Raw genomic sequence first — 57671 nt, 5'->3', positions numbered from 1 at the left:
CCGCTTCCCACTGCCCTTTATCCACTGCCAAAATTCCACCACGAATGGTCTCGGAAATGTATGCACCTGAGTTTAATGTAAACGTCAATACAGCTGCTTCCAGTTGTGAAATATTGTAACCAGTAAGCTGTGGCGTTGCAAAATATACAAAGGTCAGTTGCAAAATCAAAGGTGTCCCGCGGAAAACAGACGTGTAGGCAACCGCGAGCCAGTTTAGCAATTTCACATTCGAAATTTTAATGAGTGCGAGGATGGAGCCCCAGAAAAATCCTAATACAACCGAAATCAAAGTAACAAGTAACGTGCCCTTTATCCCTTCCAATATGAAAGGAATATAGGGCACGATTTGTGCAAAATCCAAATTCATGCCCATTCTCCCCTCTTGCTGCTTATACAGTTATTCGTCGTTGTCTGGAGAGATTATTGACCGAACCATTTTTGAATCAGCTTGTCCATTTCTCCGTTTTCTTGCATCTTTTTAATCACTTCATTAAATTTCTGTACGTGCGGCGATCCTTTTGGGAACGCAACAGCGGAGCCATTCTTTTCATTTTCTTCCATTGTAGTGAATTGCAAAGAGTCATTATTAGCCACGAAGCCTTTCGCTACGGTGTCCTCAATAATGGCAGCATCTACACGGCCTGCTTTTACTTCTTCAACAATTTCAGGCAGCTTGTTCAGCGAAGTGATCTGCAAGCCGGAAACAGTCTTTGCAAGCTCCTTTGCTGCGCCTTCTTGAATAGAACCGAGCTGTACCGCTACTTTTTTGCCAGCCAATTGCTCAGGCTTGGTCAGATTGCTGTCTTTCTTTGCTACAATCGTATTTTTCGCATCGTAATAGATGGTGGAGAAATCAGCGTTCTTCTCGCGCTCAGGCGTTGCCGTCATGCCAGCCATAACGAAGTCCGCGCGATTCGTTTGCAGTGCGGGAATAAGTCCGTCAAAGTTCATGTCGTTGATTTGCAGTTCGTAGCCAAGCTCTTTTGCAATGTATTTCGCGATATCAATGTCAAAGCCGACAATCTCGTCTTTTCCGCTGCTCAGATCATGATATTCATACGGCTTATAGTCAGCAGAAGTAGCCATGACCAATGTTTTCTTGTCGCCAGCAGAAGACGTAGGTGCTTGTCCTGTTGCGGTTTGATTGCCTGTACCGCATCCAGCGATCACGACTGCCGCAAGCATAGAAGTAAGTGCCAGAGAAATAAATGATTTTGTTTTCTTCATGATGAACCCCCGTTGTTATGATTTTTACGCATAAAGCAGTCTATTCGCAGTATTAATTTGCATGAAAACTTATATTTATGCATTACAATGATTATTTTACTCATAATCTGAACAATTTCAATCATTTTTTACTTACATTTTAAATGCGGAATATCCAGAATTTTATATACAAATCTTTATTTTTGTGGCAGAAAAGCAAACAAGGCTTTATAGTGCTAGTAAAAGGAATTACAGGAGGCTGACATGGAGAAAAACTGGACGTCCTATTTTCAGCAGCAGCTCCCAGAAATTATCGAGGAACTGCGTACATATGTAGAGATGGAAACACCCACCCATAACAAGCAAGCTGTCGATCGATTAGGCAGCCTGATTGCAGAACGCTTTCGCGAATTGGGGTGTCGGGTGGAAAGCTTGCCACAAGAGCAATACGGAAATCAGCTGCGAATGGAGTATGGAGACGGCGACGAACAAATCCTCATTCTCGGTCACTTCGATACCGTAAAAGAGATTGGAACACTAGCAGTAGAGCCTTGTCGCGAGGAAAATGGCCGACTCTATGGGCCTGGTACATATGACATGAAAGCGGGAATCGTTTTTAGCTATTTCGCCCTGCGCGCCATGTTGGAACATAATCTTTCGCCCAAAAATAAGCTCGTCTTTTTTTGGAATACCGACGAAGAGATTGGCAGTGTTTCCTCCGAAATGCTCATTAGAGAGGAAGCAAAAAGGAGTAAATATGCATTGGTACTGGAGCCAGCCGCTGGAGATGGCTCTTTGAAAACAAGCCGAAAAGGCGGAGGAGACTTCATTTTAAAAGTAACGGGCCGCGCTGCGCATGCGGGCAATGATCACGCCAAGGGGGTCAATGCGATTGCTGAGCTGGCTCACCACGTCCTCGCTATTCAATCATTTACAAATTATGAAGCGGGCACAACCTTATCTGTCGGTACCATTACAGGCGGAAGTGCATCGAACGTCGTGCCTGACTTTGCCATGACGGAAATCGATGTGCGTATCCAAAGTCGCGAGGAAAGCGAGCGTATTACCCGATTGATGAGTCAGCTGACCCCTGTTCATCCGGAAGCCAAGCTGCTCGTGGAAGGCGGAATCACCAAGCCTCCTATGGAACGAACTGCTGGTACTGAGAAGCTATTCTTGCATGCGCAGGAGCAAGCACGTCTGGAAGGTTTTGAATTGACGGAGCAAGGTGTCGGTGGAACTAGCGACGGAAACTTCGCCGCAGATGCAGGAACACCAACGCTTGACGGTTTGGGACCTGTTGGTGATGGAGCCCACGCTTCCCATGAGCATATCGTCATTGACGCCATACCTGGCAGGATTGCCGTCATGCTTCGGATGTTTTTAACCTTGTCATAATAAATTTACAGGTGTATAATTTTATGGAAATTTAAGGCTCCGTCTACTTAACGACGGAGCCTTATCTGCACTATTTTCGAATGGGCAGACATATATATACCTATTCGAATAACAAGGAGAGGGAACCATGGAATCAAACTTCACATCGCCAAGCAATCCTGTTGGATTTTGGCGCCGCCTCGGTGCCGGTCTGCTAGATGCAATCATTATTGGATTACCGCTACTACTGATCACCTATATCATTACAGGCAATACAGAAGACAATCTTGTTACCAATATCATTACTTCACTTTACAACCTTCTTGTACCTGTATTTTGGCACGGCTATACAGTGGGCAAACGAATTGCCGGTATTCGCATCGCCCGAATCGATGGAGATCCTGTAGGAATCGGAACCATGCTGCTACGCAATTTGGTCGGAGGGATCGTGTACGTCATTACACTCGGTATTGGTATAATCGTCAGTGCCATCATGGTTGCTGTTCGTCAGGATAAACGCTCGCTCCATGATTTGATCGCCGGTACGTATGTAACATCGGATCAGCCTTAACAGAAAATAGATGCTTTGCGATGAGCCCCCTTAGATTCATAGGAAAAACCACTCGTTTTCCGATGAATCTAAGGGGGTATTTTTATCAGATTGGCGCGTACAACAGCATGTTCCGACTAAAGAAGACCGGATATATTCATCCGATCTTCTTTACTTTATCCATCTAGCAGTTTATTGGAACAGTACCTTATCTGTTTTTGCATCCATAAACACCATTGTTGTGTATGGCGGCAGGCTTGCACGCACAAGGATATACGGTGTGTGCAGCGCTGGCATTGTAATATCTTCTGGAGTAGGGTTTGTCAGCTCTACATAAACCTTGAGCATTTCCCATCCTTGCTCTGTTCCAACAACCTTCAGACTATAACCAGAGGTAGGCATTTCACCACGAGAGACTACATACAAGTCGCCTTGGCGGTGTACACCCTTCTTATCTTTTACTTTTCCTACGAATGCTCGTTCAGCCGCTGATAATGTACCTTCTTTTTCGATAGACAATTTTTTCGTTTGCACGTTTACCTGAGAAGCCGAGATCGACTCCGAATGTTTTTGTTCAGCCTGCACGGCAGTTTGTGAAAATGGCAGGATGGAGAGAATGGTGAGAACCGCTACACTGTTTTTCAATAACGATTTCATACTTTATCAACTCCTGATTTTTTTTAGAGGGCAACAACATTACTTGATACTGGCCAGTATCTCTCAGATAGGATTTTTACCACTATCTGGATGATTTGATTTAATCATTATATTTATTAAAAAGCAATATTTTCCAAAATGTTTTATTTTTGTTAATTAACCTTTACTCATATATCACCAAAAATCCTTATTAGAGTAAGCATAATTTGATTTCAACCTATTTGTAGTTTGAACGATAATTATATTTATATTTTTATTATTAATTGATTTATCACATAATTAGTTGTAATATTCAGATGATTACGAATGGACTATTCACAGAAGAAAGCACAAAAAAAGCTGACGCCGATTGCATATCGTCGTCAGCTTACAGCTGCTAAGCATTATTCTTACTGTCCACGAATCGCAGCAATCGCTTGACCGCGATTTTCCTGATTGAATACTGCGCTTCCTGCAACAAGGACTGTCGCTCCTGCTTCCTCGCACAAACGTGCTGTTTGTGCGTTGACACCGCCATCGATTTCGATTTCCACATGCCCCAAGCCACGCTCGTTCAGCATTTGACGCAACTGGGCAACCTTTGGCACAACGCTGTGAATGAATTTTTGTCCACCAAAACCAGGGTTCACTGTCATGAGGAGAACCATATCCAAATCAGCAAGGACTGGCTCGATCGTGGAAATCGGTGTAGCCGGGTTCAATACCACTCCCGCTTTCACACCTTGCTCCTTGATCAAGTACAGCGTGCGGTGCAGATGACGGCATGCTTCCTGATGAACAGTAATCCAGTCTGCTCCACTTTTCGCGAATTGCGGAATATAGCGATCTGGCTCCTCGATCATCAAGTGCACATCGAGTGGCAGCTTGGTCACTGGACGGATCGCTTCCACAATCAGAGGACCGATCGTAATGTTTGGAACGAAGTGTCCATCCATCACATCCACGTGAATCCAGTCTGCTCCTCCCTTCTCGACATCGAGAATTTCTTCACCCAGACGGGCAAAATCAGCAGATAGGATAGAAGGTGCGATTTTTACCATGGTTTGTTCCTCCGTTGGTATTCTTTTAGCTCTTCGCGGAATTGCTTGTAGTGCTCGTAGCGCTGTTCACTGATTTCTCCAGCCTCCAGCGCGGCCTGCACGGCACAAGCTGGCTCGCTTACGTGAAGACAGCCACGGAACTTGCATTCCGAGCTGCGATCGGCAAAGTCCAGAAAGGATTCCGCCAGGTCAAGCTCGGAGAAATCGATAAATTCCAATGAACTGAAGCCCGGTGTGTCTGCCACATAGCCGCCGCCCGCAAGCGGAATCAGCTCGACATGACGCGTTGTATGCTTTCCGCGTCCGAGCTTTTGGCTGACATCTCCTGTCTGCAAGCTGACACCCGGAAACAGCATGTTGATCAGGGAGGATTTACCCACACCTGACTGACCGGCAAAAACCGAAATACGGTCGCGCAAAATCTCACGCACGTCCTCTACACCGCGTTCATCCGCCGTTGAGGTCGGAATCACGCGGTACCCGATCGCTTCATACTTCTTCACGATTTCGGTGACCTCTTCTTCCGACACTTGATCGGCTTTGGATAAGACAATCACGGAATCAATCCTTGCATGCTCCGTGTGCGTCAGGAACTTGTCCAGCAGCAACGGGCTAAACATCGGCTTGTACATCGAAAAGACGAGTACCGCCTGATCCACATTGGAAATGGGCGGACGAACTAACTCATTCGTCCGTTCGCCCACCTCCATGATATAGCCTTCTTCCTCATTGATCGCATCGTAGACGACCCAATCCCCAACCAGTGGGTTTACTTTTGCATCTTTTTTCTTGAAGAGCCCTCGTGCACGGCAACTGTAGATTCGCCCTTCGTCGGCTACATAATAGAAACCGCTGAGCGCTTTCACAATCCGTCCTTCTGGCATTCATGTCCCTCCACTACACTATGGCAAGCTGTTATAGGAAACTGGAATCGTCTGGTATTCATTGAAGCCTTGATCAGTCGATCGTTTCACAAAGACCTTGACTACCGAGTCCTTCTGTGGCGCCAAGACGATTGGTACATCGTACTCTTTATTTTCGGTGATCGTCTCCGTCTGGAAAACTTTTGCCTCTCCACGAGCATCTGTCACTTCAATTTTCACTTCCAGTGGTTCACCAGGTACAACCTCTACATAAACCGGAACGTTTGCCAGTTTGGCGTCCTGCGGATATTGGCCATTGCTGACCTCAAGCGGAATCGCTACATCCTTTTGCACTTCCATTCCCGGATCGTAAGGGTGAGTGCTGAGAACAATACCTGGTTTGTCAGTCGTATAAGAAGGTACTTCGGTGATTTTCCCGACAGACAGCCCTTTTTTGAACAATTCTACTTGCGCAGCCTCTACGGATTTATTCCGGACATCCGGCATTTTCACGAAGGTTTTCCCTTTACTGATCGTGACCGTCACATTCGTTTTAGTCGGGAAGACCTTTTCATTTGCGGCTGGAGATTGCTTGATAACCGTCCCTACCTCAGCCTTGTCGTCCTCTTCCTCTACGAAAGTGACATTCTCCAGTTTAAAACCATTGCTTTTCAATGCTTCCTCTGCTGTCGCTCGCGGCAACGTAACCAGATTTGGCATGTTGATCTCTTGTTGTCCTTTGCTTACAAACAAGGTCACAACGGAATTTTCCTTTAACCGCATGGGAGGCGCAGGGTCCTGGCGTATCACCATTCCCTTTTCTATCGTATCATTGGCTTCTTCGACGATACGGGCAACAAGTTTGGCATCCTGAATCTTTTTCTCAGCGAGCGTCACTTCGATCCCTTCCACATGAGGCACCTGTGCCTCTGGAACGGACGGGAACAGATTCAACAGTAAGTTAAATCCGAAGAATGCCAGTACGAAAAACAATCCGATACCGCCTACCCAGAACAGGGCTTTGACCCACCATTGTTTCTTAGCTGGTTTGGCATCTTCTTCTTCTGTACGCTGCTCATAGCGGCTACGCCCCGCTCCTCCGGTTTTGCCATTGGTATGGCCTTCGAGCATGTCAGGTGTGATGATCGGCACCACACGCGTCATTTCTTCATCCACCGGGAACGTCAGCTTTTCTTCGTTTAATCGCTCTGGGAACAAGCAGGTCTCCAAATCTTCTAGCATTTCACTCGCGGATGCGTATCTGAGAAATGGATCCTTTACCAGCGCCTTCAAAATGACATTTTCCACACTCTGTGGGATAGCCGGATTGACTTGGCGCGGCTCTGGAAGCGGCTCCTGCAAATGCTTGAGCGCCACTGATATAGGCGAGTCACCGGAAAACGGCAGTTCACCCGTCACCATTTCGTACAAGACGATCCCCAGCGAGTAAATATCGGATTTTTCCCCGGTAATCCCACCGCGCGCCTGCTCTGGCGAAAAATAATGGACAGAGCCAAGCATCGCATTCGTATGCGTAATCGTTGCTGAAGTAACGGCTCGCGCAATCCCGAAATCCGTAACCTTCACCCGCCCATTTTTTCCAATCATAATATTATGCGGCTTAATATCTCGATGAATGATCTGGTTTTGATGCGCATGATCGAGTGCATCGCAAATTTGCTCGGCGATCCGCACTGCCTCTTCTACCGGCAGCGCACCACGTTGAATGATGACCTCTTTCAACGTATAGCCTTCTATGTACTCCATCACCATGTAATGGGTATCGCCATCCTGACCGACATCATACACCCCAACCACATTGGGGTGAGATAAGCTCGCCACCGCCTGCGCTTCACGTCGGAAACGATTTACGAAATCTTCGTCCGTACCAAACTGTGAACGCAGTACTTTAACTGCCACTGGACGATTCAAAATTAAATCTTTGGCCTTGTATACAATGGCCATACCGCCCCCACCGACGCGGGATTCTATTTGGTATCGTCCTCCCAGTCGTTGACCTTCCATCTCTCTCACCCCTCTTTCTGACCGGCATCAAGCGTATTTCGTACGGCAACCAGCGTTATGTTATCTTCCCCACCAGCATCCAGTGCTTCCTGCACCAAACCGTCCACCTTCGCTTGTAACGATATCTGTTTCTGCAACTTTTCTTCCAAGGAAGGATGACTGACCTTGTTGCTCAATCCATCTGAGCAAATCAAGACGATATCACCCTCTGACCATTCAAACTGCCCAAGATCAATGAGTACATCCGGTTCTGTCCCGAGTGAACGCATAATAACATTGCGGTGAGGGTGGACAGACGCCTCCTCGGCTGTAATCTGTCCACTTTTCATCAGCTCATTGACAAGGGAATGGTCTTCTGTTTTCATGACCAGTCCGTCTTGGTTGTAAAAATACAGACGGCTGTCACCGATATGCGCGGTAATCACGGAGGATTGGTCGAACAAGGCAGCAACTACGGTTGTGCCCATGCCACTGCACTCCGGATGTTCAAGCGCATATTCATAGACTTCTTTATTCGCAAGCAGAACGGCGTTCATCAATTGCTCGCGCACATCCTCTGCTTCGAGGTCCCCATCTAGGTGACGCAGTTCTTTCACTATTCGCTCAACAGCTAGGCGACTGGCAATATCACCAGCCTGATGGCCACCCATACCATCTGCTACAATGGCGAGCACGCGTCCGTTTAAATCGGTCACACAGGCATAATAGTCCTCGTTAACCTGACGAACGCGACCAACATGGGATTTCATCGCGATTTCCATGGCATCACCCCACGGTTTCTTTAGCGTGTTGTGCCCTCAATTGTCCGCAAGCAGCAGCAATGTCACTACCTTGCTCGCGTCTGATGGTCACATTGATTCCTTTTTCCTCTAAAATGCGTTTGAACTGAAAAATCTCATTACGTGGCGTGCGTACATAATCACGCTCTGGTACGTAGTTCACCGGGATCAGATTCACGTGGCAAAGCATGTCGCCAATGAGTTCGGCCAGCTCCTCTGCATGCTCGGGCTGATCGTTTTTCCCGCCGAAAAGACCGTACTCAAAACTGATGCGACGCCCTGTCTTGTTAATGTAATGGTGACATGCCTCCATCAGCTTAGCAAGCGGAAAGCCACGGTTGATCGGCATCAGCTGGCTTCTCAGCTCCGTGTTCGGAGCGTGTAGGGAAATCGCCAGGTTCACTTGTCCGCCTCGTTCAGCAAACTCGTAAATCTTCGGTACAATTCCACTGGTGGAAACCGTAATGTGACGAGCACCGATATTCAATCCACGGTTATCGTTGATGACGGACAAGAACGCCATCAAGCTCTCGAAGTTCTCGAACGGCTCCCCGATCCCCATGACGACAACGTGACTGACACGCTCACCTTCCGCATCCAGTCTGCGTTGTGCCGTCAATACTTGAGAGACGATTTCACCTGCATCCAGGTTACGCTTCAGTCCACCTAATGTAGATGCACAAAACGTACAACCAATACGGCAACCCACCTGTGTCGTAACACAAATGCTGTTTCCGTAGTTATGACGCATAATCACTGTCTCAATCGCATGTCCATCGACAAGCTGGAACAAAAACTTGATCGTCCCATCCTGCGATTCCTGATGCGTGATTTCCTTGAGTGGCTCCATACGGAATGTGTCAGCCAGCTTTTCGCGCAGCTCCTTGGACAAATTGCTCATCTCTTCAAAAGAAGAGACGCGTTTTACATATAGCCAGTCAAAAATTTGTTGCGCACGAAATGCTTTGTCGCCTGCACTAACCAGCCATTCTTTCATTTCATCTTGCGTTAAACTGTAAATAAGCGGCTTTGCGCCAGTAAATGTTGTTAACGGCATTCTATCTCCACATCCTCAAAATCATTGCTTGCCTAAATCCATTCTATCATTGTACCTCGTGGGGCGTCTCGCTTCAAACGGTTTTGACATCCAGATTCACAAATGCGTCGCTTTTCCTAGTGTAAACCAATCCAAGCGCGCGCAAACAAAGGCAAAGGAGTGGCATTTTCCACCTGTTGGTGCGCCACCCCTTGTTTGTACATCCGTTACTTTATCCTCTTCGTTTCAATCGCGCGATAAAGAATCCATCACTCTCGAAATGGTGAGGCAAAATTTGCACGCAGGCTCCGGTTTCATCGACATGCCCTCTGACAGCCTCAGGCAGGTCTTGTGCCAGTGTATCATCAAATACGAAATCAGGGTGTTCTTCAACAAAGCGGCGAACAATCTCCTGGTTTTCTGCTGGCTCAATCGTACATGTGCTGTAAACCATGACACCACCCTCTGCGAGTAGCAGCGCCAATGTTTTGAGCAGTTCGTACTGTAGCTGAGCAATCGCACGGACATCTTCCGGCGTTTTGTTCCACTTCAGATCAGGCTTGCGACGAATCACGCCAAATCCGGTGCATGGCGCATCCAGCAGGATTCGATCGAAAGTTCCCAGCGCTTTTTCAGGCAGGTCTAGTGCATCACTTACGATTGGCTCGATGATCGTAATCCCGAGTCTTTTCGCTGCATTCGCAATCAGATCGCGTTTGTGCGGATGCACGTCACTCGCTATGATTTCCCCGCGGTTTTCCATCATTTCGGCTATGTGCGTTGTTTTTCCACCAGGTGCCGCGCAAGCATCCAGTACACGCATACCTGGTTGGGCAGCAAGAGCTGGTGCTACGAGCATGGAACTCTCATCCTGGATCGTGAAGTAGCCTTCCTTGAACAAGCGAGAGCCTGCTACATGTCCGCCTTCCACCAGAATAGCATGAGGACTGACAGACGACGCTTGTCCTTCCAGCCCTTCTTCCGCCAGCTTGTCCAGCACTTGATCCTTCGTCGTTTTCCATGCATTGACCCGGATAGCGCTATGCGGGGTTCTGTTGTTGGCTTCGCAAATGGCAATTGTCGTCTCTTCGCCATATACGTTAAGCCACTGACGCACAAGCCATTCCGGATGCGAATAGGCTACGGCGATTTGCAAGGCACGGCTGCCTTTTGGCTGACGCTCCCACACATCCGGCTGGCGCAACACATTGCGCAAGACACCGTTGACCATCGAAGCAATCCCTTGATGACCGCGTTTCTTGGCTATTTCAACCGCCTGGTGTACGGCAGCACGCTCAGGAATACGGTCCAAAAAGTGAATTTGATACAAGCTGAGACGCAACAAATTACGGACCCAGGTCTGGACCTTTTTATTCCCCACAAAATGGGACAGGACATGATCCAGCGTCATCTTGCGCTGTATGGTACCGTACACAAGCTCTGTCACCAGCCCTGCATCTGCTGAACTGAGATTTTCCCGATCCAAGACATTGCGCAGCTCAAGATTGCTGTAGGACTTATGTTCTTCTACCCTGTTCAAAACATCGAGGGCGATATCGCGAGCTCCCTTTTTTGCCACGGACTATTCTCCTACCTTTGTGCCGATTTCAATGCTGCTGCCCGCTCCGCGCAAAAAGTCGAGTGCACTCATACGTTTTTTGCCTTCTGGCTGCAATTCGGTTATTTTCACAGCACCGCTACCGCAAGCGACAACGATACCGTCTTCCTCAAGGTCGATGATGGTTCCCGGCTCTTTGCCTTCACCGGACATAGACATTTTTTCTACCCACCACAGCTTCCAAATCTTTCCTTCGCATGTGGTAAATGCGACAGGCCACGGATTCAAGCCGCGGACTTGGTTGTAAATCTGTTCTGCAGAACGGCTCCAGTCAATTTTTTCGTCTGTACGCTTGATATTTGGGGCAAAAGTCGCTGCCGAATGATCCTGTTGCTCTGCTACAAGCTCACCAGCCAACAGGGGCGGAACAGTAGCAATCAACAGCTCAGAGCCTGCCGCAGCCAATTTGTCATGTAAGGTCCCCACTGTATCGCGCTCTTCAATCGGCACGACTACCTTGGACAGCATATCCCCTGCATCGAGAGCTTCCACCATGTACATGATCGTTACGCCTGTTTCCGCTTCTCCCTCAACAATCGATTTATGAATCGGGGCACCCCCGCGATATTTCGGCAAAAGAGAGGCGTGCACATTGATGCAGCCATATTTCGGGGCATCAAGCAGCTTTTTAGGCAAAATCTGCCCATATGCTGCTGTAATAATCAGATCAGGCTTGAGGGCCATCACTTCTTCAAGCGCTTCCTCTGCCTTGATTTTTTCCGGTTGCAATACCAAAAGTCCATGACGCAAAGCCGCCTCCTTCACGGGGGGCGGCGTCAATACTTGCTTGCGTCCAACGGGACGATCGGGTTGTGTTACGACTCCAATCACGTTGTAGCCTGCTTCGAGTACTGCCGTAAGACTCGATACAGCAAAGTCAGGCGTACCCATAAACAGGATGCGAGCATCTTTCAAATGGTTATTCCCCTTCCTGGTTCGGGTTTACTTTGTACACCTTGTCAGCTACATCGATAAAGAGGACACCGTTCAAATGATCGATCTCGTGTTGAGCACAACGGGACAACAGGTCGTCTGCCTCGAGCTCAACCACATTCCCGTTACGGTCATGACCGCGCAGCTTGATCCACTTGTGGCGACGAACGTCTCCTTGCAGGCCAGGAATGCTCAAGCAACCTTCTGGATAATCGTATTGCTCCCCTTCATGCTCAATGATTTCCGGATTGATCATTTCAATTAGTCCATCACCGCAATCCATCACGATGACACGCTTGGAAATGCCCACTTGTGGAGCAGCCAATCCTACACCGTCTGCATCGTACATCGTGTCTGCCATATCATCAAGCAGCTTGTGCAAGTTGGAATTAAATTTGGTTACGACCATTGCCTTTTCACGCAAAATCGGATCTGGATGTTTTACAATTGTGCGAATCGCCATGTGTTTCATATCCTCCCTAAAGCAGTACGTAAGGGTCGACGTCAATCGTCATCAATACTTTCTGCTGTTTGTTCCATTCTTCAAACGCAGCCGTCGCCTGAGCGAGCAGCTCTGACAGTTGCGGTTCATCACGATATTTTAGCATGATCTGAAAACGAAATCTATCCTTCACCCTTGCAATGGGCGAAGCCACAGGGCCCAAGAGGATCGTCGTCTGTGCCAAACGCTGCCGCAAATAGTCAGCCATCGTATGCGCACCACGGATCACAACAGGTACCTCCTCGTGGCTAAACGTAATTAATACGAGACGGAAATATGGCGGGTAGCCTGTTCGTCTGCGCTGCATCATTTCATCCTGATAAAATGCGGGATAATCATGTTTAGTCGCATGAACAATGCTATAGTGCTCCGGTGTATACGTCTGAATCACAACATCTCCGTCCAGCTCATGCCGACCTGCTCGTCCACCTACCTGCGTCAAAAGCTGAAATGTCTTCTCCGCTGCACGGAAGTCGGGCAGATGCAAGGACGTATCCGCTGCAATGATGCCCGCTAGCGTCACTCGTGGAAAATCAAGTCCCTTGGCAATCATCTGCGTACCGAGCAGAACGTCGCCTTGACCTGAGCGGAATTTATTTAGCAGCTCTTCGTGAGAGCCTTTTCGCGAGGTCGTGTCCACGTCCATTCGGATGACCCGGATTCCAGGGAAAAATTTTGCCAGCTCGGCTTCCACCTTTTGCGTCCCCGTACCAAAAAAGCGGATATGCTCACTTTGACACTCCGGACAATGCTTAGGCTGTGCGATGGTGTATCCACAGTAGTGGCAGCGCGCCGTATGATTCGTTTTATGATAAGTAAGCGAGATGTCGCAATGAATGCAACGCATCGTATATCCGCAGGAGCGGCACATGACAAAGGTAGAAAAGCCTCTTCGATTAAGGAAAATGACCATCTGTTCCTCTTTTGCCAATCGATCCGCAATCATCTCATGCAGCTTCCGGCTGAACATCGAGCGATTCTGGGCCTGTAGCTCCTCGCGCATGTCCACGACATGTACCTCTGGCATCGGGCGATTCCCGACACGCTCCGGCATACGTAACAGCTCGTATCGGCCTCGCGTAGCCAATGCATACGTCTCCAAGGCAGGAGTCGCGCTTCCCATGACAAGGACACCCTGATTCTCTTTCGCTCGCCACAGCGCTACTTCTCGTGCATGATATCGCGGGGTCTCTTCCTGCTTATACGAGCTCTCATGCTCTTCATCGATCACAATCAAGCCAACATTCCGAAACGGAGCAAAGATGGCAGATCGGGCGCCTACCACCACTTTGACTTGCTTGCGAATGATCTTGCGCCACTCGTCAAAACGCTCTCCTTGCGACAACGCACTGTGCAAAACAGCTACATCTGCGCCAAAACGAGCTTTGAAGCGCTCTACCATTTGCGGAGTCAGTGCAATTTCAGGAACGAGAAAGATCGCCTCGCGCCCTTTTTCCAACGTGCGTTCGATCGCTTCAAGATATACTTCTGTCTTACCGCTTCCGGTAACCCCGTGGAGCAAGTAAGAAGCATAGGTTCCCGATTCAATCGATTGCAAGATAGGTGTCAGTACCTCTTCCTGTAACGGGGTAAAGACAGGCTTTTGCTTTTCCTGGAATCGTCGATTCGCGTAGGGGTCCCGGTAAACCTCCACTTGCTCGATCGCGATCCAGCCTTTTGATTCCAGGCTTTTCAGTGGAGAACGCGTAATTCCGTATTCATCCCGCAGCATTTGTACAGATAAGGACTGCTCCTTGTGCATGAGCATCAGTTGAAGGACACGGCGCATCTGCTCTGCCCGTGCTGGCAACGAACCAATCGCTTCCTCCAGCTTCCCCTCATCCAATAAGCTTCGGACAAATGATTGCTGCTTGCGAGTTATTTTGTCTCTTACTTGATACTCCGTAGCAAGCAGACCGCTTTGTATCCAACCCGGAACGAGCAAATACTCCTCTGCAAATTGTTTCTCCACTTCTGTCAGCGGTAGTTGCCGTTTGCGGAACAATTCCCACAGAAGCCCCGATCTCCCGCATGCCTCTTCGTCCAATGCGTCTGTCGCTGTCAACCACTTCTCCGACTTCCCTTTGAGCACAGCCGGAAGCATCGCCTGTACAGCTGTTACCCACGGACACAAGTATTGCTTGGACATCCATTCGCTCATCTTTAGCAGCTCTGGCGTGAGAGGAGGAGTGTCGTCTTGTACCTGCACGACATCTTTTAGTCGCGAACGATCTGGTATGGCTTGGTCGTCCTCTACGATCCCGATAACATAGCCTTGCAATTGACGAGGGCCAAACGGGACAACCACGCGGCTGCCAATGCGAATCAGTGGACGCAACCAAGGCGGAACATGGTAATCAAAAGGTCGATTCGTTCGATTGACCGGAACGTCCACGATAATTTGGGCAATCATGACAGGTCTTGGAGCGGTCTATGCTCTTGCACCGCAAGGACAGCATCAAACAGCTTGTCTGCCACAGCCCGCTTACTCAATTTATCCAATGCCAGTTGCTCGCCGCCACGGGTTAGCAAGGTCACGATATTCGTATCGCTCCCCATACCTGCTCCCTCAAGCAACACATTATTGGCTACGATCATATCGAGATTTTTTCGCTCCAGCTTGGACTGGGCATGCTGTAACACATTTTGGGTCTCTGCTGCAAAACCTACGACGAATTGCTTCGTTTTGCGCTCACCAATCGTCTTTAAAATATCGGGTGCTTTTTCTAGCACGAGGTCGAGTGGACCATCACCCTTTTTCAGCTTATGTTCAGCTACATGCTTCGGTCGATAATCGGAAACGGCTGCTGATTTGACGACAATGTCACAGTGTGGCAACTGCTCCATGACGGCATCGAACATTTCTTGTACCGATTCCACCGCGATGAATTCTACTCCATCAGGACGTGCCAAGGTTGTCGGCCCACTGACCAACGTGACCTTTGCCCCTCTGTCTCGTGCCGCTTCCGCGATGGCGTAGCCCATTTTTCCTGAAGCATGATTGGTTATGTAACGAACGGGATCAATTTTTTCACGAGTCGGTCCCGCTGTGATCAGTACGTGCTTGTCCTGCAAATCTTTTTCTCGGATCGTTTGTCTGGTCTCATCGGCGGCAAACCACTGACGCACAGCTTCGACGATTTCCTCTGGCTCCGCCAAACGTCCTTTGCCAATCCAGCCACAAGCCAAAAGCCCGACACCCGGTTCCACAAACCGATAACCATAAGCGGTAAGCTTATCCATATTGGCGATAACCGCAGGGTGATTGTACATATTGACGTTCATGGCAGGCGCGACCATGACAGGCGCTTTCGTAGCCAATACAGTCGTCGTCAGCATATCATCCGCAATACCATTCGCCATTTTGCCAATCACGTTTGCCGTTGCTGGCGCGATCAAAACGAGATCAGCTCGATCAGCCAGTTCAATATGGCTAATCACATGTGGATCTGGCTCCGTAAATGTATCTGTATAAACAGGCAGGTGAGACAAGGCTTGAAACGTCAAAGGCTGAATAAACTGCAAGGCGCTCTCTGTCAAAATGACATGCACCAATGCACCTGCTTGTGTCAGCTTGCTGGTCAGTGCAGCAGCCTTATAAGCAGCAATGCCGCCAGATACTCCAAGAACAATTCGTTTTCCTGCAAGCGAATGCATCTGCACTCTCTCCTTTCTCCCCTATCCGTAATCCGAAAAAAACAACCTCGTGAGGTTGTTTTTAAAGGTGACTGCTTATTTGCGACCGTCCAAAAACTCGTGAACGAGCTCATCGGAGATGAACTCCTCCAGTGCCAAACCTACAAACTTTTTGGATTTTGGTCTCACGACTTGAACTTCGCTGTTTTCGCGAAGCTGACGCGCACGCTTGGATGCGACTGTCACCAGGATGTACTTGCTCTCTGCCTTTTCGGTCAATTCGTCAATAGATGGATACAACATAATTCTATTCAACCTCCTGTAACCATTTGCGATATTTGTGAACCTGACGATCTTTTTTCAGATGCTCCGCTGTAATAATCGCTTGGATACGATCACACGCCGATTCGATGACGTCATTGACGACTACATAATCGTAGTGATCCATGAGCTCGATTTCAGCACGCGCCACTTCCATGCGTTTGCGAATGATCTCTTGTGATTCTGTCCCGCGTCCCACGATCCGGTTTTCCAGTTCGTTTAAATCAGGCGGAGCCAGGAACAGGAATGTACCTTGCGGGAAGCTCTCTTTTACTTGAAGAGCACCCTGAACTTCAATCTCAAGAATGACATCGCGGCCCTCATTGAGCATATCGTCCACGAACTGACGAGGGGTTCCGTAGTAATTCCCCACGTATTCTGCCCATTCCAGGAGAGCATCTTCTTCAATCATCCGCTTGAACTCTTCCTGGCTTTTAAAAAAGTAATTAACTCCTTCTACCTCTCCAGGACGCGGCTGGCGTGTGGTAGCGGAAACAGAATACACCAGATCAGGCATCACTTCACGAAGTGCCTTGCATACCGTTCCTTTTCCCACACCAGCTGGTCCGGAAAGAACCAAAAGGAGACCACGATCAACCATGCTCATTGTTTACACTCCTACTTTATTCGTCCGATTCGTCATCCTTTGTAGTCAAGCGCTGTGCCACTGTTTCTGGCTGTACCGCTGACAATATCACGTGATCGCTGTCTGTAATAATGACCGCACGTGTACGTCTCCCATAGGTAGCGTCCACTAGCATGTTGCGATCGCGCGCTTCCTGGATGATCCGTTTGATAGGAGCGGACTCCGGACTTACAATTGAAATAATGCGGTTGGCATTGACGATGTTGCCAAAACCGATATTGATTAGCTTGATTGCCATGACGGCCCAGCCCATCCTTTCATGCTACTCGACATTCTGTATTTGCTCCCGCATCTTCTCCAGTTCTGTCTTGATCTCGACAGCCAAATGCTGAATGCGCAAATGATTCGCTTTGGAAGCAATCGTATTGGCTTCCCGATTCATTTCCTGGAGCAGAAAATCCAGTTTTCGACCAATTGCTTCTTCTTTGCCTAATTGATTGGCAAACTGTTGGCAATGACTATCTAAACGGGTCAACTCTTCACTAATATCACTTTTATCAGCGAAAAAGGCAACCTCTTGTGCTACACGAGCAGGGTCCAATTCAAAAGGAGTCAAACCGGCCCACTCACTTACGCGTTGCTCGAGTCGGCCCTTATAATCTTCCTTACAAAGTGGGGCCAACCGGGAGATCTCCCGCGTCCATGTGTTGACGGCAGTCAGGCGACTGGCTAGATCAGCGTGCAACAGTTTACCCTCGGTCTCTTTCATCGAAACGAGATCCAAGGCGGCGCCCCTGACCAGGTCTTGGAGCCACTCTGCCAGCTCCTCCACATTGTCGTCCTCTGACTCTTTGGTATGTATCACGCCAGGAAAGTGTAGCAGATCCTTGACGGTTAAAGGCGTCTCTAGCGCAAAACGCTGAGTCATCTCGCGGGAAATGGAGACTAGCTGTTCAGCTACATCCCAGTCAATGTCCATAACCGTAGCAGAAGAACTTTTCCCTTCCACTGAGACAGTGACATCGACACGCCCTCTTCTGACATACTGTGCAACCAGCTTACGAATCGAATCCTCAAGCATATTCCACGCTTTGGGCAGGCGCACGACAATCTCAGAAAAGCGGTGATTCACTGCACGTATCTCGACTGTTGCTCGAATGGAGCCTTTGCTATCTTCTTTTCTACCGTAACCAGTCATGCTTCGAATCACAAGTTTTCACTTCCATAGACGCAAAATCGTTAATTTATTATAGGAGACAACTCTTGGCAGTGTCAACCGAAGCACCCCCACCACGATGAGATTCCTCCTTGCTCTGACTTATGCTACACTGTGACTGGCAGCTCTCTATCTATTATTCTAGCCATTTTTTTGATCTGAGGTGACTTTTGTGGCATTTGATGGCGTAGTAACCCGCTCTGTTGCGCGGGAATTACATAAACTGGTAGGAGGACGCATCTCAAAAATCCACCAGCCCCACCATAGCGATATTATTATGCAAGTACGGACACAAGGAGAAACGGTAAAATTCCTCCTGTCTGCAAACCCGACCTATCCCCGCTTGCACATCACGACAGAAGAATTCACGAATCCGCTGGAAGCTCCGATGTTTTGCATGCTATTGCGCAAGCATTGTGAGGGCGGCGTAATTGAATCCGTCCAGCAAATCGGGATGGAGCGAATCATTCACATCGACGTACGCACCCGGGATGAGCTGGGTGACACGGCTGTCCGACGCATTATTGTAGAGATCATGGGCAAGCACAGCAACATCATCCTCATCGATCCTGCAACCGGAATGATTTTGGATAGCGCCATGCATGTGACGCTCGCCATTAGCCAGTACAGACAAGTTACGCCCGGCAGACCTTACGTCACTCCTCCGAGCCAAGATAAACGCGACCCTCTCACTGTAACCGAGCAAGCGTTTATTTCTTCCCTCGATTGGAACGGCGGTCGTTTGGACAAGCAAATCGTAGATGGCTATACCGGGATCAGTCCCTTATTGGCAAAAGAAATTTTGCACAGAGCCAGCCTCGCGAATCGTGAATCACTGTGGGCTGCCTTTTCACAGGTGATGAAAGCAATCAGCGATCATGCGTATGTGCCATCCATTGTAGAGGCAAACGGCAAAGCGTATTTTCACGTCGTCGAGCTGACACATCTCTCAAATGGAGTTACCACCCCCTATCCTTCCGTCCAAGAATGCTTGCAGGCATTTTACGAAGGGAAGGCGCTCCGTGACACTGTCAAACAACGTGCGCACGATTTGATTCGCTTTGTCACTGTTGAGCGCAATAAAAATGTAAAGAAAATCGAGAAGCTCGAGCAAACGCTGAAAGATGCGCATGAAGCAGATCTGTTTCGTCTGTACGGTGAATTGATCACCGCCAATATGCACCAAATGAAGCGAGGGGATCGCGAGCTCGTCACAGTCAACTGGTATGACGAAGCGGGAGGTACCATCACCATTCCGCTCGACCCATTAAAGACCCCGTCGGAAAATTTGCAGTCGTATTACAAACGGTATAACAAGGCCAAAAACAGCCTTTCCATCGTGAGTGAGCAGATTGAGCATGCGCAGGCTGAGCTATTGTATTTGGACGGCGTATTGGTCCAACTAGAACATGCCACCTTAAAAGATGCCGAAGAAATTCGCGAGGAGCTCGTTGAGCAAGGCTACATGCGAGATCGTAAAAAACGCGGTCCGCGCAAGAAAAAAGATACCCGACCAGAGCTGGATACGTACATTTCTTCGGATGGCATTGAAATTTTGGTCGGCAAAAACAATAAACAAAATGAATACCTGACCAACAAGCTCGCATCGTCGCAAGAAACATGGCTGCACACCAAGGATATTCCTGGATCCCATGTGGTCATTCGCGCTCGGGAATTTTCGGATGAAACGTTGCTTGAAGCAGCCAATCTGGCCGCTTTCTTCAGCCGTGCCAAAGAAGGAAGTCAAATTCCCGTAGATTACACGCTCGTGAAGCATGTAAAAAAACCAAGCGGGGCCAAGCCAGGCTATGTGATCTACGAACAGCAACGAACGCTGTATGTCACACCAGATGAAGCACTCATCCGCCGTTTAAAATCAAACACCTCTTCTACGAATAGTGCGACTACCTAAGTTCATACTAAGGGCATGAAAGGTGGTGTTCGCTCTTTGAACATCGTTCTCAAGCTCTTGTTTAACGGAATCATTGCCATTCCAGGGCTTTGGTGGTCAGGGACGTCCCTTATGTTTGCCGTGCTCGCAAGCATGATTGTCAGTTTACTGGGTTATGTATTGGATTTGACAATCCTCCCTCGTACGAACAATACGTTTGCAAGCACCGCTGATTTCTTGTTCGTGTATGCCTCCTTGTGGCTTGGCTGTTACCTGTTTGGTCAGACCATATCCTTATCAGGTTTGTTGTTGACGACATTTGCCATTACGGTGGTCGAATACTTTTTCCATGGTTACCTGCAACGGCACGGCGTCCACCATTCCAAACATCCGGGCTGAAGCATCATTTCTATTTTGGAAGGAGGATCAGGATGAACGTTATTGGCATCATCCAGACCGATCTGAACGAATTCAACGTGCTGTTTGAGCAGCAAGGTGGACAAGGCGGAAACGGACAAGGACAGCAATCACACGACGGCGGACAAAACAACCAACAAGACCAAGACAGCGACTCGATGTTTCTCAGCTTTCTCGATGAACAACCGAGTTCAAATGAACACAGCGGGCAAGGGAACAGTCAAGGCGGAGGCCAAGGCGGACAACAACAAAATGGCCCGCAAGAGCTAACCGTCCGCATTAAAGGAATTCCTGAGGGACAAAAAGCGAATTTCCTGCAAATGTATCAAATTCTTCAGGATGCCCAGGACTCCCAAACCCTTGAAAAGGACCTGACCATTGTCGATCACGGGGACCAAGATCAGGGCGCCCAAAAACAAGGGCAGGGCCACGGCTCGGGCAAGCAAAACAAAACCACTCATTAGTTTGAAGACAAAAAACAAAAACCACCTGGAAGCAGATTCCAAGTGGTTTTTGTTTTTGCTATCGGCAATTCATTGCATTCATAAACGGCCAAGTCCCCGCTCTGCCGTTGACCTCATGTTTCTATAACCTGCGCTCACACAGGTGGGCGACCCTTCTGCACTTCAACCTTCCCATGCATCCAAAAAGGAGGTGGGCCTGACATCCATCACAGTTTCCGTCTCCCGAAAAACACGTATAAGGTTAGAAACATTTACGGCCTATCGTACATCGCAGGATCTTGATATCCCTACTTTAACACAGAATGGCCCTTTGCTCAACGGATAAAGTTCCCTTTGGACTTTTCAATCTTATCAATCCCACGAACTAAGCATTTCCCTGCCCAAAAAATCGCTACGTCCGCTTTACCTTCGCTTGTACGAGCGTCTGAAATTCAGGACGTGCGATCAGGGACGGCTGCTGTTGCTTTTCCCAGGCCAGGGCATATTCGAGGCCGTGTATTCGGCAGCGTCCCAACCCTTCTTTGGTTACGGCGTACGCTTGTTTCGGCAGGCGACGTACCGCAGCAACCAATTTTTCAACCTCACTATCGACTTGACTGGCTTCAACCGCTCGATAGATCAAGCCGATTTCCTCCGCCTTTTTCCCTGTAATCCTTTCTCCCAGCAGTGCGAGCCGCTTCGCCCACGCCGTACCAACAAGCCTCGGCAAAAGGTATGTCCCGCCAAAATCCGTTGTCAGACCGATCTGGACAAAAGGCTCCTGCAACAGAGCATCTTCCGTCGCAATGACAAAATCAGCATGCAACGCAAGATTGAGTCCCGCTCCGACGGCTACTCCTTCGATGACTGCAATCACAGGCTTTGGCATTTGATGCAAGTTAGTGATGAAATCATTAATGATCGTCAATGATTGATCAGCATCACTTTTATCCGTCAGCGCAGTCAACACGCCCAAATCCGCACCGGAGCAAAAGTTCCCTCCTGCTCCCCGCAAAATAAGCACATCGACTTCCTCATCTGTTGAAGCTTTTGCAATCGCGTCCTGCAAAAGGGAAAACATTTCAACCGTCATCGCATTGAGGACGTGTGGCCTGTTTAGCGTCATCGTGCAGATTCCATCCGCTTTTGATACGATCAATTGTGTTTGATGATCCTGTTCCATCCTTTTTCTCACCCTTTCCTATGAAGAAGCGACAGGAATAACCCCCTGCCTTTGCAGCCGACTCAAATCCTCTTCTGTGAGGTTCAGCTTGCGTTTGAGCAGCTCGTGCGTGTAATCGGTGTACCACGGGGGTGACAACCTCTCCGCCCTATAGCGATGCGCGAAACTCCGCTCTTGATTGGGCGACTTCTTTTCCAAATAAGGAAGCGTATACGCTATTTCCCTGTTCGCAACGTACGGATTGTCTGCCCAGTTTTCCCAATCTTCAACGGCGGTTAGACAGCAATCCACCTCACTGCCCAACTCACTCCACTCGGCTTGGGTTCTGGACAGAAACAGTGCTTTCATATCGTCAAACATCTCTGGATGCAGAGCAACGCTAGCCCGGTGGCATAGCTCCCAGTCTGCTCTTCCTACCGCGCGGCAAAAATTGAGCCAGAACTTCTCTTCCAACGCAGCAAGTGCGACATACTGACCGTCCGCTGTCTCATAGACCTGATACGCCAACAAACTCCCTCTCCCGGTCTCCCGTCCAATGGAGGAGCTGTATGACATAAACAGTGCGTGCAGCCCTGTCCAAGAACTAAACAAGTCAGCCGACGAAACATCCAAATAAGCTCCCCTGCCTGTCCGCGCGCGTTGCACAAGCGCCGCGCATATTTGTTCACTGGCATACAGCCCGAGCGCGTAATCAGAAAGCGGAATATCTGCAACGACAGGCTTGCCTTCCAGATCGCGAACGAGAGAGAGAAATCCACTTACTGCCTGGACATTCAAGTCATGCCCTCCTATTTGGTATAGATCTCCGCTTTGGCCATAGCCCGTCACAGAGCAATAAATGACCGCAGGGTGCATCTCCCACAGGTGGTCGTAATCAAGTCCCAAATGTCGCATCACACCTGGTCGATAGCTTTCCACCACGACATCAGCCTGTCTGGCCAGAGCAAACGCGAGCGCTTTTCCCTCATTCGTCCGCAAATTCAAGGAAATACTTTTATGATTGCGATGTGAACGCAGGTAAAACGCTCCCGTCTCTCTAGCTTCCGAATGAGAAGGTCTGGTTAACCGTGAGTGAGCTTTGTCGTGAAACGGTTCCACCTCAATGACCTCTGCCCCCAAATCAGCCAGGCGCATCGTACAAAGCGGACCTGGAAGATGGCGAGAAAAATCAACTATTGTCACTCCCGTCAACATGATTTGACTCCCCCTTCACCGACTACACTCCCTTGTAATTCGAGATGAACGACTGTTCACCCTCTTTTTTAATGGAAAATTCAAACAAATATAAAAAGCCGTCCCACGAGGAACGACTTTCCCAAGAACGGTTATTTGATAAACCGGAGAGTGAGCGGGTAACGGAATTCTTTTCCCTCATTCGCTTTCACCGCAGCGATGATCACGAAGATCGCCCAAAAAATAAAAAGGGCTCCCAATAATAGTGCGCCGATAAAAATGATGATCAATAAACTTGAAATGGCGGCATAAATCATGACCGAGATGCTAAAATTCAGGGCTTCTTTTCCATGCTGATAAAAAAAGGCTCCCTCTTCACGCTTGATCAACCATACGATTAAAGGTCCTAATACATTGCCAAACGGAACGACAAAACCAAGGAAGGCAGATAGATGTACGATCATCGCCCACATTCGTTCCTCTTTCCCATTCAGGAATTGCATATCCATACCTCCCTTACCCCTTTTCCACTATTGTACGACAAATTGCACGAAACTTGCGAAAAAACGAAAAAAGCGCCACCCCGGCGCCTTTCTCTATTAATACTTGCTCTCGTTACTTCCGCCGTGACTTCCACCATAACCGCCACCGTATCCGCCACCATAAGAGGAGCCGTAACCATCGAAGCCGCCATCGTAACCGCCGTAACCGCCGCCAAAGTGTTCAAAACCACCAAAGTGACCGTGACCGTGTCCACAACTACGACCGTATGGCTTACAATGGGTTCTGTAGTGTGGCTTGTAGAAGCAATGCTTTCTGTACACTTTCTTTTCGCAGCATTTAAAGCATCTGCGACGAGATCTTCTGCATCCGCAACTCATTAACCTCACTCCTTCCTTTTCGTTACATCTACAAGGTATGTAGGTGATGACATATCGGCATGGACAGAAGTCTAGATTCTAGTCAAAATCAGCGGATGTCTCGTAGGCTGTTTTGCAGTAGGAGTGGTCAAACGCTGATGGAATCGCTGTTTTTCCGAGTAAGACAGCGGACCAGACAAAGCGAGAATTCAAAACTTATCGTCAATAAAAGGGAGGGCATTAAGCCTGTATACCGGGTCATACTAATGCAGATGACAAATCCTTAGGAAGAAGGTGCCTTCGTGGGAGAACACAGCCGTTTTCGTGAAGGAGAAAAGTCTCCGAAAAATGCCGTATACATGGAGATTGGTGAGTCCGGTGCAAGCGTGCAGGACCCGATGATCATCGAGCTTTCCAGAGGAGAAAAGTTCCCCGCTACACGAAATAAAAATCGCGTATGGACGCAAAAGTAAGAAATGCAAAAACCAACCTGGCACCATGCACAAGGTTGGTTCTCTTTTTTACGAATGGTCTTCGTCTTCGTCGTCGTTTTCTTCCTCTTCGTCTTCTTCATCGCCGCTTACGTAAATAATGGTAACACCCAAGCTCTCCAATAACGAAAGGACTTCTTTGTTCAACTCCTGATCCATGAGCAATCCTAGGCTTTCCACAAGCTCGAGCTCTTCCAGCTCACCCTGTTCAGCATCCTCGATCAGTTCTATGATTTCGGTCATTCGCTTTTTTTCCAATACGGCTACGAGTTCATCTCTTGTCATAAATCGTTTTACACCTCATTTTCTACTCTCTATGCTTTATAATAGTACATAAACGATCCATTGAAAACCAAGCAGTGAGGTGAAGATCACCATGTATCCGCAACCGTATCTGGATTATTTGATCCAGTTTCATGTAGAACGCGATTATTTTGAGTGTCATGAGATTCTCGAGGAATATTGGAAAAGCGCTCCTCCCCATGAGCGACAGCCCGTGTGGGTGGGTTTGATTCAAATCTCCGTCGCTCTTTATCATCAGAGACGCGGGAATCAGGCAGGTGCAATCAAGATGCTCACGAGCGCCATTTCCCTTGTCAAAAAGCATCATCTAGAGATCCAAAAGCTTGGGTTGGATAGCGAAAGTCTGGCGAGCCTGCTTGAAGAGCGTCTGACAGAAATGCAAAATGGTCAGCCCTATCGAAGCATGTCCCTGCCCATGTCCGATGCTTTGAAACAGGCGTATCAAGAGGCTTGTACGATGCAAAATCACCCTGAGCATCGGGATAGCGATATGCAAGACGCCTACTTGCTGAATAAGCATACCTTGAGGGATCGCAGCGACGTTATGGCAGAACGCCAGCACCAGCTACAAATGCGCGAAGCACGTCGGAACAACGAGTCAAACTAATCTGCGTACAGCTGTAAATAACTGGATGGGATAGCATCGCTCAAGCAATAGTGCTCACCCACTCGGTAAAAGCAAATGCCGGTTTCATGGGCTTCCTTTGCATTCACAGTGACGAGGCGCAATGTGTCTGTCGGCTCTCCAATATGCTCCGGTTTATCCGCAAGCTGCACGTACTCACTGGCGATCGGCAACAGGCCGCCAGTGAGTACTTGTTTCAATAACTTTCGATGTGTCCCGTAATAGAGAACATCAGGTGGTACGATCTCCATGAGCCTGCTTTTTGCAATCGAGGGCAAAAAGCCGTAGGTAACTCGAATGAGTGATCCCCCGTCCCATTCGATACTCCGTTCCGGATCGAATTCCACGACTTGATGAAGATCTTGTCTGGTTATGTATGCGCACCCTTTCAGCGTATGAAGATATTTCAGTAACGGCTCAACCGGGGTATACCCATACGTGTCGTAGTAGAGTTGAAATGCTTCACTGTTTTGCCGAAGTATACTAAGCAATCGCTTGCGAAGTCTCGTTTCTTCATATATCGCCAGCATCATTTTCTCCCTCCTATCCGGTCAATAAATCCAGAGAACAACAGCTAGGGCGAGACCCAAATCCGCGAGTAAATGACTAATCCAGTTTGGATAAATCGAAGGAAACATTTCTTTCAGCCATCCCCATATCAGCCCTACACCAAAAACCAACGATGTAATGAACAAGCCGTTTTGCAAACCAAATAGGAGCGTAGAGATAATCAAGTGATACAAGGAATAAAAAAAGCCGGAAAGAAAAATGGAAAGTAAGTGGGATAAGGATGCACGAAACCGTTGCAATACGAAGCCTCGCCAGAACAATTCTTCCAGCAGCGAGTTAATGAAAATAAGATAGACGGAAAAAACCCAAATCCAGCGGCGGTTAATCCCCCATGCTTCCATGCCTGCTCGAACAGCTTCAGGTCTTCCCGGTTCCTGCAAGAGCAACCAAAGTCCAGCCAGCACTCCTGTCAGCATCAGAACGCCAAGTGCCAGTCCGTATAAAGTACCCTGCCATTCAAAACTTCCCCACGCGGACTGCCATTGCTTACGCAAATCCCCTTCCCACCATCCGTGAATGACGGGAATACAGATGCATACGAGCACATGAAAAGAAAAGAACGTGATAATGACACTATGCTTTTCCACCAGTCCGTAAAAGATCGTGAGTGTCGCAGCAAACCCATACACGATCAACAGTAGCAACGTTCGTTTTCGCGCCATTTACGAATATCTCCTTTTGGGCGTAATGGCCGCAGCATGGCGTTAGTTTGTCCGTTATGAATACGAAGAATACCCACAAAGACAATAAATATACAAGCGCTTGCATGAATGCTATACTAGAGGAATCGCTTTTTCTCAAAGGAATGGATCGGTTCAAATTTTTACCTATCTAACGAATGTTTGGAGTGGCTCTCATGTTATGGCGTAATCGTACCTTTCTGCTTTTAATGAGCGGAGAGATCGTCGCGGGAGCGGGCATGTGGATTTCGATTATTGCCAATCTTTCGTTCATGCAGAAACTTGTTCCTTCTGATACGGTGAAGGGCTTGATTCTGATGTGTGGATTGGTGGTCAGCATTCTCCTCGCCCCAAAAGCGGGTGTGGTGATTGACATGTACGACAAAGGCAAGATCATGCTGTTTGCCAGCCTGATCCGGACACTTAGCCCAGTCTTCATGTTCCCAGCTCTTGCAAACGATTCTCTTCTGTGGATGATCGTATCTCTGATTGTGATGCAATGCTCTGCTGCTTTTTATTTTCCGACCGTGCAGGCTTCCTTGCCAGCCATCCTTTCTCAGGACGAGTTACTCAAGGCGAACAGCGCATATTTGAATATCTCTACGCTCTCGCGCATTGGCGGAACAGCAATCGGCGGTATACTCGTTGCGTCCATGGATCTGTCCATGCTGTATGTATTCTCTATCATCGCGTATGCAGTACTCGCTGTGGTCACGCTCTTTCTCCGCATTCCTCCCGTCACTTCTCGGAAAATTCAGGAAAAAGTGGAGTTTCGCGAAGTACTGACGATCTCGCGACAAGACCCGGCTTTGTTTGTTGGACTGATTAATAATGGGTTGATCACCTTGTTCCTTGGCGGTGTGAACCTGATGATCTTGAACTTTAGTGAGCTGCAACAGGAACCTCAGCTCATGGGATGGATCTATGCGGCAGAAGGAATCAGCATTTTGATCGGAGGGCTCTTGGCAAAGCGTTGGATAGGTCACAGAAATCTCGTGGCAGCTTCCACCATCATGCTCTTTTTCTTCGCGCTGTCCCAGTTTGGCATGTCATTCGCCGATAACAAATTCATGGTCCTTGCTTCCTTCTCCGTGTTCGGCTTTGTCGTTGCTTTCTTCTTCCCGGTTACCGCAACAATTTTCCAGAAGCGCCTACCACCACACCAGCAAGGGCGATTCTTTTCTTTCAAAAGCATGCTAGATCGTGGATTTTTCTTGTTGGCTCTTGCGATTACAGGAGTTGGGCTGGACCTTCTCGGTATTAGCGGCTACCTCCTCTTCATCGGCTCGATAACACTGCTCTTTGGCTTGTTAACTTTTATTTACAGTAAAAAGCATAAGCTGGATGTTCGCTCTCATGATGAAGCCGCTGCCTAGTATCGGAATGGAACGTACCATGACAAACGCTTTCCTATCGACCATGCTTTGGTGTACACTAGTGAATGTACGTTGAACACGAATGGAGGCGTTTTTCCATGCAGATACTTTCCTCTCCCGTTTTGGGAATCCTGCTGCCTCTCGTGATGGCTATTGCAGTGATCTTTTTGAGAATGCGTCGGCAAAAAAAGCCGGCTTCTGCAAAAAGCATTATTTTGCCACCATTTTTTATGGCGACAGGGTTTGCGATGTTCTTGTTACCGGAGGCGCAATTACCGCCCAAGTTTGATATCGCAGCCTTTGTGGTTGGGGTAATCTTTTCGATTCCGTTGATTATGACGTCACGCTTCGAAATCATTGGGCAAGATGTGTATTTGAAACGGTCCCGTGCGTTTTTCTTCATTTTGTCCGGTCTGTTGGTCATCCGGCTGATTATTAAACTGTTGATCAATGATAGCTTTACACCGATTCAAACAGGTGGACTGTTCTTCTTGCTCGCATTTGGTATGCTCGTGCCTTGGCGTATCGCGATGCTGGTGATGTACCGGAATTTAACCAAAAAGACGTTTGGCACCTAGCAAAAAAACCACCTCCCTTTCGAGGTGGTTTTTGGTTTGCTCCCTGCCCTGGAGCGTAAAAACGGGCAACGTCGCTATGTCTTACATGGTCAGAATGCTTGGAGAAGATTGAAAAATACGGGTTCGTGTTAGGAAGGGGAAGTGCAGGAAGTGATTTCAAGAGAAGAATTGGAAAAGAATCAAGTATGGCTCTATGCTTTCGTACTACTGATTGCCGCTGGAGTAGGCTTGTTATGGCCAGCATCCAGTGAGAGCTTAGATAGCATGATATCGTTCATACTTGCCATCTTACTGTATGCGATGTTTGCCCAAATACCGTTTTTTCGTTTAAAAGAGGCATTATCGAATCGAAAGTTCATTTATGCACTGCTTGTTACGAATTACATAGCGATACCTATCCTTGTTTGGGGGTTGACCCATTTCCTTCCAAACGATCCAGCAATACGATTAGGTGTACTTCTCGTTTTGCTTACTCCCTGCATTGATTATGTTATCGTCTTTACACAACTTGGGAGAGGGAACGAGAAGCTTGTTCTGGTTTCAACCCCTATACTCTTTGTTACCCAAATGCTTTTATTACCTATTTATCTAGGGCTTTTTATGGGCAAGACATCGGCGGAAATTGTGAGTGTCGGACCGTTTTTCGAAGCATTTTTTGGTCTTATTGTTGCTCCACTGGTACTTGCTCTCCTTACGCAATGGTGGTCTAGACGCCAACCATACGGAGAACGTTTTCTTGATGCTACAGCATGGCTTCCTGTGCCTTTTATGGCACTCACCCTTTTTATTGTTGTTGCCTCTCAAATCTCTAAACTATATACCTCTTTTCATTTTATTAGCCAAGTGATTCCCATCTATGTAGCCTTTATGGCCATAGCACCGATTATTGCATGTATCGTTTCTCGTATATTCCGTTTAGATACTGGAGCAGGGCGGGCTCTTATCTTTAGTGCAGGAACCCGAAACTCTCTTGTCGTTCTTCCTTTTGCACTGGCGCTACCTGAACCTCTAAACGGGGTAGTGTCTGCTGTCATCGTCACGCAAACCATTGTAGAGCTGATTGGGGAACTATTCTATATTCGTCTTGTTCCACATGTACTTTTACGAGAGTCGAAGGGAAATGCTGATTAAACGATCTACAAGGGGTGGTGTCAACTTCATTCATACCACCCCTGGTTCTAAATAACTATTCCAGCTCTGCTAGAAAGTAAGATCCTCCACCAATCTTATACTCGCTATCCTTGCCCCCTCCTGTCAGCCTCGCAAAAAACGGTCTTTGCCCGCGTTTTTTCCATGCAGTCTGCGCCATTCCCTCCTCAGTCGGTTGGCAAAGTACTACATTTCCACCCGGAAGTTCAAACGCTTGGCAGATAGCCCCCAGTTCTTTATCGTGGAATACTTCGCTCTTCTCCCACCCAAACCAGCTTTGCCAACATGCTGTTGCTTCTTCCAGATCCGTCACGGCATACCCTACAGACTTGAGTTGGGCAGCACCATTCGGATGTGCGCCAATGATGCCGCGGTTAGTCAAATCCTCTCTTCTCTCTGCATCGGTTTGCGACCATTCAATGAGAAAGGGTGGGAGAAGAGTACTCTCAGCATCTTCGAGGAACAACATCCGCCATCGAAGCGTCGTGCCATCCTCACGTGTACGACTTCCCGCAACAGGTCCCGTAACCTGCAAGCCTTGGCTTCGCAAGCGCTCTGCCCACGCATCCATCTCGTTGGTCCGAAGCGCAATCTGGCCAAATCCTTCTCCCTTTGCCTCATCTTCGATGCTTTGACGTATGAGCGGATTCTCTGATTGTCGAGCAAGCTCAGGGTGTTCAACCGCCAAAAACTCAACATAGGAAAGCCCGAAATAACTAAGGCTATTCCATGTCCCCCAAGACGCATGACGCCCTCCAGCTACCGCATGAAAACCCGCTTGGCAAAATTGCTCTGCTGCTTCCTGAGGAGTCCGATGTACAAAATGAACCAAATGATCAAAAGTTAATTGCACCTTTTTTCTCCCCTTTTTCGTATTACTTATAGGATATCAAAATTCATTTATGTAAGGATAGAAAGACAAGGGGGAAAAATGAACGAGAACAGATCAAGCCGGATACATGCTCGGCGCAAGCGCTCACGCAGAAAATGGGCACGTGTGGGAAAGAACACGCTCCTCTTTAGCGTGTTGGCCATCTTCGTCGTCGGAACCTACTACCTATTCCAAACTGCCATGGATAGAGAACATGCCAACCCGAACACCCAGCCTGCTCCTGATAATACCGCGAACCAAAAGTCTTCCGTGCAGCTCACCTTTGTCGGTGACATTATGATGTCAGGAAACGTTGAGAAAACCTTACTTGCAAACAGCTATGACTACCCATACAAACATGTAAGCTCGCTCTTTTTGCAAGATGATATCACCATTGCCAATTTGGAGACGCCGATTACCGCCACAGGTGTTGCTGCTCAAAACAAGGAGTATGTTTACAAATCATCGCCACTTGCTGTTCCTGCCATGAAAAACGCTGGAATTGATGTGGTGAATCTGGCCAATAACCACTCCATGGACCAAGGCATTCCGGGATTGCTGGATACCTTTGACGCTTTAGACGAAAACCGAATAAAATACGTCGGTGCCGGTAAGGATGCCAGCCGCGCCTATTCACCTGTTTTCCTAGAAAAGAACGGCATCAAGATTGCGATTCTCGGCTTCAGCAGGGTCATTCCCGAAACGAGCTGGTTTGCAGGGAATTCCCAACCAGGTATGGCCGCTTCCTATGATCCTACACTAGCAGTGAAAGCGATTCAGGATGCGAACAGCCAAGCGGATCTCGTGGTGGTGATTGCACACTGGGGCAAAGAACGCTCCGATTATCCTGTCGATCATCAAAAGGAGCTGTCTCGTGCCTACATCGATGCTGGTGCAGATTTGGTTGTCGGCGGTCATCCCCACGTACTGCAAGGCTTTGAACGATACAACGACAAATGGATTGCGTATAGTCTTGGCAATTTCATTTTCACACGATCAAACGAACCCAAGACTTGGGAAACAATGGTCCTGCAAGCAAACTGCTCCAAAAGTGGTGATTGTGAGCTGACGATGCTTCCCTATCATGCAGAATTGGGACAGGCTGTACCCATGAATGAAAGCAACGGAGCTGCCCTATTAAAGCGCATTGAATCCATTTCTGAGCATGTCGACATACAAAGTGACGGGCGTGTGCAGCCACGTGTAAAGGCAGTGGAGACTGCTCCCTGATAAAAGAAGCCGTTTACGCAGATTCAAGAATAGGGAAGCAGCGCACTTCTAAGCCAAAATCATTTTTCAATAAGGACTCATGCTGTTCACTGATTCCCGTCACAATCAACCCTGCGCGCAAGACGCCCCCCAAATCGAATTGAACTTTTAGTTTATGCACGTTCACTCCTGCCTGCTGAAGGAAATGCAAGACACGATCTGGCGTCGCAGTATGACATGAGCCCTCCAGATAACATAGGACGTGTTCTGCCGAATCCACCGTGCCTCCAGCTTTGTCAGCCGTTTTTTCTTTCCAGGTAGGATGCGGTGTGAATGGCTGTGTCAATAAATAGGCCAAATCCTCCACGACTGCACTTGCTGTTGGGAGCTCTCCTGCCCCTCTTCCTGTAAACAACAAGTCTCCCACGATGTTGCCGGATAGCTGGACAGCATTAAACGCATCGTGGATTTGCGCCAACGGATGGCTCAGCGGAAGCATGGTTGGTTCAACAGATAGGCGAATGCCTTTTTCGGCTTGATAAGCCTGCGCGATCAGCTTAATCCGGTACCCTAAGTCGCTTGCAATCCGAATGTGACCTGCAGACAAATCTGCAATTCCTTTGCGAACAACATCCGCTAAAGGCAGCGATTCCCCATAAACAAGCTGTGCCAGGATATACAATTTGTACATAGCATCAAAGCCTTCTACATCCGAACGAGGGTCTGCTTCCGCATAGCCCAGCTCCTGTGCTTGCTTGAGCACCTCCTGGTAGGAGAGCTGCTCTGCTTCCATTTTCGTCAAAATGAAGTTCGTTGTTCCGTTGAGAATACCGCGAACGCCTTGGATATCGTTCGTACGCAGGAACTGCCGGAGCACACTCAAGATCGGGATACCCCCAGCCACACTCGCTTCATAGGCAAGATGCACTTGATGCTGATTTGCCAAATCGACTAGCTCTGTTCCTTTTTTCGCCAGGAGTTCTTTGTTGGCGGTTACCACATGGCAGCCCTTTTCGATCAAAGCACGTACGTAGTCATAGGTAGGTTCTACACCGCCCATGACCTCCACCACAATATCCACATCGCTTCTCAATACATCCTCAAAATCTGTCGTCAGTAAAGCCGGGTCGACATGAACCGCCCGCTCTTTTTCCGAGTCACGCACCAATGCCTTGACGATCTCAATTCGTTTTCCCAGACGAGAAGCCAGCTTCTCCTGTTGTGAACGGATCGTTTTGATTACGCCCCCACCCACTGTCCCCAATCCCAATAATCCCACACGTACTACTTCTGCACTCATCCTGACCACCCCATACTCCGAATTTTAGATAAAAAGAAAAGCCATCTTCGATAAGAAGAAGGCTTGATAGCAGCTAATGCTCCCCCTCCTTATCTCCCAGGACACGTATATGTCCTGCAGGAATTGGCACCTTGTCACAAAATATACGTGACGGTTGCCGGGCTTCATCGGGCCAGTCCCTCCACCTCTCTGGATAAAGAAAATATGAAATTAAAAAAACCTTCTTCGCTAAGAAGAAGGTTGATCTACTAATAGAGTAACCCGCTTCTTATCTTTCGAGACGAAACGTCTCGCAGGAATTGGCACCTTGTTGCAATATGCAACGGTTGCCGGGCTTCATCGGGCCAGACCCTCCACCTCTCTGGATAAGAACCATTTATGCTGTTGAGCTTTATTCTAAGAAATTCCAAGGCAAGCGTCAACAAAATTCTTTCTTTTCTGATTGCAAGCTGATTTGGCAAGGATTTCATTTGTGGGTGAACAGGCTTTCTACCTCTTCCATACTGCAGCAAGCACAATGAAACACGCCCTCCTGGCATTCCTCAAGCTGCTCTTTTTCCACAACATATCCGCACCATTGGCAAATAAAAAGTTGCATCATTGCTCGCCCTCCTTTTCTATTATTCTGCCCAAAATAAAAAGAGCATTTTCCGCTCGACCGTAATGATCGTTAGAAAATGCCAGAAAAGGAGGGGCATACATGTCCACTCGCTGTTTTTCGCAAGCCATCTCTAACACCTCCCTATCTCCCGTAGGTCTATCAGTGTTGTCGAAACAGGCAGGTCTCCTGACTATGGGTTCATCGCCTAGCGTCGCCTTCCCCGTCTATTTTGATAGACCAGTGGCTTGTTGGACGCTGACTCCCCTCTTACAGTGGCGGGACCGTGTCGGATTTGCACCGAGCTTCCCTATTATCCTTGTGGCGAGTTGGTTACGCCCTAAGGAACCTGTTTCCACCTATGAAATTGTCTATTTTCACTGCTACCTTCAGATTTTACCTTACCCCAAATACCGCTCTTTCAAAATGCGAGTGTGATGAGCTTCATGTCCAGCAATCACATAGGCCAATGTCCTTGCAGATAGCTTGTTTCCGTTGGCAAGTCCTGTACGCAACCACGCTTCTGGAGAGATCCCTCGCACCAAAGCGATGGTGGAAGCACGGACAGCCTTATACTCTTCCAGTAAATCAGACAGGTCTCTTAGCTGAAAACACCCGTGTTCAACAAAAGCATTCTCATCAAATCCGACGAGGGGTGTCTGATCTCCTCTTGCGATTCTCAGCAAGCGGTAGCTCATGATGCGTTCTGCATCGATGAGATGACCCAACACCTCTTTAACCGTCCATTTGCCTGGCGCATACCGATAATCAATTTGCTCGGGGGCAAGGGACGAAAATAACGCGACGATCCTCTCTCCTTGCTGCGTGAGGATCGTTTGGAACTCCCCCTCCGGTACAAGACCCATGTAATAGTCAAAATAAGCAGCGTATTCATCGCGCTCTGGTCGTCTGAGCATATGTTTCCCACTCCTCGTCATTCAGTTTCAATAGACAAGTTACTATGTAAACCTTCAAACAATAGGACCCTTGCCGGGGCTGCATCTGTGCCAACCAGCTTGAGTGGTGCAGCTACCAGAAAATACTCGCCTGGCGGGACCTCTGCTAGCCGCAAGCCTTCCACGACAATGACTCCCGCCGCAAACAATTTTTTATGTGTGGGGTGACCTTCCTGGCTGCGTTCGATTCCAAGTGCATCGGTACCAATGCCACGAACCCCCAACTCACTTACATATTCCGCCCCTTCTTCAGACAGAAAGATAAATTCAAAGGAGAACGCCTCTTCAAAAGAGTTTTTCGTTTTAAACAGGACAAAATCTCCTCGCTCAAGATCGAAGCTCTCCAAGTCAGCGCGAGTGATCCTGTCCTCGACCGCTGTGAGATCAAGAACTTTACACTTGCCCACTAGCTTCTCCAAGGAAATACTCTCAAATGTATCACCAGCATTGACCATGTGCAGGGGAGCATCCACATGGGTACCCGTGTGGAGGTCCATGTCGATTCTCGATTCTGTTACATAACCGTTGGTAGCGGTACGTATTTTCGGCTGCTTTTCAGGCTTGTTTTTATACACCGTCATTCCTTCGTACACGGTGGCGGTCACATCATACATTTTCATCCCAAACGCCCTCCCTTTTGCCTACTGTTTTTTTCGATCCGCTGGAAAAACAATCCCCATCTGCCTTCTCGCTTCATCCATGACCTGCATGGCCATTTTGGAAACTTCATGCGAATTCGTTGCAGATTGTCTGGCCCCGATCTTCGCCAAGTGTAGGAATTCTCTTATTTCATAATGCATGGTCTTCGGGGTCTGCGGCCTTGCTACTTGCTCGGTTCGACCGTCCCTGTAACGAATGTCCACTTCTTTGAGATGGTTGATTCGATCGATCACCATCGTTGCGTCCTCCCCTTGAATTTCTGCTGGCTGATAGGAGGTCGTAATTTTCGAGAAGCTAATGATGGCATCCATCTCTCGATACTTCAACAACATACTGCCTTCTCCGTCCACTCCAGAATCAAGCACGATTCCTTCTGCTTTGATCACGTCTGGTTTGCCAAAAAGGATGAGTAACGGATAAAGACAATAAATACCAATGTCCATCAAGGCTCCGTTTGAAAAAGCAGGATCAAAAGCACGTAAAACCTTCCCTTCGCGGTAGGCGTCATAGCGCGAAGAATATTGGCAATTGCTAGCAATATAACGTCGTACTTTTCCCAGCTTGTGCAGGTTGTCTTGTATCGCAAAAAAATTCGGCAACAGTGTAGATTTGACAGCTTCCATGAGCAGCACGTCATTTCTTTTCGCTGCCTCGATCATTTCTTCTACCTCAATCGCATTAGAAGCCAGGGGTTTTTCACACAATACGTGCAGCCCCGCTTCCATGCACTGGATCGCTTGTTCCGCGTGGCAGGAGTTGGGGCTTGCAATATAGACCGCGTCGATATTTTTGCTTGTAACCATTTCTTCTAGGCTGCTATAGGCGAATGGAGCATGGTACTTGTCCGCGATTTCTTTGGCGCGTTCGATGGTACGTGAATAAACAGCCTGAAGAGAAAATCCTTCTACTTCTTGACCAGCCTGGATAAATTCCTCGGTGATCCAGTTCGTTCCGATTACGCCAAATCGCATCTCATCCGCTCCCTTTTCTTTTTCTATCTCGTTGCAGTGACTGGCAGTCGTTCTTCGACCTTATCCAGCCACCACACGAATCCGTCTGCTGCAAGCAATTGCTCTGCGGCCTTTGGTCCGAATGAGCCTGCTTCGTACGTAAAGAGCGGCACCAAATTTTCAGCGAAGGCTTCCAAAATCGGTGTCACCCACTCCCACGACAGCCGGACCTCATCCCAATGCGCAAAGTAAGTGGAATCCCCTCGGAGTGCATCGAACAAGAGCAGCTCGTACGCTTCTGGCACGTCTTTTGTCCCTGAACTGAAATCTACCGTCACCGGCTCAATCTTACCGCTATTTGTCGGATTCTTACTATTTACCTGCAAAGCAATACCTTCATTTGGATTCACACTGATGATCAACAAATTAGGCGATGGCGTTTCATTTTGCTCTTGATATAGCTTTTCGTGCGGATTTTTGAACTCAATGACGATCCTGGTTGATTTCTCTTGCAGTCTTTTTCCCGTGCGAATATAAAAAGGTACCCCTTCCCAAAACGGGTCATCAATCCAGACACGCGTGGCAATATACGTTTCTGTCATGGAAACGGGATCGACACCAGGCTCGTCCCTGTAGCGAGCTACAGGCGTTCCTTGAATATGTCCTGCGCTATACTGACCGCGAATCACGTGGGTCCCGACTTCTTCTTTCTTCATCGGGCGCACGGCTGCCATCACCTTGCGTTTTTCTTCGCGGATATGAGCAGATGTGATTCGCTTCGGAAGCTGCATGGCGATAATCATCAGCATTTGCAGCATGTGATTTTGGAGCATGTCCCGCAGTGCTCCGGCTGGCTCGTAATATCCAGCCCGGTCCTCGACACCGACCGTTTCATTCGCCGTAATTTGTACGTTGGCGATGTATTGATTGTTCCAGAGAGCCTGGAAAACCGGGTTCGCGAATTCGAGAGCTTCGAGGTTTTGCACCATCGGTTTCCCCAAGTAATGGTCAATGCGATATATTTCTTCTTCTGAAAATGCTTTTCCCAGCTTTTCATTCAATTCTTTCGCGGATTGCAAATCATGCCCAAACGGTTTTTCAATGATCAGACGCTTCCAGCCTGTCGTTGAACCCAGTCCGCTTTCTTTGACATTGGTTGCAATTCCATCGAAAAATTGCGGGGCCACTGACAAGTAAAACATCCGGTTTTGCGGAATCTGCAGCTCTTGCTCTCTTTGTAGGACCAGATCATGTAACGTTACATAAGCACGCGGTTCCATGACATCTACTTCCGCATAGCGACAAACAGACAAGAAAACATCTAGCTCGCGGGAATCAATCTGGGCGCGACGGGAAAATTCATGGACAGACTGGCGAACAGATTCCTGAAATTCGTCATCAGACCAGGCCCTTCTCCCCACACCAATAATCGAAAAGGCAGCAGGCAACTTTTGATCTACAAATAAGGTAAAGAGCGCAGGGAAAATTTTGCGTTTGGCTAAATCTCCTGTCGCACCAAAAAGGACAAAGGTCATCGCTTCCATCTATTTTTTCATTCCCTTCATACATACGCCGTGATGATGGTTTTTGTGGTTACCCTGTTATTATTCGAGAAAATCACTGCTTTATCAATATGTAGCGTTACGAACGACGCAAGATTGCACGTACCGGACTTCCATCTGCTTCTACTAAAGGAAGCGGCAGTGCGATCAATTCATAATCACCCGGTTCTACATGATCGAGGAGAAGCCCCTCCAAAATATGAATATCATGCTGGTGAAGCCCATGATGAGCAGCCAGTTCCTTACTGTCCAACGGATCGACAGATGGGACATCTACTCCGATCAGCCGAATGCCCTTTTTGGCAAAGAACGCTGGCAAGTCCGCTCGCAGATGACAGATTGTTGACGGAAACTGATTGGGGTCGCTCCATGATAATGTTTTGAGCAGCAAGCGTTCCACACCCTCCAGATCAACCTGGGCAAAATCTTCCGGACCAATGCTGGAGTGTCCAGTAAGCTCTACCACTCTTGCCTCTCCGATGTACAAGTCTAGAGGTAATTCAGCTATTTTTCGGCCATCATCATCGAAGTGAAATGGAGCATCCACATGAGTACCTGTGTGAATACTCATGGTTATTTTGCCGACATTGACTGAGCCACTCTCCGCTTTGGGCCAGTTTACGACATAGTGAAAGGGAGTGTCCCCCGGCCAGGTCGGCATACCTGCCATGAACGGACGGGATATATCTATTATTTTCATCGTATAACCTCCACCTTCCAGCAACTATTCAAGCCTATACTCAGCGTACAAAAAAGACTGTATTGAGTCAATATTCTAACATTTGTACCAAAAAAAGACTGCAGCTTGATAGCGTGCCGACAGTCTTTTCGTTGATTTCAGATTCTACTGTGAAGAGACAGGTAATCCCACACTTCATCATAAATTCCGTTATCATCCACTTGTTTCAAATGTTCTTTCAAAGTCCTCAACCACTCAATGGTTGTTGGATACGTAGCTGCAATGGCCTCCCGTAGATCGCTCATTTGAATGGGGCGGTCGACCCCTTTTGTTACGACATCATGCCATACCTGCTCCGTCGCGAGCTCCACTACATACTCGATGTCTGCCCCCGAATAAAACTCCGTCCATCCTGCTAACTGCTCATAATTTAGCATCTCAGTGGGACGGCCCTCCAGTTTTAGGCGAAAAATATCCTCCCGTGCTTGCCGATCTGGCGGTCCGACAAAAATCCAGTGATCAAAGCCGGCCGCTCGGAGCATGGATGGCTCCAATTCCCACGGGACGTTGGTTGCACCCATCAGGACGAGTCGTTCGTCGTACTCGCCTGCCTCCGCTATCGTCTGAAGCCATTTGGAATCGAGCCCCTGTCTAGGATAGGAGTTCGCATGCTCTTCGTAATGGCTGGAAGCCTCCAGTTCATCTAAAAAAAACAGAAACGGTTTATTGGCAGGGGTTGTTGCCAGTAAGTCATGGATGTTAAACTGCCTGTTCGATGGCGTATACATACTTCGACCGCCTGTGTTCGCCATGGAGAAAAACTGAGCCTGGCATTCTTCTGCGATTGCTTTTGCCAGCAAAGATTTTCCACACCCCGACGGGCCGTAAAGTAAGATGGTACTTTTCTTTTGAGGCAACCGTTGCGAAATAGGCTGTAGGAGTCTTTGAAAGATTACCTCTTTTACTCGTCCAAGCCCGCCGACCATTCCAAAGCCCGCCGTTTTCTCAACGAGTTGAACCGATTTCGTAGTGGCCTTCCCTTTTCCCCCTTCAATGACGCGTATCTTAGGTGAAAACAACGTAGTGTATGTAGAGGAATCCTTCTGATTGATCCCTTTTAACGTCCGCGAATAGGGGGATTCTTTTTGTAGCTTGTTGAGCTCGATCACAATTTTTTCCTTCATCGCTTCATTACCATAGGCAAGGGCCTGCGTAAACGCCTGTAAAGCCTCCGTACGATCCCCCTGCTCAGCATGCTCTAACCCTAACAACAGCCATACTGGTGCATTGCGTTGATCGCTCGTCAACATGCTTTTCAGTATTTCTATCTTCGTCATCTGCTTCATCCTCTGCGATCGTTCTGCTTCAAGCGATCGTTTAGTATCACGGACATATCCATTATAATGCATACCTCTCGCAAGAAGAATACGAAAAATAGGAAAAGATGGAAGCAGGGCTGTGACCGTCACGCGAAAAAGACGCCCCCAGCTGCACAGCATTGGGCGTCCAAAATTCAGTCTCTATCCTTTCGCCGGATAAACTCCGCCTTCCACACAAATGATGAACGAGAGTCCGAGATAAGGTTGCATATTATTATGAGGCTGAGTCCCGCCTGTGGTTCCAATTGCTTGCGGGCTAAGCTGTGTCCCATCACTCGTGTTGGAGTAAGGAATGATACTTCCCCGACCACCAGTGGATGACCATTTCGCCCCTGTTGGCGTATCCCCTGTAGGCGTTGAGCACGCATTGGGAACATGCGTATGCGCCGGAATTTCGTTTTGTAGCAGTGTTATCTTGGCTGCGCCATCGGTCTGACCTGCCGTACGTGGTGTCAATCCAGGTCCTTCCCCCTGGTTCATCGGGGCTGTGCCTCTTAAATTGGGAAGTGCAAATGTGGTCTTGCCATCGCCGCCATACTTTGTTCCCAATATCGAATACAAAATAGGATTGGAAGGGATCGCAAGCAGTTGTCCATCACAAAAAGCCCAGTCCCTCGGCGGGAAGTTGCCAGCGAAGATACGAATTTCTCCAATATACGGATCCATATGATAGTGCCTCCTCTAGTTTCTTGGCGGGTAAATCCCTTGAATCGCGATGCAAAAATTCCCGACCAAATACGGCTGCATATTCGTATGAGGTGCACTGTTTCCTACCGTTTGCAACGCACTCTCACTCATCGTTGTATCAGGGGTTGTCCCATAGGTTGTGGTGGATGCTTGTGCCCAGTAGTTCCCAGCGCTCGTTTTTTCATTGGCACCTGTATTCGAACCCGTCGCGGTATGGGTATGAGCGGGTATTTCGTTTGTTGTTAATACATGCGTTTCTTCTCCGGCTGACATACCAAGCGGTACCATTGGACGATCTTGTTGATTGTTTTTATGAACGGGGACACGCCCTCTTAAATCTGGTAAAGCAAAATTGTTTTTCCCGTCCCCCCCATAAACAGCTCCTAACAAGGAAAACAGTGCCTGGTTTCCATTGAGAGGCAACAACGCACCATTACACAAAGCCCAACCCTTTGGCGCAAATGGAAAGGGAAAAAATCGAATTTCTCCAAGAAATGGTTCCACGTAAAATCCTCCTGTTCGATTGGAATGTTAATTTTGTTGAGGATAGATCCCATACAGGGCAATGATGAAATTAATAACCGTAAACGGCATCAGGTTACTGTGTGGTTGATTTCCACCTACAGTACTCAAGCTGGACGCGTTCATCAATCCATCAGGTGCATTTGTTGAATATAGCTGCGTATTCTTTGCCCATACAGCATTGGCAGGGCTATTCTGCGTTCCTGGCTGCGATGATGCATGGACCGTATGCGTATGCGCGGGCAATTGTGGGACGTTTAAGGTGACGGATTCTACACCATTTTTTTCACCTATCACGAAGGTAGTTCCTGTGCTCGGATTTTTCCCTTGATGGAGCGGGATACGCCCCCGTAAATCAGGCAACGCAAAAGTCGTTTGTCCATCCCCACCATATGTGAATCCAATCAAACTAAACAATGTGTCGTTTTCCGAAATAGATAAAATCTGTCCCTCGCATAATGCCCATCCTTGTGGTGCATAATCTCCCCCAAACATCCTGATTTCTCCAAGAAATGGCTCTGCCATGTTGCTTCCTCCTTATGTACAGTGGTTATTTCCCTTGTCAAACGAATAAACTGGTCATTTTTGCAGAAGTGGTTGCCATTCCATTTGCATATACAGCCCCGTTGAGTCGGTCACGATGAAATGAAGTCGTTCATATAATCGAAAGGCAGGATTCCCTTGTAAAACATGTAAACGGATCGGTAATTGGATAGCTTCAGCCTCTTTTTGCAGATCGCCAATAATGGCAGAACCAACACCCTGTCCTCGATAAGCAAGCAGCAAAGAAATATCAACAAGATGCAGTGCTTCTCCACTCGTATCCGTGATCAAACGACCGATAGGCTGCCCGGATCGCAGAATGATTTGATGATTTTGAGCGGGAAATTGCATTTGGTAAGATTTCTGCTGCATGATAAACTGCGACTGTAAAAAAGCAAGCTTGTCCGACTCACTCCAACCCCAAAGTGCCATTTCTTCGATTCTCGTAGAACAGTACAATTCCCAAATAAATGACTCGTCTTGCTCATATTCAAAAGGTCTGGTATGTACCATAATCCTCCTTGTAGTAATCGTTGTACTTTTCTGAAATCCTTCCTGATTAAATCACAATCATCCATCATGATATCATTATCCAAATTCTTTCTAACACTAACTAAAGTTAGCTCTTTTACATGAAAAACGGGTCCAGATTACGATCCATGACGAAACAAAAAAGAGTAGGACGGTTTGACCCCGCCCTACTCTTCATCATGTCTCCCTTATTCAAAAAAAGTACGCGGGGATTTCCGCCATTCGCCCAATACTTTTTCCTGTTCGCTAGTAATAACCCCTTGCTCTGAAGCTACTTCCAAAAGCGCTGTATAATTCGAAATGGTGGAGCAAGGAATGCCTGCTTCCTCAAACAAGGCTTGGGCATCCGGGAACTGATAGCTGAAAATGGCTACGACCCCCAGTACCTCTCCACCCTCTGCCTGTACCGCTTGCGCTGCTTTCAAGGAGCTGCCTCCTGTGGAAATCAGGTCTTCAATCACGACGACCTTTTGACCAGCCGCCAATGCGCCCTCGATCTGGTTTTGGCGACCGTGGCCTTTTGCCTTGTCCCGTACGTAGATCATAGGCAGGTCAAGCAGCTCCGCAACCCATGCAGCATGTGGAATACCAGCAGTCGCTGTTCCCGCAACGACTTGCGCATCTGGGTACTGCTCCTTGATCAGATCGGCAAATGCTCTCGCAACGGCACGGCGCACATGCGGATAGGACATCGTGATCCGGTTGTCGCAGTAGATCGGGGATTTAATCCCGGACGTCCATGTAAAAGGCTGCTCCGGACGCAGATGAACTGCCCCGATTTCGAGAAGATTCGCTGCAATTTGTTTAGCGGTTGTCATTGTCGTCATTTCACTTACTCCCTCCAGCTGGCTACTTTACGAACGATCTTTTTCCACTGCTGCGACGATACTTTGCCATACCCCTACCGGATCTTTAGCACCCGTAATGGCGCGTCCGATTACGAGGTAATCACTGCCCAAGCGGAATGCCTGTTCTGGCGTCGTGATACGCGTCTGATCACCTTGATCTGCTCCCAGTGGGCGAATTCCTGGCGTTACGGTTACAAAGGCGTCTCCGACATCTTTTTTGATCATCGGTACTTCTAGTGGAGAAGCAACGACCCCATCCAAACCCGCTTGCTTGGTCATCCGTGCATAGTGCACGACAACATCTTCTACCGCACCTGGTATTGCCAATTCTTGATTCATCGTTTGCAAACCAGTGGATGTCAGCATCGTTACACCGATCAGGAGGGGACGAGCAGCACCTGCCGCTGTCCCTTGCTCCAAGCCTTCTCTCGCTGCCGCCATCATGGCTACGCCGCCTGCCGCATGAACGTTTACCATGTCTGCTCCCAGTCGCGCCAGGCTTCTCATCGCGCCTTTTGCTGTATTGGGAATATCATGAACCTTCAAGTCGAGGAACACGCTGAGTCCTTTTTCTTTCAAGAAAGAAACGATCGCTGGCCCTTCTGCGTAAGCGAGCTCCATCCCTACTTTTACATAACGGATATGCCCCTGTAGCGGCTCGATGCACTTCTTGACTTCATCCAGTGTGGAAAAGTCGAGCGCAACAATCATGCGTTCGCGAATATCAGTTAGTTGTTGTTGCACGCTGCTCTCCCCTTTTTATACAGATACTGCCACTTTGGCACCAGCACGCTGGGCTGGCATTGCTTCTGTAGAGAATGTGATCGTCTCCAGTACGTGCAGGAGAGCGGAAGCTGTATCGAGTGAAGTCAAGCATACGGCGCCGTTCTCTACCGCTTCCCGACGAATGCGGAAGCCGTCGCGTTGTGGCGTTTTGCCTTTTGTCAGTGTATTGAGTACGATGTTCGCTTCGCCTGTATGGATGACATCCAACAGATTTGGCGTGCCTTCGGACAATTTGCTTACGCGTGTGACTTGCAGTCCCGCTTGCTCCAAATAATCGGCTGTGCCTGCGGTTGCCATCAGCTTGAAGCCGAGGTGGCGGAAGCGTTTCACGATGTCCAGCGCTTCTTCCTTGTCTTTGTCAGCAACAGTCACGAGCAAGGTGCCTTGTGTCGGGATATTCATGCCTGCTGCGACCAAGCCTTTGTACAACGCTTTTGCCAGAGTGCTCTCGCGTCCCATGACTTCTCCGGTCGATTTCATTTCAGGGCCGAGCGTAATATCAACGCGGCGCAGCTTTGCGAAGGAGAAGACTGGTACTTTGACAGAAACCATCGACTCCTCTGGATGGTAGCCCGGTGTAAAGCCTTGTTCCATGATAGAGTGACCAAGGATCGCTTTCGTCGCGATGTTCGCCATTGGAATCCCCGTTACTTTCGAAAGGAATGGCACGGTACGGGACGAACGCGGATTGACCTCGATTACGTATGGGCGATCTTTATAGATGACGAACTGGATGTTGAGCAAGCCTTTGATTTGCAGGGCACGCGCCAGCTTCGTCGTCATGTCGATCAGCTCATCCTTAATCGCTTGGGACAAGGATTGCGGAGGATATACGGCGATAGAGTCACCGGAGTGCACCCCTGCGCGTTCGATATGCTCCATGATGCCTGGGATCAAAACGTTTTCGCCGTCGCAAATCGCATCGACTTCCGCTTCTATTCCGACCATGTAACGGTCTACCAGTACCGGGTGATCAGGGTTTACCTTCACCGCTTTTTCCATGTACTCCAACAGTTCGGACTGGTTGTAGACGATTTCCATCGCACGTCCGCCAAGTACGTAGGATGGGCGCACCAGGACTGGGAAGCCAAGACCCTCTGCCGCCACTACTGCCTGATCGACTGACGTAACCGTTTTGCCTGGTGGTTGGGCGATTTCCAGCTCACGCAGCAGTGCTTCGAACTTCTCGCGGTTTTCCGCTGCGTCGATGTTTTCCAGACTCGTACCCAAGATTTTGATTCCGCGTGCAGTCAGCTTGTCAGCCAGATTGATCGCGGTTTGTCCGCCGAATTGTACGATGACACCCTCTGGTTTTTCTACATCGAGAATGTTCATGACGTCTTCAATGTACAGCGGCTCGAAGTACAGGCGATCAGAGGTGTTGAAGTCTGTAGAAACGGTCTCCGGGTTGTTGTTGATGATCACTGCCTCATAGCCCGCTTCTCTCAGTGCCCAGACGGCGTGTACCGTTGCATAGTCAAACTCGATTCCTTGACCGATGCGGATTGGTCCGGAGCCCAGTACCACCACGCGTTTTTTGCCTGTCTCGATGCGCTCGTCTTCTACTTCATAAGCGGAGTAGTAGTACGGTGTTTGCGCCTCAAATTCTGCCGCGCAAGTATCTACCATTTTATATACAGGTACAAAGCCTTTTTCTTTGCGCATGGCGTGTACCGCTTCTTCTGTCTCACCGCACAGCTCGGCAATTTTACGGTCCGTGAAGCCCATGCGTTTTGCTTCGTATAGCTTCTCGCTCGTCAAGCCTTTTGCCAGTTCCGTTTCAAAGGCAATCATTTTATGGAACTTGTGCAGGAAGAACAGATCGATCTTGGTCAGGCTGTGCAGTTGTTCGATCGTCCAGCCACGGCGCAGTGCTTCTGCCAGCAGGAAGAGGCGTTCGTCATCTGCGTGCACCAGACGTGCTTTCAGGTCGTCCTCGCTGATTTCGCCTGCTCCCTTAATCTCAATGTGATAGCTGCCGATTTCCAAGGAGCGGATGGCCTTCATGATCGATTCTTCAAAAGTCCGACCGATTGCCATTACTTCTCCAGTCGCTTTCATTTGCGTACCGAGCTTGCGGTTGGCGGATTGGAACTTGTCGAACGGCCAACGTGGGATTTTGCTGACGATGTAGTCCAGTGTTGGCTCGAAGCATGCATATGTTTGACCTGTCACCGGGTTTTTCAGTTCGTCCAACGTGTAGCCGATTGCGATTTTGGCTGCCATCTTTGCAATTGGGTAGCCTGTTGCCTTGGAAGCCAGTGCAGAAGAGCGGCTCACACGCGGGTTCACTTCGATCACGTAGTACTGGAAGCTGTGCGGGTCGAGTGCGTATTGTACGTTGCAGCCACCCTCGATACCGAGCGCCCGAATGATGTTCAGAGCCGATGTGCGCAGCATTTGATACTCGCGGTCAGCCAGTGTTTGGCTAGGCGCCACTACGATGGAGTCACCAGTATGCACACCGACTGGGTCGATGTTTTCCATGTTGCAGACGACGATGCAGTTGTCGTTGGCATCACGCATCACTTCGTATTCGATTTCTTTCATGCCGGCAATGCTTTTCTCGATCAAGCATTGCGTAATCGGGGAGTATTTCAATCCGCTTGCGACGATCTCGCGGAGGGTTTCTTCATCATCACAAATTCCGCCGCCTGTACCACCCAAGGTGTAGGCAGGACGAACGATGATGGGATAACCGATTTCGTTTGCAAAATCAACCGCTTCTTCTATCGTGCTCACGATGACTGATTCAGGTACTGGCTCGCCCAGTTCATTCATGAGGGAGCGGAACAGGTCGCGGTCTTCTGCTTGCTTGATCGATTCCAGCTTCGTTCCGAGCAGCTTTACATTTTCTTGCTCGAGAACTCCTGCTTCTGAGAGGGCAACAGCCATGTTCAAGCCCGTTTGACCGCCAAGTGTAGGCAGTAGTCCATCCGGCTTCTCTTGACGAATGACGCGCGCTACGAATTCAGGTGTGATTGGCTCGATATATACTTTGTCCGCCATGTTTGTATCCGTCATGATGGTCGCCGGGTTGGAGTTGATCAGAACTACCTCCATACCCTCTTCTTTTAACGCTTCGCATGCTTGCGTGCCTGCATAGTCAAATTCTGCAGCCTGCCCGATGACGATTGGTCCAGAGCCGATTACGAGGATTTTTTTCAGATTATCTTGTTTTGGCATGAGTTTTTTCCTCCTTAGCTGTTTCCATCATCGCAAGAAACTGGTCGAACAGGTAGCCGGAATCATACGGCCCTGGAGCTGCTTCTGGATGGTACTGTACTGAGAATGCATTCTTCGCCGCATGACGTACACCTTCGATGGTGCCATCATTCAGGGCGATATGTGTAACTTCCAACTCCGTGTCTGCGAGCGAGTCTTCTTTTACTGCATAGCTGTGGTTCTGGGATGTGATATAGGTGCGTCCGGTTGGCAGCTCTTTTACTGGATGGTTGCCGCCACGGTGTCCGAATTTCATTTTCGTCGTGTCAGCGCCAGATGCCAGCGCGAACAGTTGGTGACCGAGGCAAATTCCGAACAGAGGATATTCACCCAAGATTTCGCGAATCATCTCTACAGCTTGCGGTACGTCCTTCGGGTCCCCAGGGCCATTGGACAAAAGTATCCCGTCCGGTTGAATGCGGCGAATCTCTTCTGCTGTTACATTGTAAGGTACAACGACTACGTCACAGTTGCGCTTGGTCAACTCGCGCAAAATCCCGTGCTTGGCTCCGAAGTCTACCAGTACTACCCGATGACCTGAACCTGGGCAGCTGAAGACGCTTTTCGTAGAAACGCGTGGTACTTGGTCTGTCATCAATGTCGTGCCGTTCAGGGCAGCAACCAATTCAGCCAACGGGGCTTCACTGGTGGTAATCATGCCCTTCATGGTGCCGTGGTAACGAATTTTTCTCGTCAGCATCCGGGTGTCGATTCCAGCAATGCCCGGAATTTCGTATGTTTTCAACAGTTCATCGAGTGTGTTCGTATTGCGCCAGTTGCTCGGTGCCTCGCAATGCTCGCGAACAACGAAGCCGTGAATGTATGGACGAACAGCTTCAAAGTCGTCCCGATTGATCCCGTAATTTCCGATTAGCGGGTAAGTCATGGTGACGATCTGTCCGCAGTAGGATGGGTCGGACAAAACCTCCTGATAGCCAGTCAGCCCTGTATTGAAAACCACTTCCCCGTAGGACTCCTTTGTCGCTCCAAATGCCGTCCCGATAAATTCTGTTCCATCTTCCAAGATCAATCTTGCACGCATTTATGCTCCTCCTCCATTGTCGTGTAAAAACTTTTGTCTTGTCTGTCAGTCGTTTTTACACGTTTTGATATACGATCTTTCCATCTACCAGCGTCAGCGTCGGCCAGCCTTTGCATACCCAACCAGCAAATGGTGTGTTGATTCCTTTACTTGCGAATGTGCTTGGGTCAATTGTTTTTTCCGTTTCCAGATCCATCACAGTCAGGTCTGCTGGTGCGCCTACTTCCAGACGTCCATATGGCAGTTTGAATGCTTCTGCTGGCTTCACGGTCAACAGCTCAACCAGCTTCTTCAAGGTCAGCTCTCCCGTTTGTACGAGATTTGTGTACAACAGCGGGAATGCTGTCTCCAGTCCGACGATTCCGAATGGTGCACGGTTGATCCCGTTGGCTTTTTCCTCTTGGGTGTGTGGTGCATGGTCGGTTGCGATCATATCAATGGTGCCGTCTTTTAATCCCGCAATCAGTGCGGCGCGATCTTCACGAGAGCGCAGGGGCGGGTTCATTTTCCAATTTGTATCCAGATTGTCTGGGATATCCTCGTCGCACAGCAAGAGATGATGCGGACTGACTTCACACGTTACATTCACGCCAGCGCGTTTTCCGTCGCGTACCAGACGCACCGACTCTTTTGCGCTGATGTGACATACGTGGTAGTGCACACCTGTCTGCTCTGCCAGCAAAATATCGCGGCCAACGTGGATGGACTCTGACTCAGAAGGAATTCCTGGGAGTCCGTGTCGAGCTGCAACCACCCCGTCATGCAAAGCTGCTCCCGGGATCAATAGGTCTTCGTCCTCACAGTGAGCGACGATTGCGATACCGAGCTCTGCTGCTTTTTGCATGGCCTTTTTCATCATGGCGGTTGATTGGACACCCACACCGTCATCTGTCAGCGCGAAGATCCCTGCTTCTTTTAACCCAGCGAAATCCGTCAGCTCTTTTCCCAATTGGCGAACAGTAATCGCACCATACGGGATGACGCGCGCCATACCTGCCTCGCTCGCTTTGTCCAAAATGTAGGTCACAGTCTCGACACTATCGATGGATGGTCGTGTGTTTGGCATGCATGCTACCGTTGTAAATCCGCCTTGTACGGCTGCTTTTGCCCCTGTTTCGATCGTTTCTTTATGTTCAAAGCCTGGTTCACGCAGATGTACGTGGGCATCGATGAGACCCGCGCTAATCATACCCCCGTGGCAATCGATCCAATCATGCCCCTCGCGATCGAGTGTTTCCCCCATCGCTGTGATTCTTCCCTTTTCCACCAATATTTCCATCGGGGTGAGTTCCCCCGCCTGATTTAGTACGTTGCCGTTGCCAAGGATGATTCCCATGTCATTTCGCTCCCTTTCAAAAGAGTTTCTAGAACTGCCATTCTTGCTGCGACTCCGTTGGTCACTTGGGTTTGGATCAAGGACGTTTCGCATTCTACCAAATCGGTATGAATCTCAACCCCGCGATTGACGGGTGCCGGATGCATGATAACTGCGCCGGACTTCATCATTTTGGCCCTATCCAGTGTGAGCCCATGTGCCTTGTGATATTCTTCCTTTGATAGATAGAGGGATTCCGCATGGCGCTCCAGCTGCACGCGCAGCATCATGACCACATCTGCGGTTTGAACCGCTTCTTCCATTTCCACGATCTTCACACCTTGCGGGATACGCGCCGGCATCATCGTAGCAGGACCTGAGAGCAGCAGATTCACACCGAGCTTCGGCAGCGCATGCAGGTGAGAACCGAGCACGCGGCTGTGGCGCAGGTCTCCAATGATCGCAACCGTGAGACCAGAGAGCTTGCCAAACTGCCTTTTCATGGTCAAAAGATCGAGCAGGCATTGGGTCGGGTGCTCATTCGTTCCATCTCCCGCGTTGATCAGCTTCAGGTCTACGCTTTCAGCCAGCTCTTGCAGCAGGCCTTCCTTCTTGGTGCGGATCACGGCTGCTTCCACACCCATTGCTTCCAAGGTGCGGATTGTGTCATAGACCGTCTCGCCCTTTACAGTAGAGGAGGTTTCCGGAATGAAGTTCAAAACATGTGCGCCCAGTCGCTTTTGTGCTACTTCAAAAGAAAAGCGGGTTCTGGTGCTGGCCTCGAAGAACAGATTCGCGACAAACCGTCCGCGCAGGATATCCGCTTGCTCAGTTGGTCTGGCAGCCCAATACTCTGCTCGCTCGAGGAGCTGGATGATCTGTTCTTTCGATAAGTCTTTGAGGCCAATCAGGTGCGCTACATTTTTCATCATGAATCCCTCCGATTCTTTAATGTTCAAAAGAAAAAGCTTCTTGGCATCGCTTTGCATCTGGAGGCAAGCGAGACAAGAAGCTGGTTGAGTGCCTTTTTGGGCAGCCAAAACAGCGTTCTTTGCCTTGCCAGCCTCTCTGGACTGGATTTAAAGGATTGGGAACGTATAGGCTATTTATTTTTGTTCTTCAAGATGCGCTTCTCCCATCGCGGACGCTTTTCCTGGAAGGATCAGGTGCAGAATAATTCCCAGGAAGGTAGAGAGTGCGATATTATCGATGGTCAGGTCGCTCAGGAAAGCGATACCTGTACTCGCAAAGCTGATTTTGTATCCGCCGATTCCCGTGACGAGGATGACGGCTGCGAGAATCATGTTGCGCTTGTCTGCAAAATTCACTTTGTGCTCGACGTACATCCGCAAGCCTTGTGCCGCGATGATACCGAACAGGATGATGGAGACACCGCCAAGTACCGGCGTTGGAATCGTCATTAAAATGGCGCTAACCTTACCAGCGAAGGCGAACATGATTGCCAGTACAGCCGCCAGACCGATGACCACTCGGCTGTATACCTTAGTCATTGCTAGAACACCGATGTTTTCTCCATATGTCGTTGCTGGCGGACCTCCCAAGATAGCTGCCAGTGAGGTTGCCACCCCGTCTCCGAGCAAGCTGCGGTGCAGACCCGGATTTTTCATCAGATCGCGATCCATGACCTTGCTCGTTACCAGCAAGTGACCCAAATGCTCTGCCAGCGTGACGAAAGCGACTGGCGCGATGACCAGTGCTGCGATCCATGCAGAGCCGTCACCTATCACACTCATCACTTCGGTAAATTTGAAGTGCTCCGCAAACATTTTTTGTGGCGTGATGAACCAGTCTGCTTCTACTACTTTTTGAAAGTTAATCAGTTCAGGGTGACGCAGCAGTGTGTATACATAACCTGTAACCATACCGATCAAGATGGGGATAAGACCAAGGAAACCGCGCAGCATAACTGCTGCAAGCACTGTTATGACCACAGTTACGAGCGAGATTTCAATCGATGTCAATGACATTTGCGATTGACCATCTACAGTGACTTTCGTTGCCATGTCTACTGCTACGCCAGCCAGGCTCAGACCAATCACGACGATGACAGAGGCGATGACAACTGGTGGCAGTACCCGATCGAGCCATTTGACCCCTGCCTTCTTCACGATTCCGGCGACGATGATGTACACAATCCCGGAGAGGAAGCAGCCTAAGAGTGCGGTCCCTACTCCATGTGATTGACTCACGACGATAATCGGACCGATGAAAGCGAAGGAAGAACCGAGGTAGTTCGGCAGCTTTCCTTTGGTGATCCACAGGAACAACAGGGTTCCAATCCCACTTGCCATGAGCGCCGTTGCAACATCCAGCCCCGTTAAGATCGGCACCAATACAGTCGAGCCGAACATCGCGAACAAGTGTTGAATACTAAGTGGCAGCAATCGCGAAATATGTGGTGTTTCGTCTACATCGATGTAATTTTTCTGGCTCATGCCTGTATGCCCCCTGTGTTGTTTCATTCAAAACTTCTTTTATACAAAAAGCTTCTTTTTATACAAAAAACCTCTTTGTGCGGGCACAAAGAGGCTAGCTTCGCCATAGTCATGGGAAGTATCTTGCCTCTTGCCGACCTCACAGGATCGTTTTTAAAGAGGAATCCTATTCTTTTTACAGTAGCTGTCGGATGGAGACAATGTCCATAACGTCCACTTCTGCCAATTGTACATCGACAATTTCCGTTCTAGCAGTTGGGAGGTTTTTTCCGACGAAATCAGGGCGGATTGGCAGCTCGCGATGACCGCGATCAACCAGCACAGCCAGTTGAATCATCCGTGGGCGACCGTTATCAATCAGTGCATCCAATGCGGCACGCACCGTTCTTCCCGTGTAGAGAACATCATCGACCAGAATCACCGTCTTGCCTGTAATTTGATCCGGTAGCTTGGAGCCTTGCAAAATGGCATCTTCGGACTTGTGCTGAAGATCGTCGCGATAAAACGTAATGTCCAGCTCACCGACTGGGACTTTCACATTTTCAATCATTTCGATTCTTTCCACAAGGCGCTGCGCGAGATAGATCCCTCTGGTCTTAATCCCCACGATAATGAGATCCTCTACACCTTTATTTCGCTCAATAATTTCATGTGCGATTCGCGTGAGCGCGCGGCGGATCGCTGCTTCATCCATAATAACGCTTTTGTTGATCATCTCAATATCCCCCTTTTCGACGGGAACAGTGGACCTTACGAAAAAAGGCTCCTTGTCAGGAGACAAGAAGCCCTCGGACAAACTGACCGGACTTTTAAGCGTCCCGCCTGTTTGTCATTCCGTGCCCTTGCCAGCCTCTCTGGACTGGATTAAAAGGTTCCATTCGTCATGTAGAATTATGTCACGATTCTGGACGGGTGTCAATGCAGCCCGGAAAAGTCTAACTATTCCCAATAGACGCTGACCCACGGTGGCAAATAGTTCGCATAATAACCAATGTCCCCTGTCATGTTTTTGATCAGCTCGACTTGTTTGTCCGCATCCTCACCAATTCCTTGGATAAACAAAGAGCCGTGCTCCGCTCGATCCAGCCGCAAGAAAAGAAGCTGTTTTCCATCTGGAGACGGTGCAGGATAATAGTCGGCTGTATTCGCTTCCCCTTTTGTCACCTGCTGCTCCGCTCCATCTGCGGACCGCCGCCAGATGCCTTGTTCCGGTACCATGACCTTCTTCGGATCATATGAATACTCTGTAGCCAAGCCTCTGGTGAAAAGCAGCGTGTACGGAGCTTTTGGAATCCATACCGGATAAGTGTCTACCACCACTGGACCAGGGCTGACTGTTTTGACCTTTCCTGCTCGATCCGCTAGCTTTAACTGCTTGTTAGTCGTGGCGGTCCGGTCAGTACCATCGACAAAAGCGAGCTGTTCGCCATTTGGTGTCCAGGCAAGCCAATCAGGATAAGCCAATCCTGTTCCTAGGTCTATTGGCTTTTTGGCAGGCTGTGTCAAATCAAACCATTGAATCGGTACGCCATCAGCAGACAAGGAGCCTGAGTTATACCTGACAAAGTAGGCCACAGCCTTCCCATCCGGCGATACTTTTAAACCTGTCGCTGCCCATGGGTAGATGCCTTCCTCCACTTTTGGCGGTTCTGCAATCGGGTAGGCAGCCAACGGTTTACCTGCAAGTGTGCGCAAGGCCAGCGTCATCGGCTTATTTTTTTCGGCTGGTAGTGAGACAAGCATGTTTTCCCCATCCGGCATCCAGGCAAAATCTTCGAAGTCAGCCTTCGTTGTACTTTGCAAAGCTAATTCTCCATGCTCTTGAACGTCTTTTACGATCAGCAATAGTCTCGGGGCTTCATTACTGCCGACATTCACGGTGTACGCGAGCTTGTTCGCTTTCGGAGACCATTTTGGCGTTTCAAAAACCGCTCGCTCGTCTACCTGCACAGCTTTGCTGCCGTCAGCTCTGACGATCCACACATAGCCTGGTGTCGAGTAATTGTCGTTGCCTTTGTATTTCACGAACAGGAGCCACTTGCCATCTGGCGACCAACCCACGATCTGTGCATAGCCATCCTTGGTGATTTGCTTGATCTTTCCCGTTGCATCCCGTCCATCTACCAAAAACAAATGCTGGTTGCTCGTAAATGCGATTTTTGCCGGAACGCTTATTTCCTTGTTCATGCGCTCTGGCCCTTGGCTTTGGGCTGCCACCTTTGCTTCACCGTTTGCTGTGACAAGTACAACCAAAAGGACAAACAGACCGAACAGCTTCCCCCATTTTCCGATCACAGGCATTCACTCCTTACACTCTCTATTGAAAGTTGAAAAAAACGCCAGAAGAAAGTAATAAGCTCTCTACTAGCGTTTTCCAATCCAACTGCCATTATGTAAGTGTCATAGGAAGACTTGCTGCAACAACAAGAAACGATTGCCATACAGATCCTTGAAAATAACCTCTATGCCATACATTACTTCATTTGGTTCACTCACAAACTCCACGCCGCGTTGACGCAGTGTTTCGTATGTGGACCAAAAATCATCCGTATGCCAAACCCACATTGGATTTTTGCCGACCTGACGAAGCATTTCCTGCGCAACGTCTTCCCGATGCCAATGGGTAGGGTCATGCAATACAATCTCTAGCTCCTGCCCTGGAAGACCGACGGTGAGCCAACGAGAACCATCATCCATCCGAGAATCCATGCGTTTTTCGAAACCGAGTTTTTCCGTGTAAAACCGCAATGCATCTTCACAGTCGTGAACGTACAGTGTCACATGCGCTAATCTTTTTAGCACGGCTATTCCCCCTGTTCTCTACGCTTGTCTGAGAACTTCGATGACGTCAAGCATTTCCTTCGGCATTGGCGCTTCGAACTCGAGCTGCTCTCCTGTACGGGGATGGATGAATCCCAGCGTTTTCGCATGCAAAGCTTGTCCATCGAGCTCCAATGTATTTTTCGGACCGTATTTCGGGTCGCCCGCCAGTGGATAGTCAATGTACTTCATGTGTACGCGAATTTGATGGGTACGCCCTGTTTCGAGTTTCAATTCCACCATCGTGTACTCTTTGAAGCGCTCCAGCACGATAAAATGTGTAACAGCCGGCTTGCTGTTTTCAAAAACGACCGCCATTTGCTGGCGATTTTTCGGATCGCGCCCGATCGGTGCTTCAATTGTTCCCATTTCATGCGGGATGACCCCATGAACAAGCGCGACATACTTCCGATTGACCGTATGTGCTTTCAACTGTTCAGCCAACCCCATATGTGCCTTGTCGTTCTTGGCTACCATCAAAAGACCGGACGTATCCTTGTCAATACGATGGACAATTCCCGGACGCAAAACGCCATTGATTCCGGACAAATCCTTGCAATGAGCCAAAAGCCCATTGACGAGTGTCCCACTGTAATGACCAGGAGCAGGATGCACGACGAGACCACGTGGTTTATTCACGACCACGACATCGCTATCCTCGTATACAATATCAAGCGACATCTCTTCTGGCTGGATCGCCATTTCCTTTGGCGGCGGAACACGGAGGGTCACTTCGTCCTCTGCCTGTAGCTTGTAGTTGTTTTTGATCGGTTCACCATTTACAGTAACACGGCCTTCCTTTACCCAAGCCTGTACCTGTGAACGGGACCAATCTTCATTTTGCAGCGTGATAAACTTGTCGATGCGCTCGTTCTTATCTGCTGGGTCTACCGTCCAATCGTAACGTTCAAACAATTGCGTGTCATTCATGTATGTTCTCCACCTATCCGAGCTTTCCCACTATTATTCTCATGACTATCTGTTTTTCTTCCCATCCAGAAAAACATCGAGAAGCAAAATCCCCACACCAATCGTGATGGCCATATCCGCCACATTAAAGATCGGGAAGTGAATCAACGTAAAATCGAGAAAATCTACGACTTGACCGGACATCGCACGATCAATGAAATTCCCCACGGCTCCACCCAAGACAAATGACAGCGCCAACGATGCACGAGGTTGTTTTTTTCCCAAGCGAATCAAGGAAATGACAATCCCAATCACAACGACAGCGGTAATGGCGATAAAAAACCAACGTCGATTTTGCAGGATACCAAACGCCGCTCCCATGTTTCGATGGGAAGTTAGATGAAAGACGTCCGCGATCAAAGGAATGGATTCTCCCAGTTCCATATACTTCACGACTAAATACTTTGTAAACTGATCAAGCGCAATAATTACTGCCGCAATGAGATAGTACCACAATGGAATGTCCTCCTTATTCTGCTTCGACCAGCAACTGTACAAACACAATGTCAAATGATCATTTTACCAGAGACCGCCTACGTGAACAAGCGCTTTCCTTTTTTGAACAGTCGATAGCCTTTGCGTACGACTTCCAGCATCCACAATGGAATTTTCCATCCACGATCCTTGATAAATGGCAGATACACCTTGTAGTACGCCTTGCGTAAATCTCGCCATTTCGTGTCTGTATCATTGACATAGTAATCCGATACGTCAATCAGATAACCTCGTCCCTGATCCATTAATACATTTTTCCCATGGACATCATGCGGAAACAAGCCCTTCCTGCGGGCCTCTTCTAATGCTTCCTCCACGTCTTCAATCACCTGCGGAGGAATCGGAATACCAAAGCGGACACAGTCAAACAAGGGGATACCGTTCATCCGCGAAATGACCAAGTATCCTTCCCCATAATCATAACAGATGGGGAAGGAACGAGTCTCCCCTAGCTTGCGATAGACTTCGATTTCCTGTTCGGCTCCTGGTCGTCCAGGTGCGTACAGCTTGATTACTACCTTTGGATAGTCCGGGTGGGCAAATACGGCAGCATAATTGCCGGTACCGACCAGTTCCCACGGGTATGGCGTGTGGTGTACAACGACTGGATCATCTGGCGACAGACTCTCCACTTGAACTTCCTGTAAAAAAGCTTGTAATATATGCTGATCGATCCGCATCGTTTCTCATCATCTCTCATCAGTTACCGACTTCGAACTACGTTTAAAACAAAATTAATGAAGGTTCATCTACTACGATCATTCAGACATTTCCTATAAGGGGCAAAAAATCCTTTACACTGGTTGGGGCCAGGAAGTCCTGTCCGATTCCAATGAAAGGATTGCATATGGACAAGAATACCTCATTTTTTTGATTTGGTAAATGGGGCTCTTGCACGTTGCTGTTGTGGTGGGGAGGAAACAGGAGAAAACGCTCAGATTCTAGGGCCACCCCTTGTGGGATTGACTGCACGGCTCCATGAAAAAAACGAAACCCGCGTCCAAAGTCGTCCTTTCAGGAGGCCTCTCAGAGGTGGACGCTAAAAGCTTGTTTCTCTTTTTTTCATTGCGCCTCGGTCGGTGTCCCTAAGATCTTCGCTTATTTCTCCTGTTTCCTCTACGAGTTTTCTGTGTTTCCACGCATTTTAAAGCTTTGAAAGAATGAAGAATGTGATCAGTTACGTC

General features: G+C 48.7%; 61 protein-coding genes, 1 other RNA gene and 3 riboswitches (1 of these 65 running past the window's edge). Of the genes, 11 read left to right on the top strand and 51 right to left on the bottom strand.

All coding sequences use genetic code 11. From position 1 onward, the window contains the following. Together HP401_RS08470 and HP401_RS08465 are read right to left on the bottom strand one after the other, a co-directional pair. A protein-coding gene (locus tag HP401_RS08470) for an amino acid ABC transporter permease (protein ID WP_015891983.1) crosses the window boundary here: on the bottom strand, positions 1 to 367 show its 5' portion. It extends 293 nt beyond the left edge of the window; 367 of the gene's 660 nt are visible here — the first part of the coding sequence; it begins with the start codon at positions 365 to 367; its stop codon lies off the left edge, out of view. A gap of 53 nt (positions 368 to 420) precedes the next feature. Then, positions 421 to 1227 carry a transporter substrate-binding domain-containing protein gene (locus HP401_RS08465; protein ID WP_173604721.1) on the bottom strand — a complete coding sequence of 269 codons (807 nt, stop codon included), beginning with the start codon at positions 1225 to 1227 and terminating at the stop codon, positions 421 to 423. Between the two features lie 243 nt (positions 1228 to 1470). Between HP401_RS08465 and HP401_RS08460 the strand changes: the two genes are divergently transcribed. Next, a complete protein-coding gene (locus HP401_RS08460) occupies positions 1471 to 2604 on the top strand; it encodes a M20 family metallopeptidase (RefSeq protein WP_173604720.1) in 1134 nt (377 codons plus the stop codon). A gap of 127 nt (positions 2605 to 2731) precedes the next feature. Next, positions 2732 to 3154 (top strand): RDD family protein, encoded by a 423-nt coding sequence (locus tag HP401_RS08455; protein ID WP_015891986.1) that lies wholly within the window; start codon positions 2732 to 2734, stop codon positions 3152 to 3154. 171 nt (positions 3155 to 3325) lie between these two features. Here HP401_RS08455 and HP401_RS08450 read toward each other — a convergent pair whose 3' ends face one another. The 15 genes from HP401_RS08450 to HP401_RS08380 all read right to left on the bottom strand — a co-directional run bounded on the left by HP401_RS08450 (position 3326) and on the right by HP401_RS08380 (position 18339). Beyond that, the gene (locus tag HP401_RS08450) at positions 3326 to 3790 is read right to left on the bottom strand and encodes a protease complex subunit PrcB family protein (protein WP_173604719.1); all 465 of its coding nucleotides are present in this window, start codon (positions 3788 to 3790) and stop codon (positions 3326 to 3328) included. 389 nt (positions 3791 to 4179) lie between these two features. After that, entirely contained in the window at positions 4180 to 4830 is a 651-nt protein-coding gene (gene rpe, locus HP401_RS08445) for a ribulose-phosphate 3-epimerase (protein ID WP_015891988.1), read from the bottom strand. Continuing rightward, complete coding sequence (rsgA, locus tag HP401_RS08440; RefSeq protein ID WP_173604718.1) at positions 4824 to 5714, bottom strand: ribosome small subunit-dependent GTPase A; 891 nt, start codon at positions 5712 to 5714, stop codon at positions 4824 to 4826. The genes rpe and rsgA overlap by 7 nt, the downstream gene beginning before the upstream one ends. Positions 5715 to 5732: 18 nt before the next feature. After that, positions 5733 to 7718 (bottom strand): Stk1 family PASTA domain-containing Ser/Thr kinase, encoded by a 1986-nt coding sequence (pknB, locus tag HP401_RS08435; RefSeq protein WP_173604717.1) that lies wholly within the window; start codon positions 7716 to 7718, stop codon positions 5733 to 5735. Positions 7719 to 7723: 5 nt separating this feature from the next. Further along, positions 7724 to 8479, bottom strand: coding sequence for a Stp1/IreP family PP2C-type Ser/Thr phosphatase (locus tag HP401_RS08430; protein WP_015891991.1), 756 nt, complete (start codon positions 8477 to 8479; stop codon positions 7724 to 7726). 4 nt (positions 8480 to 8483) lie between these two features. Continuing rightward, a complete protein-coding gene (rlmN, locus tag HP401_RS08425; protein WP_015891992.1) occupies positions 8484 to 9554 on the bottom strand; it encodes a dual-specificity RNA methyltransferase RlmN in 1071 nt (356 codons plus the stop codon). Between the two features lie 211 nt (positions 9555 to 9765). After that, positions 9766 to 11112, bottom strand: coding sequence for a 16S rRNA (cytosine(967)-C(5))-methyltransferase RsmB (gene rsmB / locus HP401_RS08420; RefSeq protein WP_173604716.1), 1347 nt, complete (start codon positions 11110 to 11112; stop codon positions 9766 to 9768). A 3-nt stretch (positions 11113 to 11115) separates the two neighbouring features. Then, on the bottom strand, positions 11116 to 12066 hold the full coding sequence (gene fmt, locus HP401_RS08415) for a methionyl-tRNA formyltransferase (protein WP_173604715.1): 951 nt from the start codon (positions 12064 to 12066) through the stop codon (positions 11116 to 11118). Between the two features lie 4 nt (positions 12067 to 12070). Further along, positions 12071 to 12547, bottom strand: a complete 477-nt coding sequence (def, locus tag HP401_RS08410; RefSeq protein WP_015891995.1) for a peptide deformylase — start codon at positions 12545 to 12547, stop codon at positions 12071 to 12073. 16 nt (positions 12548 to 12563) lie between these two features. After that, the gene (gene priA / locus HP401_RS08405) at positions 12564 to 14999 is read right to left on the bottom strand and encodes a primosomal protein N' (protein WP_173604714.1); all 2436 of its coding nucleotides are present in this window, start codon (positions 14997 to 14999) and stop codon (positions 12564 to 12566) included. Further along, positions 14996 to 16243 carry a bifunctional phosphopantothenoylcysteine decarboxylase/phosphopantothenate--cysteine ligase CoaBC gene (coaBC, locus tag HP401_RS08400; protein WP_142496518.1) on the bottom strand — a complete coding sequence of 416 codons (1248 nt, stop codon included), beginning with the start codon at positions 16241 to 16243 and terminating at the stop codon, positions 14996 to 14998. Before coaBC ends, priA begins: the two co-directional genes overlap by 4 nt. 75 nt (positions 16244 to 16318) lie before the next feature. After that, positions 16319 to 16525, bottom strand: coding sequence for a DNA-directed RNA polymerase subunit omega (rpoZ, locus tag HP401_RS08395; protein WP_007728388.1), 207 nt, complete (start codon positions 16523 to 16525; stop codon positions 16319 to 16321). A gap of 4 nt (positions 16526 to 16529) precedes the next feature. After that, positions 16530 to 17150 (bottom strand): guanylate kinase, encoded by a 621-nt coding sequence (gene gmk / locus HP401_RS08390; RefSeq protein WP_173604713.1) that lies wholly within the window; start codon positions 17148 to 17150, stop codon positions 16530 to 16532. A 16-nt stretch (positions 17151 to 17166) separates the two neighbouring features. Then, positions 17167 to 17427 (bottom strand): extracellular matrix/biofilm regulator RemA, encoded by a 261-nt coding sequence (remA, locus tag HP401_RS08385; RefSeq protein ID WP_015891999.1) that lies wholly within the window; start codon positions 17425 to 17427, stop codon positions 17167 to 17169. Positions 17428 to 17451: 24 nt separating this feature from the next. Then, a complete protein-coding gene (locus HP401_RS08380) occupies positions 17452 to 18339 on the bottom strand; it encodes a YicC/YloC family endoribonuclease (protein WP_173604712.1) in 888 nt (295 codons plus the stop codon). A gap of 178 nt (positions 18340 to 18517) precedes the next feature. On the opposite strand from HP401_RS08380, the gene HP401_RS08375 reads away from it, so the two are divergent. Genes HP401_RS08375 through HP401_RS08365 form a run of 3 tightly spaced genes read left to right on the top strand, consistent with a single transcriptional unit; the run spans position 18518 to position 21117 of the window. Further along, positions 18518 to 20257 (top strand): Rqc2 family fibronectin-binding protein, encoded by a 1740-nt coding sequence (locus HP401_RS08375; RefSeq protein ID WP_173604711.1) that lies wholly within the window; start codon positions 18518 to 18520, stop codon positions 20255 to 20257. Positions 20258 to 20293: 36 nt separating this feature from the next. Further along, complete coding sequence (locus tag HP401_RS08370; protein ID WP_173604710.1) at positions 20294 to 20635, top strand: DUF2512 family protein; 342 nt, start codon at positions 20294 to 20296, stop codon at positions 20633 to 20635. A gap of 32 nt (positions 20636 to 20667) precedes the next feature. After that, a complete protein-coding gene (locus tag HP401_RS08365; protein ID WP_016742008.1) occupies positions 20668 to 21117 on the top strand; it encodes a hypothetical protein in 450 nt (149 codons plus the stop codon). 89 nt (positions 21118 to 21206) lie between these two features. Here HP401_RS08365 and ssrS read toward each other — a convergent pair. The 5 genes from ssrS to HP401_RS08340 all read right to left on the bottom strand — a co-directional run bounded on the left by ssrS (position 21207) and on the right by HP401_RS08340 (position 24333). Then, positions 21207 to 21397, bottom strand: a non-coding RNA gene (gene ssrS / locus HP401_RS08360) — 6S RNA. Between the two features lie 111 nt (positions 21398 to 21508). Further along, positions 21509 to 22279, bottom strand: coding sequence for an enoyl-CoA hydratase/isomerase family protein (locus HP401_RS08355; protein ID WP_173604709.1), 771 nt, complete (start codon positions 22277 to 22279; stop codon positions 21509 to 21511). 18 nt (positions 22280 to 22297) lie between these two features. Then, on the bottom strand, positions 22298 to 23473 hold the full coding sequence (locus tag HP401_RS08350; protein ID WP_173604708.1) for a CaiB/BaiF CoA transferase family protein: 1176 nt from the start codon (positions 23471 to 23473) through the stop codon (positions 22298 to 22300). A gap of 131 nt (positions 23474 to 23604) precedes the next feature. After that, positions 23605 to 23955: a DUF4870 domain-containing protein gene (locus tag HP401_RS08345; protein ID WP_015892006.1), complete on the bottom strand. Its 351-nt coding sequence runs from the start codon at positions 23953 to 23955 to the stop codon at positions 23605 to 23607. 96 nt (positions 23956 to 24051) lie between these two features. Then, positions 24052 to 24333, bottom strand: a complete 282-nt coding sequence (locus HP401_RS08340; protein ID WP_155801101.1) for a hypothetical protein — start codon at positions 24331 to 24333, stop codon at positions 24052 to 24054. Between the two features lie 281 nt (positions 24334 to 24614). Here HP401_RS08340 and HP401_RS08335 point away from each other — a divergent pair, with 281 nt between their 5' ends. Continuing rightward, the gene (locus HP401_RS08335) at positions 24615 to 24785 is read left to right on the top strand and encodes a YjzC family protein (RefSeq protein WP_007728413.1); all 171 of its coding nucleotides are present in this window, start codon (positions 24615 to 24617) and stop codon (positions 24783 to 24785) included. A 48-nt stretch (positions 24786 to 24833) separates the two neighbouring features. On the opposite strand, the gene HP401_RS08330 is transcribed toward HP401_RS08335, so the two are convergent. Then, a complete protein-coding gene (locus tag HP401_RS08330) occupies positions 24834 to 25088 on the bottom strand; it encodes a hypothetical protein (RefSeq protein WP_172140263.1) in 255 nt (84 codons plus the stop codon). A 91-nt stretch (positions 25089 to 25179) separates the two neighbouring features. Between HP401_RS08330 and HP401_RS08325 the strand changes: the two genes are divergently transcribed. Further along, positions 25180 to 25713 (top strand): DUF309 domain-containing protein, encoded by a 534-nt coding sequence (locus HP401_RS08325; protein ID WP_172140261.1) that lies wholly within the window; start codon positions 25180 to 25182, stop codon positions 25711 to 25713. Here the strand turns inward: HP401_RS08325 and HP401_RS08320 are convergent. Beyond that, positions 25710 to 26264, bottom strand: a complete 555-nt coding sequence (locus HP401_RS08320) for an RNA 2'-phosphotransferase (protein ID WP_254457034.1) — start codon at positions 26262 to 26264, stop codon at positions 25710 to 25712. The genes HP401_RS08325 and HP401_RS08320 overlap by 4 nt on opposite strands. A gap of 18 nt (positions 26265 to 26282) precedes the next feature. Further along, a complete protein-coding gene (locus HP401_RS08315; protein WP_172140259.1) occupies positions 26283 to 26963 on the bottom strand; it encodes a CPBP family intramembrane glutamic endopeptidase in 681 nt (226 codons plus the stop codon). 194 nt (positions 26964 to 27157) lie between these two features. Between HP401_RS08315 and HP401_RS08310 the strand changes: the two genes are divergently transcribed. The 3 genes from HP401_RS08310 to HP401_RS08300 all read left to right on the top strand — a co-directional run bounded on the left by HP401_RS08310 (position 27158) and on the right by HP401_RS08300 (position 30066). Continuing rightward, positions 27158 to 28357 carry an MFS transporter gene (locus tag HP401_RS08310; protein WP_172140656.1) on the top strand — a complete coding sequence of 400 codons (1200 nt, stop codon included), beginning with the start codon at positions 27158 to 27160 and terminating at the stop codon, positions 28355 to 28357. Positions 28358 to 28455: 98 nt separating this feature from the next. Further along, a complete protein-coding gene (locus HP401_RS08305) occupies positions 28456 to 28935 on the top strand; it encodes a CcdC family protein (RefSeq protein WP_172140257.1) in 480 nt (159 codons plus the stop codon). A gap of 150 nt (positions 28936 to 29085) precedes the next feature. Next, a complete protein-coding gene (locus HP401_RS08300; RefSeq protein ID WP_173604794.1) occupies positions 29086 to 30066 on the top strand; it encodes an arsenic resistance protein in 981 nt (326 codons plus the stop codon). Positions 30067 to 30121: 55 nt separating this feature from the next. Here HP401_RS08300 and HP401_RS08295 read toward each other — a convergent pair whose 3' ends face one another. Then, positions 30122 to 30937 carry a VOC family protein gene (locus HP401_RS08295; RefSeq protein WP_173604707.1) on the bottom strand — a complete coding sequence of 272 codons (816 nt, stop codon included), beginning with the start codon at positions 30935 to 30937 and terminating at the stop codon, positions 30122 to 30124. A 78-nt stretch (positions 30938 to 31015) separates the two neighbouring features. Between HP401_RS08295 and HP401_RS08290 the strand changes: the two genes are divergently transcribed. Further along, on the top strand, positions 31016 to 32185 hold the full coding sequence (locus HP401_RS08290) for a CapA family protein (RefSeq protein WP_173604706.1): 1170 nt from the start codon (positions 31016 to 31018) through the stop codon (positions 32183 to 32185). Between the two features lie 13 nt (positions 32186 to 32198). Here HP401_RS08290 and HP401_RS08285 read toward each other — a convergent pair whose 3' ends face one another. The 25 genes from HP401_RS08285 to HP401_RS08170 form a co-directional block, all read right to left on the bottom strand. Then, positions 32199 to 33464, bottom strand: coding sequence for a homoserine dehydrogenase (locus HP401_RS08285; protein WP_172140251.1), 1266 nt, complete (start codon positions 33462 to 33464; stop codon positions 32199 to 32201). A gap of 86 nt (positions 33465 to 33550) precedes the next feature. Next, a riboswitch (SAM riboswitch) is annotated at positions 33551 to 33664 on the bottom strand. Positions 33665 to 33729: 65 nt separating this feature from the next. Further along, a riboswitch (SAM riboswitch) is annotated at positions 33730 to 33836 on the bottom strand. A 94-nt stretch (positions 33837 to 33930) separates the two neighbouring features. Beyond that, positions 33931 to 34065, bottom strand: a complete 135-nt coding sequence (locus HP401_RS30145; RefSeq protein WP_256435351.1) for a hypothetical protein — start codon at positions 34063 to 34065, stop codon at positions 33931 to 33933. Positions 34066 to 34224: 159 nt separating this feature from the next. Beyond that, a riboswitch (cobalamin riboswitch) is annotated at positions 34225 to 34430 on the bottom strand. A gap of 33 nt (positions 34431 to 34463) precedes the next feature. Then, on the bottom strand, positions 34464 to 34979 hold the full coding sequence (locus HP401_RS08280; protein WP_173604705.1) for a DinB family protein: 516 nt from the start codon (positions 34977 to 34979) through the stop codon (positions 34464 to 34466). A gap of 17 nt (positions 34980 to 34996) precedes the next feature. Continuing rightward, positions 34997 to 35638: a cyclase family protein gene (locus tag HP401_RS08275; RefSeq protein ID WP_173604704.1), complete on the bottom strand. Its 642-nt coding sequence runs from the start codon at positions 35636 to 35638 to the stop codon at positions 34997 to 34999. Positions 35639 to 35659: 21 nt separating this feature from the next. After that, positions 35660 to 36649: a Gfo/Idh/MocA family protein gene (locus HP401_RS08270; protein ID WP_173604703.1), complete on the bottom strand. Its 990-nt coding sequence runs from the start codon at positions 36647 to 36649 to the stop codon at positions 35660 to 35662. Between the two features lie 23 nt (positions 36650 to 36672). Beyond that, positions 36673 to 38172, bottom strand: coding sequence for a glucose-6-phosphate dehydrogenase (gene zwf, locus HP401_RS08265; RefSeq protein ID WP_173604702.1), 1500 nt, complete (start codon positions 38170 to 38172; stop codon positions 36673 to 36675). A gap of 97 nt (positions 38173 to 38269) precedes the next feature. Further along, positions 38270 to 38890: an arylformamidase gene (gene kynB, locus HP401_RS08260; protein ID WP_173604701.1), complete on the bottom strand. Its 621-nt coding sequence runs from the start codon at positions 38888 to 38890 to the stop codon at positions 38270 to 38272. Between the two features lie 137 nt (positions 38891 to 39027). After that, positions 39028 to 40206, bottom strand: a complete 1179-nt coding sequence (locus tag HP401_RS08255; RefSeq protein WP_173604700.1) for an ATP-binding protein — start codon at positions 40204 to 40206, stop codon at positions 39028 to 39030. A 183-nt stretch (positions 40207 to 40389) separates the two neighbouring features. Further along, positions 40390 to 40914 (bottom strand): phage tail protein, encoded by a 525-nt coding sequence (locus tag HP401_RS08250; RefSeq protein WP_173604699.1) that lies wholly within the window; start codon positions 40912 to 40914, stop codon positions 40390 to 40392. Between the two features lie 15 nt (positions 40915 to 40929). Beyond that, positions 40930 to 41439, bottom strand: coding sequence for a phage tail protein (locus HP401_RS08245; RefSeq protein WP_173604698.1), 510 nt, complete (start codon positions 41437 to 41439; stop codon positions 40930 to 40932). Between the two features lie 27 nt (positions 41440 to 41466). Further along, positions 41467 to 41982, bottom strand: a complete 516-nt coding sequence (locus HP401_RS08240) for a phage tail protein (RefSeq protein WP_173604697.1) — start codon at positions 41980 to 41982, stop codon at positions 41467 to 41469. A 54-nt stretch (positions 41983 to 42036) separates the two neighbouring features. After that, positions 42037 to 42513 (bottom strand): GNAT family N-acetyltransferase, encoded by a 477-nt coding sequence (locus HP401_RS08235; protein ID WP_173604696.1) that lies wholly within the window; start codon positions 42511 to 42513, stop codon positions 42037 to 42039. A gap of 206 nt (positions 42514 to 42719) precedes the next feature. Further along, a complete protein-coding gene (gene pyrE, locus HP401_RS08230; protein ID WP_087349934.1) occupies positions 42720 to 43358 on the bottom strand; it encodes an orotate phosphoribosyltransferase in 639 nt (212 codons plus the stop codon). 27 nt (positions 43359 to 43385) lie between these two features. Beyond that, on the bottom strand, positions 43386 to 44123 hold the full coding sequence (gene pyrF, locus HP401_RS08225; RefSeq protein ID WP_309145116.1) for an orotidine-5'-phosphate decarboxylase: 738 nt from the start codon (positions 44121 to 44123) through the stop codon (positions 43386 to 43388). Positions 44124 to 44138: 15 nt separating this feature from the next. Further along, positions 44139 to 47351 (bottom strand): carbamoyl-phosphate synthase large subunit, encoded by a 3213-nt coding sequence (gene carB, locus HP401_RS08220; protein WP_173604695.1) that lies wholly within the window; start codon positions 47349 to 47351, stop codon positions 44139 to 44141. Further along, on the bottom strand, positions 47335 to 48432 hold the full coding sequence (locus HP401_RS08215) for a carbamoyl phosphate synthase small subunit (protein ID WP_173604694.1): 1098 nt from the start codon (positions 48430 to 48432) through the stop codon (positions 47335 to 47337). The genes carB and HP401_RS08215 overlap by 17 nt, the downstream gene beginning before the upstream one ends. Before the next feature lie 55 nt (positions 48433 to 48487). Next, on the bottom strand, positions 48488 to 49768 hold the full coding sequence (locus tag HP401_RS08210) for a dihydroorotase (protein ID WP_142496493.1): 1281 nt from the start codon (positions 49766 to 49768) through the stop codon (positions 48488 to 48490). Then, positions 49735 to 50676 carry an aspartate carbamoyltransferase catalytic subunit gene (locus HP401_RS08205; RefSeq protein WP_173604792.1) on the bottom strand — a complete coding sequence of 314 codons (942 nt, stop codon included), beginning with the start codon at positions 50674 to 50676 and terminating at the stop codon, positions 49735 to 49737. Before HP401_RS08205 ends, HP401_RS08210 begins: the two co-directional genes overlap by 34 nt. A gap of 177 nt (positions 50677 to 50853) precedes the next feature. Further along, on the bottom strand, positions 50854 to 52203 hold the full coding sequence (locus tag HP401_RS08200) for a solute carrier family 23 protein (protein ID WP_015892038.1): 1350 nt from the start codon (positions 52201 to 52203) through the stop codon (positions 50854 to 50856). A 175-nt stretch (positions 52204 to 52378) separates the two neighbouring features. Beyond that, positions 52379 to 52918 carry a bifunctional pyr operon transcriptional regulator/uracil phosphoribosyltransferase PyrR gene (pyrR, locus tag HP401_RS08195; protein ID WP_007728461.1) on the bottom strand — a complete coding sequence of 180 codons (540 nt, stop codon included), beginning with the start codon at positions 52916 to 52918 and terminating at the stop codon, positions 52379 to 52381. Between the two features lie 224 nt (positions 52919 to 53142). Then, complete coding sequence (locus HP401_RS08190; protein ID WP_173604693.1) at positions 53143 to 54504, bottom strand: TolB-like translocation protein; 1362 nt, start codon at positions 54502 to 54504, stop codon at positions 53143 to 53145. A gap of 99 nt (positions 54505 to 54603) precedes the next feature. Continuing rightward, positions 54604 to 55005, bottom strand: coding sequence for a VOC family protein (locus HP401_RS08185; protein WP_087349944.1), 402 nt, complete (start codon positions 55003 to 55005; stop codon positions 54604 to 54606). Between the two features lie 18 nt (positions 55006 to 55023). After that, a complete protein-coding gene (locus HP401_RS08180; RefSeq protein ID WP_015892041.1) occupies positions 55024 to 55953 on the bottom strand; it encodes an RluA family pseudouridine synthase in 930 nt (309 codons plus the stop codon). 45 nt (positions 55954 to 55998) lie between these two features. Then, entirely contained in the window at positions 55999 to 56448 is a 450-nt protein-coding gene (gene lspA / locus HP401_RS08175) for a signal peptidase II (protein WP_172140206.1), read from the bottom strand. Positions 56449 to 56525: 77 nt separating this feature from the next. Further along, positions 56526 to 57167, bottom strand: a complete 642-nt coding sequence (locus HP401_RS08170) for a serine/threonine-protein kinase (RefSeq protein WP_015892043.1) — start codon at positions 57165 to 57167, stop codon at positions 56526 to 56528. Positions 57168 to 57671 lie beyond the last annotated feature (504 nt).

The organism is Brevibacillus sp. HB2.2, from assembly GCF_013284275.1.
Classification (GTDB): Bacteria; Bacillota; Bacilli; order Brevibacillales; family Brevibacillaceae; genus Brevibacillus; species Brevibacillus brevis_D.
Note: the sequence above shows the minus strand (reverse complement) of the source record. Positions and strands in the feature narration are given on the sequence as shown.

Excerpts from the sequence above, each read along its gene's own strand:
- HP401_RS08465 (WP_173604721.1), bottom strand. The coding sequence starts at position 1,227 with ATGAAGAAAACAAAATCATTTATTTCTCTGGCACTTACTTCTATGCTT.
- HP401_RS08460 (WP_173604720.1), top strand. The coding sequence starts at position 1,471 with ATGGAGAAAAACTGGACGTCCTATTTTCAGCAGCAGCTCCCAGAAATT.
- HP401_RS08455 (WP_015891986.1), top strand. The coding sequence starts at position 2,732 with ATGGAATCAAACTTCACATCGCCAAGCAATCCTGTTGGATTTTGGCGC.
- HP401_RS08450 (WP_173604719.1), bottom strand. The coding sequence starts at position 3,790 with ATGAAATCGTTATTGAAAAACAGTGTAGCGGTTCTCACCATTCTCTCC.
- rpe (WP_015891988.1), bottom strand. The coding sequence starts at position 4,830 with ATGGTAAAAATCGCACCTTCTATCCTATCTGCTGATTTTGCCCGTCTG.
- rsgA (WP_173604718.1), bottom strand. The coding sequence starts at position 5,714 with ATGCCAGAAGGACGGATTGTGAAAGCGCTCAGCGGTTTCTATTATGTA.
- pknB (WP_173604717.1), bottom strand. The coding sequence starts at position 7,718 with ATGGAAGGTCAACGACTGGGAGGACGATACCAAATAGAATCCCGCGTC.
- HP401_RS08430 (WP_015891991.1), bottom strand. The coding sequence starts at position 8,479 with ATGGAAATCGCGATGAAATCCCATGTTGGTCGCGTTCGTCAGGTTAAC.
- rlmN (WP_015891992.1), bottom strand. The coding sequence starts at position 9,554 with ATGCCGTTAACAACATTTACTGGCGCAAAGCCGCTTATTTACAGTTTA.
- def (WP_015891995.1), bottom strand. The coding sequence starts at position 12,547 with ATGGCGATTCGCACAATTGTAAAACATCCAGATCCGATTTTGCGTGAA.
- priA (WP_173604714.1), bottom strand. The coding sequence starts at position 14,999 with ATGATTGCCCAAATTATCGTGGACGTTCCGGTCAATCGAACGAATCGA.
- coaBC (WP_142496518.1), bottom strand. The coding sequence starts at position 16,243 with ATGCATTCGCTTGCAGGAAAACGAATTGTTCTTGGAGTATCTGGCGGC.
- rpoZ (WP_007728388.1), bottom strand. The coding sequence starts at position 16,525 with ATGTTGTATCCATCTATTGACGAATTGACCGAAAAGGCAGAGAGCAAG.
- gmk (WP_173604713.1), bottom strand. The coding sequence starts at position 17,150 with ATGAGCATGGTTGATCGTGGTCTCCTTTTGGTTCTTTCCGGACCAGCT.
- remA (WP_015891999.1), bottom strand. The coding sequence starts at position 17,427 with ATGGCAATCAAGCTAATCAATATCGGTTTTGGCAACATCGTCAATGCC.
- HP401_RS08365 (WP_016742008.1), top strand. The coding sequence starts at position 20,668 with ATGAACGTTATTGGCATCATCCAGACCGATCTGAACGAATTCAACGTG.
- HP401_RS08355 (WP_173604709.1), bottom strand. The coding sequence starts at position 22,279 with ATGGAACAGGATCATCAAACACAATTGATCGTATCAAAAGCGGATGGA.
- HP401_RS08350 (WP_173604708.1), bottom strand. The coding sequence starts at position 23,473 with ATGTTGACGGGAGTGACAATAGTTGATTTTTCTCGCCATCTTCCAGGT.
- HP401_RS08345 (WP_015892006.1), bottom strand. The coding sequence starts at position 23,955 with ATGCAATTCCTGAATGGGAAAGAGGAACGAATGTGGGCGATGATCGTA.
- HP401_RS08340 (WP_155801101.1), bottom strand. The coding sequence starts at position 24,333 with ATGAGTTGCGGATGCAGAAGATCTCGTCGCAGATGCTTTAAATGCTGC.
- HP401_RS08330 (WP_172140263.1), bottom strand. The coding sequence starts at position 25,088 with ATGACAAGAGATGAACTCGTAGCCGTATTGGAAAAAAAGCGAATGACC.
- HP401_RS08325 (WP_172140261.1), top strand. The coding sequence starts at position 25,180 with ATGTATCCGCAACCGTATCTGGATTATTTGATCCAGTTTCATGTAGAA.
- HP401_RS08320 (WP_254457034.1), bottom strand. The coding sequence starts at position 26,264 with ATGATGCTGGCGATATATGAAGAAACGAGACTTCGCAAGCGATTGCTT.
- HP401_RS08315 (WP_172140259.1), bottom strand. The coding sequence starts at position 26,963 with ATGGCGCGAAAACGAACGTTGCTACTGTTGATCGTGTATGGGTTTGCT.
- HP401_RS08310 (WP_172140656.1), top strand. The coding sequence starts at position 27,158 with ATGTTATGGCGTAATCGTACCTTTCTGCTTTTAATGAGCGGAGAGATC.
- HP401_RS08305 (WP_172140257.1), top strand. The coding sequence starts at position 28,456 with ATGCAGATACTTTCCTCTCCCGTTTTGGGAATCCTGCTGCCTCTCGTG.
- HP401_RS08290 (WP_173604706.1), top strand. The coding sequence starts at position 31,016 with ATGAACGAGAACAGATCAAGCCGGATACATGCTCGGCGCAAGCGCTCA.
- HP401_RS08285 (WP_172140251.1), bottom strand. The coding sequence starts at position 33,464 with ATGAGTGCAGAAGTAGTACGTGTGGGATTATTGGGATTGGGGACAGTG.
- HP401_RS30145 (WP_256435351.1), bottom strand. The coding sequence starts at position 34,065 with ATGATGCAACTTTTTATTTGCCAATGGTGCGGATATGTTGTGGAAAAA.
- HP401_RS08280 (WP_173604705.1), bottom strand. The coding sequence starts at position 34,979 with ATGCTCAGACGACCAGAGCGCGATGAATACGCTGCTTATTTTGACTAT.
- HP401_RS08275 (WP_173604704.1), bottom strand. The coding sequence starts at position 35,638 with ATGAAAATGTATGATGTGACCGCCACCGTGTACGAAGGAATGACGGTG.
- HP401_RS08270 (WP_173604703.1), bottom strand. The coding sequence starts at position 36,649 with ATGCGATTTGGCGTAATCGGAACGAACTGGATCACCGAGGAATTTATC.
- zwf (WP_173604702.1), bottom strand. The coding sequence starts at position 38,172 with ATGGAAGCGATGACCTTTGTCCTTTTTGGTGCGACAGGAGATTTAGCC.
- kynB (WP_173604701.1), bottom strand. The coding sequence starts at position 38,890 with ATGAAAATAATAGATATATCCCGTCCGTTCATGGCAGGTATGCCGACC.
- HP401_RS08255 (WP_173604700.1), bottom strand. The coding sequence starts at position 40,206 with ATGACGAAGATAGAAATACTGAAAAGCATGTTGACGAGCGATCAACGC.
- HP401_RS08250 (WP_173604699.1), bottom strand. The coding sequence starts at position 40,914 with ATGGATCCGTATATTGGAGAAATTCGTATCTTCGCTGGCAACTTCCCG.
- HP401_RS08240 (WP_173604697.1), bottom strand. The coding sequence starts at position 41,982 with ATGGCAGAGCCATTTCTTGGAGAAATCAGGATGTTTGGGGGAGATTAT.
- HP401_RS08235 (WP_173604696.1), bottom strand. The coding sequence starts at position 42,513 with ATGGTACATACCAGACCTTTTGAATATGAGCAAGACGAGTCATTTATT.
- pyrE (WP_087349934.1), bottom strand. The coding sequence starts at position 43,358 with ATGACGACAATGACAACCGCTAAACAAATTGCAGCGAATCTTCTCGAA.
- carB (WP_173604695.1), bottom strand. The coding sequence starts at position 47,351 with ATGCCAAAACAAGATAATCTGAAAAAAATCCTCGTAATCGGCTCTGGA.
- HP401_RS08215 (WP_173604694.1), bottom strand. The coding sequence starts at position 48,432 with ATGCGTGCAAGATTGATCTTGGAAGATGGAACAGAATTTATCGGGACG.
- HP401_RS08210 (WP_142496493.1), bottom strand. The coding sequence starts at position 49,768 with ATGGGAATCATCCTTGGCAACGGCAACGTACTAAATCAGGCGGGGGAA.
- HP401_RS08205 (WP_173604792.1), bottom strand. The coding sequence starts at position 50,676 with ATGAAAAATGTAGCGCACCTGATTGGCCTCAAAGACTTATCGAAAGAA.
- HP401_RS08200 (WP_015892038.1), bottom strand. The coding sequence starts at position 52,203 with ATGAGCCAGAAAAATTACATCGATGTAGACGAAACACCACATATTTCG.
- pyrR (WP_007728461.1), bottom strand. The coding sequence starts at position 52,918 with ATGATCAACAAAAGCGTTATTATGGATGAAGCAGCGATCCGCCGCGCG.
- HP401_RS08190 (WP_173604693.1), bottom strand. The coding sequence starts at position 54,504 with ATGCCTGTGATCGGAAAATGGGGGAAGCTGTTCGGTCTGTTTGTCCTT.
- HP401_RS08180 (WP_015892041.1), bottom strand. The coding sequence starts at position 55,953 with ATGAATGACACGCAATTGTTTGAACGTTACGATTGGACGGTAGACCCA.
- HP401_RS08170 (WP_015892043.1), bottom strand. The coding sequence starts at position 57,167 with ATGCGGATCGATCAGCATATATTACAAGCTTTTTTACAGGAAGTTCAA.